At 68.8% G+C, this 57,322-nt stretch carries 52 protein-coding genes and 1 pseudogene (1 of these 53 cut by a window edge); 22 read left to right on the forward strand and 31 right to left on the reverse strand.

The window, feature by feature from the left end; genetic code table 11:
* Window positions 1–2: 2 nt before the first annotated feature.
* On the reverse strand, window positions 3–1,382 hold the full coding sequence (locus tag RZ1_RS16840) for an MBL fold metallo-hydrolase (RefSeq protein ID WP_072813662.1): 1,380 nt from the start codon (window positions 1,380–1,382) through the stop codon (window positions 3–5).
* Between the two features lie 214 nt (window positions 1,383–1,596).
* Between RZ1_RS16840 and RZ1_RS16845 the strand changes: the two genes are divergently transcribed.
* The 3 genes from RZ1_RS16845 to RZ1_RS16855 all read left to right on the forward strand — a co-directional run bounded on the left by RZ1_RS16845 (window position 1,597) and on the right by RZ1_RS16855 (window position 4,312).
* Window positions 1,597–2,094 (forward strand): SRPBCC family protein, encoded by a 498-nt coding sequence (locus RZ1_RS16845; RefSeq protein WP_072813663.1) that lies wholly within the window; start codon window positions 1,597–1,599, stop codon window positions 2,092–2,094.
* 111 nt (window positions 2,095–2,205) lie between these two features.
* Window positions 2,206–2,727: an NfeD family protein gene (locus RZ1_RS16850; protein ID WP_072813750.1), complete on the forward strand. Its 522-nt coding sequence runs from the start codon at window positions 2,206–2,208 to the stop codon at window positions 2,725–2,727.
* A 10-nt stretch (window positions 2,728–2,737) separates the two neighbouring features.
* Window positions 2,738–4,312: a flotillin family protein gene (locus tag RZ1_RS16855; protein ID WP_072813664.1), complete on the forward strand. Its 1,575-nt coding sequence runs from the start codon at window positions 2,738–2,740 to the stop codon at window positions 4,310–4,312.
* 93 nt (window positions 4,313–4,405) lie between these two features.
* Here RZ1_RS16855 and RZ1_RS16860 read toward each other — a convergent pair whose 3' ends face one another.
* A complete protein-coding gene (locus RZ1_RS16860) occupies window positions 4,406–5,029 on the reverse strand; it encodes a class I SAM-dependent methyltransferase (RefSeq protein WP_072813665.1) in 624 nt (207 codons plus the stop codon).
* A gap of 144 nt (window positions 5,030–5,173) precedes the next feature.
* Between RZ1_RS16860 and RZ1_RS16865 the strand changes: the two genes are divergently transcribed.
* The 5 genes and pseudogenes from RZ1_RS16865 to RZ1_RS30110 form a co-directional block, all read left to right on the forward strand.
* Complete coding sequence (locus RZ1_RS16865; protein WP_072813666.1) at window positions 5,174–5,473, forward strand: DUF6191 domain-containing protein; 300 nt, start codon at window positions 5,174–5,176, stop codon at window positions 5,471–5,473.
* 36 nt (window positions 5,474–5,509) lie between these two features.
* Window positions 5,510–7,018 carry an HNH endonuclease signature motif containing protein gene (locus RZ1_RS16870; protein ID WP_072813667.1) on the forward strand — a complete coding sequence of 503 codons (1,509 nt, stop codon included), beginning with the start codon at window positions 5,510–5,512 and terminating at the stop codon, window positions 7,016–7,018.
* Between the two features lie 314 nt (window positions 7,019–7,332).
* On the forward strand, window positions 7,333–9,456 hold the full coding sequence (locus RZ1_RS16875; protein ID WP_072813668.1) for an MMPL family transporter: 2,124 nt from the start codon (window positions 7,333–7,335) through the stop codon (window positions 9,454–9,456).
* Window positions 9,457–9,578: 122 nt separating this feature from the next.
* Window positions 9,579–10,781 (forward strand): low temperature requirement protein A, encoded by a 1,203-nt coding sequence (locus RZ1_RS16880; RefSeq protein ID WP_072813669.1) that lies wholly within the window; start codon window positions 9,579–9,581, stop codon window positions 10,779–10,781.
* Between the two features lie 161 nt (window positions 10,782–10,942).
* Window positions 10,943–11,095, forward strand: a pseudogene (locus tag RZ1_RS30110) (4-hydroxy-2-oxovalerate aldolase); the annotation flags it as partial.
* A 165-nt stretch (window positions 11,096–11,260) separates the two neighbouring features.
* Here the strand turns inward: RZ1_RS30110 and hcaB are convergent.
* The 7 genes from hcaB to RZ1_RS16920 all read right to left on the reverse strand — a co-directional run bounded on the left by hcaB (window position 11,261) and on the right by RZ1_RS16920 (window position 17,475).
* Entirely contained in the window at window positions 11,261–12,028 is a 768-nt protein-coding gene (hcaB, locus tag RZ1_RS16890; protein WP_238071885.1) for a 3-(cis-5,6-dihydroxycyclohexa-1,3-dien-1-yl)propanoate dehydrogenase, read from the reverse strand.
* 16 nt (window positions 12,029–12,044) lie between these two features.
* A complete protein-coding gene (locus tag RZ1_RS16895; protein WP_072813751.1) occupies window positions 12,045–12,419 on the reverse strand; it encodes a bifunctional 3-phenylpropionate/cinnamic acid dioxygenase ferredoxin subunit in 375 nt (124 codons plus the stop codon).
* 11 nt (window positions 12,420–12,430) lie between these two features.
* Window positions 12,431–12,991, reverse strand: a complete 561-nt coding sequence (locus tag RZ1_RS16900; RefSeq protein WP_072813672.1) for an aromatic-ring-hydroxylating dioxygenase subunit beta — start codon at window positions 12,989–12,991, stop codon at window positions 12,431–12,433.
* Entirely contained in the window at window positions 12,988–14,319 is a 1,332-nt protein-coding gene (locus RZ1_RS16905) for an aromatic ring-hydroxylating oxygenase subunit alpha (RefSeq protein ID WP_072813673.1), read from the reverse strand. Before RZ1_RS16905 ends, RZ1_RS16900 begins: the two co-directional genes overlap by 4 nt.
* Window positions 14,312–15,214 (reverse strand): VOC family protein, encoded by a 903-nt coding sequence (locus RZ1_RS16910; RefSeq protein ID WP_238071886.1) that lies wholly within the window; start codon window positions 15,212–15,214, stop codon window positions 14,312–14,314. The genes RZ1_RS16905 and RZ1_RS16910 overlap by 8 nt, the downstream gene beginning before the upstream one ends.
* Window positions 15,215–15,236: 22 nt before the next feature.
* Window positions 15,237–16,100 (reverse strand): alpha/beta fold hydrolase, encoded by an 864-nt coding sequence (locus tag RZ1_RS16915; protein ID WP_072813675.1) that lies wholly within the window; start codon window positions 16,098–16,100, stop codon window positions 15,237–15,239.
* 115 nt (window positions 16,101–16,215) lie between these two features.
* Entirely contained in the window at window positions 16,216–17,475 is a 1,260-nt protein-coding gene (locus tag RZ1_RS16920) for an NAD(P)/FAD-dependent oxidoreductase (RefSeq protein ID WP_072813676.1), read from the reverse strand.
* Window positions 17,476–17,708: 233 nt separating this feature from the next.
* On the opposite strand from RZ1_RS16920, the gene RZ1_RS16925 reads away from it, so the two are divergent.
* A complete protein-coding gene (locus tag RZ1_RS16925) occupies window positions 17,709–19,361 on the forward strand; it encodes a helix-turn-helix domain-containing protein (protein ID WP_072813752.1) in 1,653 nt (550 codons plus the stop codon).
* 29 nt (window positions 19,362–19,390) lie between these two features.
* Here the strand turns inward: RZ1_RS16925 and RZ1_RS16930 are convergent, their stop codons facing one another.
* Together RZ1_RS16930 and RZ1_RS16935 are read right to left on the reverse strand one after the other, a co-directional pair.
* Entirely contained in the window at window positions 19,391–20,005 is a 615-nt protein-coding gene (locus RZ1_RS16930; protein WP_072813677.1) for a TetR/AcrR family transcriptional regulator, read from the reverse strand.
* A 26-nt stretch (window positions 20,006–20,031) separates the two neighbouring features.
* Entirely contained in the window at window positions 20,032–20,829 is a 798-nt protein-coding gene (locus RZ1_RS16935; RefSeq protein WP_238071887.1) for an IclR family transcriptional regulator, read from the reverse strand.
* Between the two features lie 201 nt (window positions 20,830–21,030).
* Between RZ1_RS16935 and RZ1_RS16940 the strand changes: the two genes are divergently transcribed.
* The 6 genes from RZ1_RS16940 to RZ1_RS16965 are packed head-to-tail and all read left to right on the forward strand — an operon-like array spanning window position 21,031 to window position 28,202.
* The gene (locus RZ1_RS16940; RefSeq protein ID WP_238071888.1) at window positions 21,031–22,278 is read left to right on the forward strand and encodes an FAD-dependent monooxygenase; all 1,248 of its coding nucleotides are present in this window, start codon (window positions 21,031–21,033) and stop codon (window positions 22,276–22,278) included.
* Window positions 22,279–22,303: 25 nt separating this feature from the next.
* Window positions 22,304–23,887, forward strand: a complete 1,584-nt coding sequence (locus tag RZ1_RS16945) for a class I adenylate-forming enzyme family protein (protein ID WP_072813679.1) — start codon at window positions 22,304–22,306, stop codon at window positions 23,885–23,887.
* Entirely contained in the window at window positions 23,884–24,336 is a 453-nt protein-coding gene (locus tag RZ1_RS16950; RefSeq protein WP_072813680.1) for a MaoC family dehydratase, read from the forward strand. The genes RZ1_RS16945 and RZ1_RS16950 overlap by 4 nt, the downstream gene beginning before the upstream one ends.
* A 36-nt stretch (window positions 24,337–24,372) precedes the next feature.
* Entirely contained in the window at window positions 24,373–26,172 is a 1,800-nt protein-coding gene (locus RZ1_RS16955) for an FAD-dependent oxidoreductase (RefSeq protein WP_072813681.1), read from the forward strand.
* Between the two features lie 3 nt (window positions 26,173–26,175).
* A complete protein-coding gene (locus RZ1_RS16960; RefSeq protein WP_072813682.1) occupies window positions 26,176–27,264 on the forward strand; it encodes a maleylacetate reductase in 1,089 nt (362 codons plus the stop codon).
* Window positions 27,261–28,202, forward strand: coding sequence for a hydroxyquinol 1,2-dioxygenase (locus RZ1_RS16965; protein ID WP_174565216.1), 942 nt, complete (start codon window positions 27,261–27,263; stop codon window positions 28,200–28,202). Before RZ1_RS16960 ends, RZ1_RS16965 begins: the two co-directional genes overlap by 4 nt.
* 569 nt (window positions 28,203–28,771) lie before the next feature.
* Here RZ1_RS16965 and RZ1_RS16975 read toward each other — a convergent pair.
* The 4 genes from RZ1_RS16975 to RZ1_RS16990 all read right to left on the reverse strand — a co-directional run bounded on the left by RZ1_RS16975 (window position 28,772) and on the right by RZ1_RS16990 (window position 31,707).
* Window positions 28,772–29,665: a ferredoxin family protein gene (locus tag RZ1_RS16975; RefSeq protein WP_238071889.1), complete on the reverse strand. Its 894-nt coding sequence runs from the start codon at window positions 29,663–29,665 to the stop codon at window positions 28,772–28,774.
* Between the two features lie 22 nt (window positions 29,666–29,687).
* Window positions 29,688–30,266, reverse strand: coding sequence for a YdeI/OmpD-associated family protein (locus tag RZ1_RS16980; protein ID WP_072813683.1), 579 nt, complete (start codon window positions 30,264–30,266; stop codon window positions 29,688–29,690).
* A 4-nt stretch (window positions 30,267–30,270) separates the two neighbouring features.
* Window positions 30,271–30,801, reverse strand: coding sequence for a hypothetical protein (locus tag RZ1_RS16985; protein WP_072813684.1), 531 nt, complete (start codon window positions 30,799–30,801; stop codon window positions 30,271–30,273).
* Between the two features lie 342 nt (window positions 30,802–31,143).
* Window positions 31,144–31,707, reverse strand: a complete 564-nt coding sequence (locus tag RZ1_RS16990; protein ID WP_072813685.1) for a TetR/AcrR family transcriptional regulator — start codon at window positions 31,705–31,707, stop codon at window positions 31,144–31,146.
* A 116-nt stretch (window positions 31,708–31,823) separates the two neighbouring features.
* On the opposite strand from RZ1_RS16990, the gene RZ1_RS16995 reads away from it, so the two are divergent.
* Window positions 31,824–32,693 (forward strand): alpha/beta fold hydrolase, encoded by an 870-nt coding sequence (locus RZ1_RS16995; RefSeq protein WP_072813686.1) that lies wholly within the window; start codon window positions 31,824–31,826, stop codon window positions 32,691–32,693.
* Window positions 32,694–32,766: 73 nt separating this feature from the next.
* Here the strand turns inward: RZ1_RS16995 and RZ1_RS17000 are convergent, their stop codons facing one another.
* The 4 genes from RZ1_RS17000 to imuA' are packed head-to-tail and all read right to left on the reverse strand — an operon-like array spanning window position 32,767 to window position 36,793.
* A complete protein-coding gene (locus RZ1_RS17000) occupies window positions 32,767–33,681 on the reverse strand; it encodes an exodeoxyribonuclease III (RefSeq protein WP_072813687.1) in 915 nt (304 codons plus the stop codon).
* 2 nt (window positions 33,682–33,683) lie between these two features.
* Window positions 33,684–34,442: an alpha/beta fold hydrolase gene (locus RZ1_RS17005; RefSeq protein ID WP_072813688.1), complete on the reverse strand. Its 759-nt coding sequence runs from the start codon at window positions 34,440–34,442 to the stop codon at window positions 33,684–33,686.
* A gap of 15 nt (window positions 34,443–34,457) precedes the next feature.
* A complete protein-coding gene (locus RZ1_RS17010) occupies window positions 34,458–36,038 on the reverse strand; it encodes a Y-family DNA polymerase (protein WP_072813756.1) in 1,581 nt (526 codons plus the stop codon).
* A complete protein-coding gene (gene imuA', locus RZ1_RS17015) occupies window positions 36,035–36,793 on the reverse strand; it encodes a DnaE2-dependent mutagenesis accessory factor ImuA' (RefSeq protein WP_072813689.1) in 759 nt (252 codons plus the stop codon). Before imuA' ends, RZ1_RS17010 begins: the two co-directional genes overlap by 4 nt.
* A gap of 170 nt (window positions 36,794–36,963) precedes the next feature.
* Here imuA' and RZ1_RS17020 point away from each other — a divergent pair, with 170 nt between their 5' ends.
* On the forward strand, window positions 36,964–38,139 hold the full coding sequence (locus tag RZ1_RS17020; protein WP_072813757.1) for a serine/threonine-protein kinase: 1,176 nt from the start codon (window positions 36,964–36,966) through the stop codon (window positions 38,137–38,139).
* Window positions 38,140–38,151: 12 nt separating this feature from the next.
* Here RZ1_RS17020 and RZ1_RS17025 read toward each other — a convergent pair whose 3' ends face one another.
* Together RZ1_RS17025 and RZ1_RS17030 are read right to left on the reverse strand one after the other, a co-directional pair.
* Window positions 38,152–38,820, reverse strand: a complete 669-nt coding sequence (locus RZ1_RS17025) for a response regulator (RefSeq protein ID WP_072813690.1) — start codon at window positions 38,818–38,820, stop codon at window positions 38,152–38,154.
* Entirely contained in the window at window positions 38,817–40,124 is a 1,308-nt protein-coding gene (locus RZ1_RS17030) for an ATP-binding protein (protein WP_072813691.1), read from the reverse strand. Before RZ1_RS17030 ends, RZ1_RS17025 begins: the two co-directional genes overlap by 4 nt.
* Before the next feature lie 95 nt (window positions 40,125–40,219).
* Between RZ1_RS17030 and RZ1_RS17035 the strand changes: the two genes are divergently transcribed.
* On the forward strand, window positions 40,220–41,632 hold the full coding sequence (locus tag RZ1_RS17035; protein WP_072813692.1) for a PspC domain-containing protein: 1,413 nt from the start codon (window positions 40,220–40,222) through the stop codon (window positions 41,630–41,632).
* Window positions 41,625–41,885 (forward strand): hypothetical protein, encoded by a 261-nt coding sequence (locus RZ1_RS17040; RefSeq protein WP_072813693.1) that lies wholly within the window; start codon window positions 41,625–41,627, stop codon window positions 41,883–41,885. Before RZ1_RS17035 ends, RZ1_RS17040 begins: the two co-directional genes overlap by 8 nt.
* Window positions 41,886–41,958: 73 nt before the next feature.
* Here RZ1_RS17040 and guaA read toward each other — a convergent pair whose 3' ends face one another.
* The 4 genes from guaA to guaB all read right to left on the reverse strand — a co-directional run bounded on the left by guaA (window position 41,959) and on the right by guaB (window position 48,261).
* On the reverse strand, window positions 41,959–43,530 hold the full coding sequence (guaA, locus tag RZ1_RS17045; RefSeq protein ID WP_072813694.1) for a glutamine-hydrolyzing GMP synthase: 1,572 nt from the start codon (window positions 43,528–43,530) through the stop codon (window positions 41,959–41,961).
* A 41-nt stretch (window positions 43,531–43,571) separates the two neighbouring features.
* Window positions 43,572–45,302, reverse strand: a complete 1,731-nt coding sequence (locus tag RZ1_RS17050; RefSeq protein ID WP_072813695.1) for an FAD-dependent oxidoreductase — start codon at window positions 45,300–45,302, stop codon at window positions 43,572–43,574.
* A gap of 205 nt (window positions 45,303–45,507) precedes the next feature.
* Window positions 45,508–46,650, reverse strand: coding sequence for a GuaB3 family IMP dehydrogenase-related protein (locus tag RZ1_RS17055; protein ID WP_072813758.1), 1,143 nt, complete (start codon window positions 46,648–46,650; stop codon window positions 45,508–45,510).
* 87 nt (window positions 46,651–46,737) lie between these two features.
* The gene (gene guaB / locus RZ1_RS17060) at window positions 46,738–48,261 is read right to left on the reverse strand and encodes an IMP dehydrogenase (protein ID WP_072813759.1); all 1,524 of its coding nucleotides are present in this window, start codon (window positions 48,259–48,261) and stop codon (window positions 46,738–46,740) included.
* A gap of 359 nt (window positions 48,262–48,620) precedes the next feature.
* Here guaB and RZ1_RS17065 point away from each other — a divergent pair, with 359 nt between their 5' ends.
* A complete protein-coding gene (locus tag RZ1_RS17065) occupies window positions 48,621–49,031 on the forward strand; it encodes a DUF5319 domain-containing protein (protein WP_072813760.1) in 411 nt (136 codons plus the stop codon).
* Between the two features lie 200 nt (window positions 49,032–49,231).
* Here the strand turns inward: RZ1_RS17065 and RZ1_RS17070 are convergent, their stop codons facing one another.
* The 3 genes from RZ1_RS17070 to RZ1_RS17080 form a co-directional block, all read right to left on the reverse strand.
* Entirely contained in the window at window positions 49,232–50,272 is a 1,041-nt protein-coding gene (locus RZ1_RS17070) for an anti-sigma-D factor RsdA (protein ID WP_072813696.1), read from the reverse strand.
* On the reverse strand, window positions 50,265–50,843 hold the full coding sequence (locus tag RZ1_RS17075; protein ID WP_072813697.1) for a sigma-70 family RNA polymerase sigma factor: 579 nt from the start codon (window positions 50,841–50,843) through the stop codon (window positions 50,265–50,267). Before RZ1_RS17075 ends, RZ1_RS17070 begins: the two co-directional genes overlap by 8 nt.
* A gap of 118 nt (window positions 50,844–50,961) precedes the next feature.
* Window positions 50,962–51,741, reverse strand: coding sequence for a hypothetical protein (locus RZ1_RS17080; protein WP_238072076.1), 780 nt, complete (start codon window positions 51,739–51,741; stop codon window positions 50,962–50,964).
* A 609-nt stretch (window positions 51,742–52,350) separates the two neighbouring features.
* Here RZ1_RS17080 and RZ1_RS17085 point away from each other — a divergent pair.
* Entirely contained in the window at window positions 52,351–52,644 is a 294-nt protein-coding gene (locus RZ1_RS17085; RefSeq protein WP_072813698.1) for a WhiB family transcriptional regulator, read from the forward strand.
* 99 nt (window positions 52,645–52,743) lie between these two features.
* Here the strand turns inward: RZ1_RS17085 and groL are convergent, their stop codons facing one another.
* Both groL and groES read right to left on the reverse strand, forming a co-directional pair.
* A complete protein-coding gene (gene groL, locus RZ1_RS17090; RefSeq protein ID WP_072813699.1) occupies window positions 52,744–54,360 on the reverse strand; it encodes a chaperonin GroEL in 1,617 nt (538 codons plus the stop codon).
* 85 nt (window positions 54,361–54,445) lie between these two features.
* Window positions 54,446–54,748, reverse strand: coding sequence for a co-chaperone GroES (gene groES / locus RZ1_RS17095; RefSeq protein ID WP_068154369.1), 303 nt, complete (start codon window positions 54,746–54,748; stop codon window positions 54,446–54,448).
* A 309-nt stretch (window positions 54,749–55,057) separates the two neighbouring features.
* Between groES and RZ1_RS17100 the strand changes: the two genes are divergently transcribed.
* On the forward strand, window positions 55,058–56,596 hold the full coding sequence (locus RZ1_RS17100) for an Hsp70 family protein (protein ID WP_083583744.1): 1,539 nt from the start codon (window positions 55,058–55,060) through the stop codon (window positions 56,594–56,596).
* Window positions 56,597–56,632: 36 nt separating this feature from the next.
* Here RZ1_RS17100 and tsaD read toward each other — a convergent pair whose 3' ends face one another.
* Window positions 56,633–57,322, reverse strand: partial view of a tRNA (adenosine(37)-N6)-threonylcarbamoyltransferase complex transferase subunit TsaD gene (gene tsaD, locus RZ1_RS17105; RefSeq protein WP_072813763.1) — the 3' portion only. It continues 342 nt past the right edge of the window; only the last 690 of its 1,032 coding nucleotides appear in the window; its start codon lies beyond the right edge, outside the window; its stop codon occupies window positions 56,633–56,635.

Here is a 57,322-nt window from a genome sequence, read left to right on the forward strand (position 1 = left end):
GATCAGGCGGGGACGTGCGCCTCGGCCCACGCGTTGTAACCACCGAGCAGATCCGAAACATTCTCGAAACCCTGCGCCCGCAGCAACGACGCCGCCACACTCGACCGCCACCCCCCGGCACAATGCACCACGATCGGCTTGCCGGCCGGCACCTGATCCAGCCGCACCCGCAGCTGCGCCAGCGGGATCGGCACCGCACCGGGGATGACCCCGTCGGCGCGTTCCCCCGGATTACGGATGTCGACCAGGGTGACCGCATCGGCGGCGAGCAGCTCGTCGAGTTCCTCGACACCGGTACGCGGTGCGGTCTGCACCAGCCCGGCCAGCTCGGCCGGGAACACCCCGTCCGGGCCGACGGTCAGATACCCGGCCGCACCGTCGGACCCGATCCGCGCCAACCGCAGCGCCGCCTCCTGCTCCTCACCGGGATAGGTGATCAGCACGATCCTCTCGCCGACCTCGGCGACCATGCCACCGGTCTCGGCGAACCGGCCGTCGAACCCGACATTGACCGAGCCGCGCAGATGCCCCGCGGCGAAATCGTCGACGCTGCGCGCATCGAGCACCCGGGTCCCGGCGGCCAGCTCGGCCTTGACCTGCGCGGCGGTCAGTCCCGGGATGGTGTGGTCCCGGGCGAGCAGCGGATGGGTGCGCTTGTTCATCGCCGCATCGACCGAGAAGTACGACGGAGCCGCGGGCTGGCCGTCGGTGATCAACGCCACGAACGCGTCCTCGCTCATCGGCTGCACCGACGGGTTGGTGGCGCGTTGCTCCCCGATCGTCGAGGTCAACTCCGCCGACAGGTTCTTCCCGCACGACGAGCCGGCGCCGTGCGCGGGCATGACGGTGACCTCGTCGGGCAGGGTCAGCAGCTTCTCGTGCACCGTGCGGTACATCGCCCGCGCCAGATCGGTGGTCGAACCCTCCCCCAGATTGACCAGATCCGGGCGGCCGACATCACCGATGAACAACGAATCACCGGTGAGCACCGCGGCCGGGGTCGCGCCCGGGCGCTCGCGCACCAGCACCGAGATCGACTCCCAGGTGTGACCGGGGGTGGCCACGATCTCGAGCTCCACCTCGCCGAGGGAGATCTTCTCCCCGTCGCGCAGCCGGCGGATCGGGTAGTCGGTCTCGGCGGCCTCACCGAACCCGACCCACGCACCGGTGGCCTCGACCAGTTCGAGGTGCCCGGAGACGAAGTCGGCGTGGAAATGGGTGTTGATGACCCCCTCGATGCTCACCCCGTGCTTCTTCGCGTCGTCGAGGTATTCGCCGATGTCGCGGCGCGGATCGACCACGACCGCCCGGCCGGTGCTCTCGTCACCGATCAGGTACGACGCGTGCGACAGGCACTCGATGTAGTACTGCTCGAGAATCATGGATTCCTCCGTGGGGGGTCGATTCGTCCTCGCTGCAGACCAGGCTGCCATATACCCCCCACGGTATGTCAAGTACCCCTGGGGGTATCCTCCGGGATGTCCGGCAGAAAGATCGGCACCGTGTTTCGCCGGGCACGAATGTCATGATCCGTGTGTCCCTCGGGCCACTCCAACCCCTGAAGGACACACAGGTCCACCGAAGCGAAGGAGAACCATGCGTTTGCGCGACACCCCGACCGTCGAGGTCACCCGGCGTCTGTCCTGCGGCCCCGAGCGGGCATGGGAACTGGTCACCGACATCGAACTACCCACCCGCACCGACGGCGAGCTGCAGCGGGTCGAGTGGCTCGACAGCCCGAGCGGCGTTGCAGTAGGCGCCCGGTTCCGCGGATACAACGCCAACGAACAGATGGGCGAGTGGCACACGGAATCGGAGATCGTGGAGGTCGAGGACGGCCGACGCTGGGTATGGAGGGTCGGACCGGTGGATGCCCCGATCGCCTCCTGGGGCTTCGAGGTCGACTCCGATCGTGACGGCACCGTCGTCCGGCAGTGGGCAAAGATGCACCCCGGACAGTCGCCTCTGGCCGCGTTCATTGCTCAGCATCCGGATAAGGAGGGCGCGATCATCGCACACCGGCTTTCTGTGTGGGAGAAGGGAATGACAGCGAACCTGGCCGCTCTCGACGAGCTCGCCGATCGTCCCGCCTGACATTCACCGCCGAACCGTCGAACTCCGGAAAACGGTCCGATTGCGGTAAGGTCGGCGACGGTCCGGTGAAATGGGGGGCGGGTGAACATCTTCTACATTGCGTGTCTCGCAATGGGTCTGGTGGGGATCACGGGGACTCTCATCGTCGGCGAAACGGGGCCGGAACTCGGAGCCGCCGCCGGCGATGACAGTCTTCCGTTCCTCAACCTCACAACCGTCGCCACGGCGTTCCTCGGATTCGGCGCGGGCGGCGGTACCGCAACACTTCTCGGATTCGGTACTGCCGCCACCGCGATCACCGCGGTATGCACGGCACTCGTCCTGGTCGTCTTGACCCGAGGCGTCCTTCTGCCGTATCTGATGCGGCAGCAAGGCAACTCACACACCGGACGCCTCTCGTACATCGGATTGACCGGTGTCGTCACCCTGTCGATCGAACCCGGCGGCTGGGGTGAGATCGCGTTCACCGACACGGAGGGCAACCGGGTCCGGTCGCGTGCAGTGACCGCAGAAACGACTGCGCTGCCCGCGAATTCCCATGTCTACATCGGCGACGTCGACGACAACGTCCTGCACGTCGTGTCGATCCCGGACGATCCCCGCACCGAACCCTCTCTGCCCGAATCGAACTGAGGATGACTATATGATCGTTGTCGCGGTCGCCGTCGTGGTGGCTCTGGTGGTGTTCGTCGGAGTGCCACTCGTCTACGTCCGGAACTACATCAAGGTCCCACCGAACGAAGTTGCGGTTTTCACGGGTCGAGGAAAACCGAAGGTGGTGCGAGGTGGGGCCCGCTTCAAGATTCCCGGTATCGAGCGAGTGGACATCATGTCGCTCGAACCGTTCAACGTGAGCATCAACCTTCAGAATGCCCTGTCGAACGACGGTGTGCCGGTGAACGTCGAGGCCGTGGGTCTGGTGCGCATCGGATCTGCCGACGAGGCCGTCCAGACCGCGGTCCAACGATTCCTCACCTCCGACCTCGACGAACTGCGCCGGCAGATCAACGAGATCCTCGCCGGCTCACTGCGCGGAATCACCGCGACGATGACCGTGGAGGACCTGAACTCGAACCGGGAGACCCTCGCGCGCAGTGTCGTCGACGAGGCCGGCAGCGACCTCGCCCGCATCGGCATGGAAGTCGACGTCCTCAAGATCGCCGGGATCAGCGACAACAACGGCTATCTCGAATCTCTCGGGCAGCGACGAATCGCCGAGGTCAAGCGTGATGCCGCGGTCGGTACCGCGAACGCCGAACGCGATGCCCAGATCCAGTCCGCGAGGGCCCGACAGGAAGGCGCGGTCGCCCAGGCCGAGGCCGACACCGCGATCGCCGCCGCGAACCAGGCCCGCGACGTCGAGCTGGCGAAGCTCCGCGCCCGGACCGAGGCGGAGAACGCCGAAGCCGACCAGGCCGGCCCACTGGCGCGGGCCACCGCCGAGAAGGCCGTCCGGATCGCACAGGAGCAGGCCGAGGCCGCGCAGGTGGAGGCACGCATCGAGGTCGAACAGCGTCGCGCCGAACAGGCGAAGGCGGCACTCGAAGCCGATGTGATCGCACCCGCGGAAGCGGAACGTCAGGCGGCGGTCGCACGTGCCGAGGGCGAGAAGCAGGCGACGATCCTGCGCGCCGACGCGGCGGCCGAGGCCGCTCGACGATCGGGCGCTGCCGACGCCGATGCCCGCAAACTCGCCGCCGACGCAGTCCGCACCGAGCAGCTGGCCGAAGCCGAGGGCATCAGGGCCCGCCTCGAAGCCGAGGCCGAGGGCCGCAAGGCCGCCGCCGACGCGTTGCGTGCCGAGCAGCAAGCCGAGGCCGACGGTCTGCGTGCCAGGCTCGAGGCCGAGGCGAGCGGCAAGCAGGAGATCGCGGCGGCACTCAACGCGTACAGCCCCGCCGCTGCGCAACTGCTCATGCTGCCGGACGTTCTCACGGCCCTGGTCGAGGCGACGGCCGCCGCCGCGAAGCCGGTCGGCGAGATCGACCGCATCTCCATCGTCGGCGGCGCCGACGGGGTGTCCGGATCGGTGGGTTCGATCCTCGGAATCAGCCCGTCGACCATCGCCGGAGTGATCGAGACACTCGAAGCCTCCGGTGTCGACATCAGCGGCATGCTCAACTCCGTCGGGCACCGGCCCGGCAAGGCCGAGGCCACCTCGCCCATCTCCGCCGCATCGATCGCCAAGGTCGACGCCGCACACAACGGCAACGGTTAGGTCTGGTACGCCTTCCGGGCGGCTCCAACCGCCCGGAAGGCGCACGGTCCACGCACCCCCTGGGTTACGGCTCACACCCCGGGCCGAGCCCGGTCAGCGACGGCGAGCCACCAGATGCACCTCCGGGAACCGGTGGGACGGGTCCGGACGGCTGACCGTCCGCCACATCTCGTCGAAGCCGGCAGTGGCGAGCGCCTCTGCGAGCCGGTCCGGGTGCCACCGCCATGCCGGAGCGACGGCGTGATCGAACTCGGCGACCTCCCCCGCGGCGTCGCTGGATTGGGTCGCGACCGCGAGCACCGCGCCGGAGCCGGTCCGGGACGCCCACTCGGCGAGGACGTCCGGAATATCGCTGGGCGGCACGTGGATCAGGCTGTACCTGGCGATGATTGCCCCGACGCTGCGCCCTGCGAGGTCGGTGGCGGCGAGACGCGCGTCGTCCTGCTCGAAGCGGAGCGCGGGATACAGGTTCTGCGCGACCCGGAGCATCTCCCGGCTCGGATCGACACCGACGACGTCCAGTCCCCTGTTCGAGAGCTCGGCGGTGACGTGGCCGACACCGCAGCCCACGTCGACCACGAGACCGTCGACCGGACCTTCGCGCACCGACTCCGCGAACGCTGCGACCACCGCGCGCTCGAGGGGAGTCATGCACGTGGGCGGAAAGGTGTCGGCGTAGAGGTCTGCAACCGTGTCGTATCCGGGCTGATGCACCATCGGATCGTTTCAGAGAAGCTGCCCCGGGCCTACCGGACACGAAAACGGATGGTCGACGGCTCGCGGCGCGGCGGCACACGTTGCCGTCCGTTCGCCGAACTCACCACCACATAGGCTGAACGGACACGACCCCTTGGGAGCGCCATGTCCGCCGTCGTCTGGATCACCACCGCAGTCCTCATAGTGGTGCTCGCCGACCGCGCCGCCTTGTACGCCGAGCGGCGCGGCTGGATCTACTGGCGCATGCGCAAGCCGCCGGTGAACGGCGGCGCGGCCATGGGCGCATTCGGCGAGATGCAGACGCTACTGTCGCCGTCGTACCGGCACGTCGCCGAGGAACAGCAACGGCAGCGCACGAGCCGTCACGAGCAGGACACAGGCGCAGACCCGCTCGGCGTCGACCTCGACGCCGGAACAGTGCGGCTACGCAACCCGCTCAGCTGATCCGAAGATGTCGGTGGGCCTCGCTAGAGTTCGAACATGCTTTCGAACCGGGTGGGCGGGGACACGATCGAGGCGCGGCTGACCGCCCTCGACACCGCGGTCGACGGCCTGCTCGGCGACAACCTCTCGGGCCTGTCGAACGACGACATCGTCGAGGTCCTGCAACGGATGGAAACCTCCCTGCGCAAGGCCGCGGCGGTCGGGCACCGACTGGTCGTCGAAACCACCGAGCGCATGATCCCGGCCCACCTCGGCTGCCGATCGACGGGCGACGTCCTCATCGGCACCCTGCGGATCTCCGCCGCCGACGCCGCCCGACGGGTCAAGGGCGCGAAGAAGACCGGCACCTGGCACTCCGCCGACGGCGAGCAGGTCGAACCGGAACTGCCCGCCACCGCCGCCGCCCAACACGCCGGGGCGATCGGACCCGATCACGTCGCCGCCGTCGCCCGCGTGATGCGCAAGGTTCCGTACGGGCTCGGGTTCGACGAGATCACCACCGCCGAGAAAATCCTCGCCGACGCCGCCCGCTCGGTCCCGCCCGAAGATCTCGTGAAACTCGGCGCGCATCTGCTCGCCTATCTGAACCCGGACGGGGACGTCCCCGACGAGAAGGAACGCAAGCGCCGCCGCGGGGTGCGGATCGGCAAACAAGGCACCGATCTCATGACCCCGATCTCCGGACTGCTCGACCCCGAAACGAGGGCGCTGCTCGAACCCGTCCTGGCGAAACTCGCCCGGCCCGGCATGAACAACCCCGACGACCCCGAATCCCCGACCGGGGACGTCGAATCCGAGTCGCTCGACCGCGACGCCCTCGCGAAGGCCGCCGCCCGCGACACCCGCACCGCGGTGCAGCGCAACCACGACGCCCTGAAAGTCGCCCTGCGCCAGATGTTGTCGTCCGGGGTGCTCGGCAGCCACCGCGGGCTCCCGGTCACCGCGATCCTCACCATGACCGTGCAGCAACTCGAACAGTCCACCGGCATCGTCACCACCTCCTCCGGTGGGCTGGTGCCGATCCGCGACGCCCTGCGCATGGCCGAAACCGCGCATCCGGTGCTGGCGGTTTTCGACCATCACGGCCGGCCGCTGCACCTCGGCCGCGCCAAACGCCTCGCCTCCGCCGATCAACGCCTGGCGTTGATCGCCGCCTCCGGCGGCTGCACCCGGCCCGGCTGCGACGCGCCCGCCACACTCACCGCGGTGCACCACATCACCGAATGGCGGGACGGCGGCCCCACCGACATCACCAACGAGGACCTCGCCGGCGACGCCTGCCACGCGCTGGTGCACGACGGGCCCGGCGGCTGGAAAACCCGCGTCGCGCCACCAGGTGCCGAGCATCCGGGCCGCACCGAATGGATCCCACCACCACACATCGACCCGGAACGGACACCGCGAGTCAACCACCGGCACCACCTCGGGGACCTGCTGGCGGCGGCGCTGGCGCACTACCGTGCCCGACGCGAAACCGAGCTGCGGGAACACCGGCGACGGTGGCTGCGGGACTCCACCGGAGATGCGAACGACGACCGTCCGTGAACGACCGGCGTCAGTATCCCCGCGCGGGGAAGCGCCGGGAATACCGGCGAGCGCGGACGTGTTGACCCGTTCGGATCGGCACGTCACGTATCCCCCGGGCTCAAAACAATTCGCCCTCGTGGAATTCCGTTCGGCTGGAGCCGCGTTGCGCCTTTCGCCGAGAGGCGATCGGGCGTGCCGGTCCCCCTCTTCTCATCGCGTTGCGGTCGTTTCGCCGCGTTCCACCGCCCCGACGGCGGATCTGTGCGGCCTACTACAGTCGCGGAGGCGCGACACCCGCCCGGGTGTCGGCACCTCTATCGAACGGAGCGCGCATGAACCGCTGGGCCACGACCGTGGTCACCCGGCGATGGTGGGTCCTCGGGCTCGCCATCCTGATCGTGGCTGTGGCCGGAGCTTGGGGCACCGGCGTGTTCGGAAACTTGTCATCGGCCGGGTTCTACGACCCGAACAGCGAGTCCTACAGGGTCGCGGAGATCGTCGAGGAGAACTTCGGTCCGCAGACCGCCGACATCGTCGCGATGTACACGGCCCCGGAGGGCCGGACCGTCGCGGACATCGAAGCCGACGTCACCGCGGTGCTGGACCGGTTCGCCGCGGAGGTGCCCACCCACGCGATCAACACCTACTGGTCGACGGCGCCCCCTGCGAATCAACTGCTCCTGTCCAAGGACGGACGCAGCGTCGCCGCATCGATCACCCTGTCCCCCGACTCGGGTGTCTCCGTCGGCACGTTCGATTCACTGCTGCCGAAGCTCGAGGTTCCCGGCATCGAGTCGCAGTTCGCGGGGAACTCGGTGGTGGCCGTTGCCTTCACGTCGACGCTCGAGCACGACCTGCTGCGCGCCGAGGCCATCGCGATCCCCATTACGCTCGTGCTGCTGGTGATCATCTTCGGGGGCCTCACCGCGGCCGCTGTTCCCGTGTTCGTCGGTGTCCTCGCCGTACTCAGCGCGCTCGCGACACTGCGCCTGCTCACGATGGTCACCGATGTGAGCTCGTTCGCCCTGAACGTCACGTCCCTGATCGGCCTCGGCCTTGCCATCGACTACGGCCTCTTCATCGTCAGCCGATTCCGCGAGGAACTCGAGAGCGGCGCCGACACGGCGACGGCCACCCGCCGCACCGTTCTCACCGCGGGCCGGACCGTCATGTTCTCCGGGCTGCTGCTGATCTGCGCATTCGCGGGCATGCTCGTGTTCCCGCAGGCGGTGCTGCGGTCCCTCGGTCTCGGTGCGATCGCCGCCGTCCTCAGTGCGGCGCTGCTCGCACTGACCGCGATCCCGGCGCTGCTCGCCATCCTCGGACCACGAATCAACTCGCTGACCTGGAACAAGACTGCGGCCCACCGTGGTGAAGCACGGGCCCGGCGCTTCTGGGGTTCGGTGGTGGTCGCGGTGATGCGGAGGCCCGCGCTGGTCGCCGTCGCGATCGTTGCGGGTCTGCTCGTCCTCGCGTTCCCGGTGTTGCGTGCCTCGTTCGGGGAGGTCGAGTACACGGCGCTTCCGGAGAACGCCCCGGCGCGGGTGGCGACGCAGACGCTGCTCGACGACTTCCCGTCCACCGGCAACGGAGCGACGCTCGTGGTGCGCGGCCCCGACGGTGCCCCGCCGTCCACGGCAGCGGTCGGCGAGGTATCCCGCGCGGCGGCTCGGGTCGACGGCATTGCTCAGGCGTTGACGGTCGCGTCGAACGAGGACGTGACAGTGGTGCAGGCCCTGTACGCGCAGGGTGTCGACGGCACCGTCCGGGCCGGGGAGATCGTCCACGAGTTGCGGGCCGTCGATGCACCGGCCGGCACCGAACTGCTCGTCGGCGGTGGCCGCGCGATGGTCGACGACGGCAATGCCGCCATCTCGCGGTGGTTGCCTGCGATGCTCGCGATCATGGTGGTCTCGACGCTGGTGCTGTTGTTCCTGGCATTCGGGTCGGTGGTGCTGCCACTCAAGGCCGTCGCGATGGCAGCGTTGAGCTTGGCCGCGACGTTCGGTGTGCTGACCTGGGTGTTCCAGCTCGGCCACGGCGCGGAACTGCTGGGGGTGACCGCGAGTCCCCTCGAACCGTCGTTCGTGGTGCTGATCCTGGCGGTGGTGTTCGGTCTGTCCACCGACTACGAGGTGTTCCTCATGTCCCGGATGGTCGAGGCCCGCGCCGCCGGGGCAACCACCGAGGAAGCGGTGAAGTTCGGGACCGAACGCACCGGCCGGGTCGTGACGGCCGCGGCGCTGCTGCTGATCGTGGTCACCGGCGCCTTCACCATCTCCGGGCTGTCGATCATGCGGTTCCTCGGGGTCGGCATGATCCTCGCGTTGATCATCGACGCGACGGTGGTGCGGATGTTGCTGGTGCCGTCGCTGGTGAAGCTGATGGGCGATGCCAACTGGTGGGCGCCGGCATGGATGAAGCGGGTGCACGAAAAGGTCGGCATCGGGCACTGACCGCGGCGCCGCGCGAGGAGAGCGTCGTCGGTGCTTATCATCGGCACGCCCCCTTCCCCCTCACAAGGGAGATCTTCTTGGACACGCCCCCCAGTCCCCGACCCCCGCACCGCATCCGGCGGATGAGCGGTCGCGATCCCGGCGAGTCGTTCCGCGTCGCCAGCCCGCTCGAGCTGCTGCTCGACCTCACGTTCGTCATCGCGTTCGGTGTCGCCGGCAATCAGGCGGCCCACCTGATCGCCGAGGGGCATCTGACATCCGGGATCGCCGCGTTCGGTTTCGCGATGTGGGCGGTGTGCTGGGCGTGGGTGAACTTCGCGTGGTTCGCCTCCGCGTTCGACACTGACGACTGGCTGTACCGCATCGCGACGATGCTGCAGATGCTCGGCGTGCTCATCCTCGCGCTGGGCCTGCCGACGATGTTCGCTTCGATCGACGGCGGCGACTACCTGGACAACCGGGTCGTGGTGCTCGGGTACGTCGTGATGCGTGTGGCGCTGGTGGGTCAGTGGCTGCGCGTGGCGAAGCAGAACGAAACGCTGCGCCGCACGGCGCTGACCTATGCGGGGTTCGTGTCGCTCGCGCAACTCGGCTGGATCGTGCTGATCTTCGTCGACGTCGCGGTGTGGGAGACGTTCCTGCTGACGATCCCGCTGATCCTGCTCGAGCTGCTCGGCCCGGTTCTCGGCGAACGCACCGCGCGGACACCGTGGCATCCGCATCACATCGCCGAGCGGTACAGCCTGCTCACGATCATCGCGCTCGGCGAGGTGATCGTCGGTACCGTCGCATCGCTCGGCGCGGTCGTCGACCTGCAGGGGTGGGACGCGACGGCCGCGGCGACGGGACTGGCCGGAGTGAGCCTGACATTCGGATTGTGGTGGGTGTACTTCCAGTACCCCTTCGGCGATGCGTTACACCACCACAAGTCGCGCTCGTTCGGCTGGGGATACGGGCACATCCTGGTGTTCGCGGCGCTGGCCGCGATCGGCGCGGGACTGCACGTGGCCGCCTATCACCTCGAGCAGGAGTCGCACGTGTCGACGATGACGGTGCTCGCGACCGTCGCGATCCCCGTCGCGGTGTATCTGGTGACGCTCGCCGCCCTGTACGGCCGGCTTGTCGGCATCGACCGCGGAATCCTCGGGACAACCGTCGCGGCGCTGTTGGTACTCGGCATGGGTGTCGGGGCAGGCGCGATGGGGGTTCCGGTTCCGATCAGCCTGCTGATCGTGGCGGCGGCGCCGGTGGTGATCGTCGTTGCGGACGAGACGGTGCTGTGGAAGCGGCGTGAGGCGGCGCTGGCCCGTCTGCGTGCGACCTGACCCTGCCGTCAGCGACCGGTCAGGATCCGGTAGCCGAGCTCGTGCAAGCGGCGGTGTTCCGGCCACCTTCGCGCGGTCCAGACCGGTTCCGTGTGAGCTGCGATGATTTCCCGCTGAGAGAGTCCTACAGCGCGCGGTGTGTCTACTGACCGCCCTGCGCAACCGACTCCGGTGGTCAGCTGACCACGGACGGGGTACGCGAGCGCGTGCGCGCCTATCGGAACGCGCTCCACCCTGGCCAGTCACGGCGCCGGCGCCGGCAACTGCCCGCTCGAGGCGTTCGTCGCAGTCCCGACCTGCAGGGCTGGCCCCACGTCGGCGGCGCGCGCTCGTCGGCGGGTAAGAGGACATGATCGTCGACATCGCCCTCGAGCTGCAGGGAGGAACATGCCGCCACAACCGCGTGCCCCGGGAGCCGCATACACGCGGGGGCGGGTCTGTCCGAACGACAGACCCGCCCGGTCGCTGCGCCGGCGCCGTCAGACTGCGCCGGTCCTCTTGGGTGTTCCCCAACTGCTGACGTCCACGACCGTTCCCGTCACGGTCGCGGAGTCGTCACGGCAGGCGAGATAGAGGTAGGCGCCGACGTAGTCGTCGGGTTCCACCTCGATCTGCAGCGCGCCGTTGTCGCGCACCATCTGCCGGATCGGAATGGCATCGGCCACGGATCGGTCGGCGAGCCCCATCGCGCCGGGCCCGCGCAGGTCGGTGGCCATGCCGCCGGGGGCGACCGCGTTGACCCGGACCTCCGGGGCGAGCTCGTACGCGAGCTGTCGCACGAGTCCCACACCGGCGTGCTTGGACGAGACGTACAGCGGCCCACCGCCGCCCGGGAAGAACGCCGCGTTGGACAGGGTGAAGATCATGCTGCCACGGGAGGACTTCAGGTGCGGCACCACGGCCTTCGCACCGAGCAGATAGCCCTTCACGTTGACGGAGAACAATTCGTCGAACCCCGTACCGAGTTCTTCCGGCGACGCGTCGAGCAGCGAACGACCGAAGTCCCAGACCCCGGCGTTGCCGACGAAGGTGTCGAGAGCACCAAACTCGCGCACGGCAAGATCGGCCGCCTCCTTGTTGTCGGCGAACGAGGTGACATCGCCCGTCAGGGTGCGCACGCTGGTACCGAACGCCTCGCGCAGTGCGGTGAGCTTCGGCTCCGACCGGTCGAGCACGGTCACGCGAGCGCCGTTCTCGACGAACCGCCTGACCAGGGCGTGGCCGAGCCCGGATCCGCCGCCGGTCACGAAAACCGACCTTCCGTCAAGCCGTCCCACTGCGGGCTCCTTCCTTCAGTTCGTACGCGTCGGGAAGTCCGACGTGGATCTCGCCGCTCTCGATCCGGACCGGGTGCGTGCGGACCGCGGTCGTCGCGGGCGGACTCAGGGGCCGGCCGGTTCGGAGACAGAACTTCGCCATGTGAAGCGGGCATTCCACGACACAGTCCTCGATCCACCCGTCGGCGAGGGAGTAGGTCTCGTGCGTACATGTGTCGTCGACGCCGAAGTACTCCCCGTTCGACTTGAACACCGATACCGGCGGACGCGAGTCGAGCCGCACCGCGTCGTCGTCGCCGAGGTCGCCGACTGCGCAGACACGAACCCACCGCGTGTTCTCACTGGATATTTCAGCTGTCATCGTCGGATACCTCACAGGAAGATGCTGATGCTGGGGGCGAGGATCGTGGTCTGCTCGAGGACGATCCGGCGCTCGCGGATCTTGAAGGGCAGGGCGCCGCTGTGGTGGCGCAGCACGTCGAAGCGCTCACCGACGAACCAGTCTTCGTGCCGCTCGAGGCGGCTGCGGTAGACACTGAAGTTGCACACCACGTCGAGATCGCCGTCCTCGCGGTGCGCGACACGGACGTTGGTCAGCAACCGCCGAGTGCGCGACGGGGGCTCCTCCGACCAGGACAGGCCCGAGGTCAGCCGCCGGACCCTGCCCCGCAGGAAGTGGAAGTCGTCGTCGATGAACGCGCCCTCGTCGGGTCCGGAGATCTCGGCGTCGCGTTCGCGGAACGTGCGGGTCATGCGGGTGGGCGCCCAGTAGTGCACATCCTCCCCGAAGAAATCGAGCCACTCGTAGTAACGGTGGTTGTCGAGGTGTTCCGCCTCGGCGTACAGGAACTGCTCGACCGCGTGCTGCAGATGCACGTCGGCGCACTGGACGGACGCGGGCAGCTCGTCGGCGCTGCGGGTATCGCTGGTCATCGGCTCTCCCCTGCATGTTCGGAGCGCTTCGCCTCGTCGGCTCGGCGGAGGATCTCGTTCCACGGCATGCCGTCGACGAGATCCAGCCACCGCTGGTAGAACCCCCGGGCGGCGGTTTCGCTGTAGACATCGTTGGACAGACCCGGAAGGCCGTGACTGTCTCGTTCCTCGAATCCCATCCCCATCTGGACGTTCAACTCGGTGCTGCGCGACTTCCACCCTCGCAATACCTGCTGGACCTCGGTCCAGTTCTCACCGTCGTCGGTCTCGAAGACCCCGGCCGGGCTGAAGGACCGCTGGGTGCCGCGCCGCATTCCCGCCTTCGCCTCCGGCGAGGCGTCCTTCGGTACGAATGTCCAAGCCCACACCTCGATCTGGCCGGGACCGCGCGGATGCCACACCCGTATCGTGTTCACGGGTCCGAGCCAGGAGAAGTTCGGGAAGATCAGATTGTGCCCTGAGACCTTCACGGCGCGATCGGCGCCGATCCGGCGGAAGACTTCGTCGCGGTTGGCTGTCTGCCAGGCGCTGTACTCGGGACCTGCGTGTAGGTCGGGGCCGAACTCGGGGAGCCAGAAGCTGCCCGATCCGTGACCGTTGCCGGCGAACTGCCGGCCCGGCGCGTCGGGTGGTGGGTTGAGCAGGCCGTGGAAGGCCGGATCCTCGTGCAGGGCCAGCATCGCCGACGAATGCGAGATCGCCGCGTGATACATGTCGCTGGCGAACTGCTCCGCCGGCAGCTTCCAGTTGCAGTCGATAACCCACTTTGCGGCGCCCTTGACGAACTCGACTCCGTTGTCCCATCGATCGATGGTCGCGTCGAAGTAGTAGGCCATCTCGCCCAGATACTCGACGAAGTCGGGCACGTCCTCCGACCAGGTGCCGAAGTGGAAGCCCCGGTAGCTCGCGATGCGAGGGACCTTCGTGGCACCCCAAGAGGACTTGTCGATCCGGTCACGGTATCCACGTTGCTGCTGCGGCACATTGACGAGGTTGCCCTCGAGATCGTAGGACCAGCCATGGTAGGTGCAGGTGAACGCACGACTGGTGCCCTCGTCCGATCGACAGATTCGCATTCCCCGATGCCGACACTGATTGAGGAACGCCTTCACCGAGCCGTCTCGCTGGCGCACGACCAGAACCGGATCCTCGCCCATGTAGGTCTGGACGAACGACCCGGGTTTCGGCAACTGGCTGTCATGCGCGAGGAACAGCCAGGTGCGGCCGAACACCCGCTCGAGTTCCAGTTCGTAGATGCCCGGGTCTGTGTAGATGGTGGGGTTGAGCCGACCGCCGGCGGGGTCGACCAGTGCATGGATGTCATTCATCGTCGGCTCCCACTGCCACGGCGCTGGGGACGTCGACAAGGACCTGATGGCCCCAGGTGCTGGCCGAACGGTGATGACCGACGGTCCACGAGTCGTCGTCCACGAGTCTGCCGTTCCACCCGTACTCGATGGCGAATCCGGACGGTGTGGCCAGGTAGAACGAGGTCATCGCGTCGTTGGTGTGTTCCCCCAGGGCACGCACGACCTGTCCGGGCGTCTCCATCGCCAGATCGAGCGCGCGCCCGACGGAGTCGAGGCGGCTGAGCTCGAGCATCAGATGGCCGATCCCCGGCTCGGGGCCCGGAATGGTGGCGAGTGCCAAGGTGTGATGACGCGGATTACAGTGCAGGAAGACCGCGTTCGTGGGCCCGAATGCAATGGTGTCGCTGGGGCGGAAGCCCAGCATCGACTGGTAGAACTCGGCGGATCGCTGTGCGTCGGACGCGAAGAGGAACACGTGCCCGAGACCGAGATCACCGGTGACGAAGTCGATTCCTCGCGGTGACACGAACGGCGTGTGGTCGTGCGGATGACCGTACACGACCTCGATCGGGTTGCCGTCGGGATCCGCGAAGGCGATGAGCCGCTGCACGTTCCGTGCGCGTGCCAGATCCACATCTTCCGAGACTGGGACCGAGTTCTCGTCCAGTCGGCGCACGAGCGCGTCGAGGTCCGCGCTGGTCCGCGTCTCGAACCCGAGGGCGAGCAGAGCGTCCTCCCCGGCGGGACCGTCCTCGACCGTCAGCCGGTACTCACGCTCGTCGAACCGGAAGCGGGCTTCGGCCGGGTCATCGGACGAGGCGAGTTGGGCTCCAACGATGCGGGTGCCGAAATCCCGCCACTCGTCGACTGGGCCACGCACCCGCAGGTACGCAAGAGCATTCACAGTACTCACGAGACTTCCTTTCGTTGACATCTCAGATTCGACCGCGCAGGAACAGCGTGCTCAGCTCGACGAATCGGTCGGCCTGTTCGATCTGCGCCCAATGACCGCAGTGCGGCACAACGTGCAGACGCGCGTTGGGGATCCGCCGGGCCAGCCATTCGCTGCTCTCGGCGGGAACCACGGAGTCCTCGCGGCCGTGGACCAGTAGGACGTCGTTGCCGATCCGCCGCAGCGACGTCTCCGGGACCCGCAGGCCCGGAAGACCGGGTCCGGGTCCGGGCGCGGGAAGCCCGAAGGTGAGGAGGTGGGATCGGCGCACGTCCGGACGCAGCGCCGTCTCGAGCCGGTCCCGTGCGATCGCGTCGATCTCGGCGCCGAACAGGTCCGGATCGTGGAGCATGTACGAAATCAGCTGCTTCATGCTCTCGAGCGAAGGGTCGTTGTAGAACTCGATGAGCTTGAGCAGTTCCCCTGTCGGAGCGGTGTTCCCGCCGCCACCGGCGCCCATGCCGACGACCTTCCCGATCCGCTCCGGCGCGGCGGTCAGCATGTTCAGGGCGACGACCCCACCCAGGGAGTTCCCCACGAGGTGCACCCTGTCCAGACCGAGGGCGTCGAGTAGCGCCAGGTTGCTCAGTACGAGTTGCCGGACACGTCCGCTCGGGGGGAGCTCGGCGGGGTGGCTCGAGTCGCCCCAGCCAACCTGGTCGATCACGAGACAGTCGTAGTCGTCCGCGAATGCCGGGACGGTCGCGGCGTAGTTCGACAAGCCGGTTGCGCCGGGTCCCGATCCGTGCAGGAACAGGATCGCCTCCCCGGTGCGCGGGCCGGCCCTGTTGAGACGGATGCGGAAGCCGCCGGCCTCCACGTCCGAGGTCTCCATCGTCGTCGTCATCGTCGTCCTCTCTGAGTGCGTTTGTGCACGGGCTTAGATACGGTCCGGGGTGCGCGGCAGCCGCGCCCCGGCTCGACCGGATCTGGATGGGAAGAATGTTCGCGTCTGCCCCGGATCACCCGGCGACATCGGCATCGCGCGGGGCGTCCATGTGACCCAGTTGCCGGGCCACCCGGCGCAGGTCGGTACCTGCGGACCGCAGAACGTCATCCGAGACCGCACTTCTGTTTTCCGCCAGTACTTTTGCCGATCGCACGTCGCGTGGCTCGTCCAGGGCGGCTGCGGCGGCGACACGTCCGTCGCGCATCCAGAAGGCTACAAATCCCGGTCCGGTGGTGGAGTCACGGACAACCACCCGGTCGCCGGGCCGTCCGCGCCCGTACATCTGCAGCGTGTGCGCGTACTGGTGCGACCAGAAGTAGGGGATTTCACGATTGACGGTAGCCGTGCCGGCCATGGAGGCTCCGACGGCCGCGCCGTGCCGACGGGCCACGTCCCAGTGTTCGATCCGCCCCCGGCGGCCCATGTGGGGATTGACGTGCGCCGCGATGTCGCCGGCCGCCCAGATCCACGGGTCACTGGTGCGGCCCAGTTCGTCGACCGGGATGCCGTCGGCACAGGCTATGCCCGCCTGTCTCGCGAGCCCGTCGTTGGGGACGACACCGCATCCGACGACGACGGTTGCGGCGTCGAGACGTTCCCCGGTCGACAGCCGAACCGCCTCTACCACGTGCGAACCGACGAATGCGTCGACCGTCCTGCGCGTCGAGATACGCACCCCGCGATCAGTGTGGAGCCGGCAGATGCGCCGGGCAATGTCCGGTCCGACGGCCGCCAGAAGGGGGAGATCGCCGAGTTCGACGACGGTGACATCGATTCCGCGTTCCGATGCGGATGCGGCGATCTCGAGGCCGACGAAACCGCCGCCCACGACGACGAGCGGTCCCCCGGCGCTCAGCCGGGTCGTCAGGGCCGCGGCGTCATCCGCATCCCGCAGGGTGAGGATGTTCCCGAGATCGGCCCCGGGGACGTCCAGCCGTCGTGCCGACACACCTGTGGCAAGCAGCACCCGGTCCGCGGCCAGCTCGTCCCCGTCAGCTGTGTCGATGCGTCGGTCCGCCGGTCGCAGCCTGCGCACCCCGACACCGAGGCGCAACTCGACGCCCAGGCGCCGATACTCCGTCTCGGCCAAGATTTCTCGCAGTCTCCGGTCGGAGAGGTACTCCTTCGACAACGGCGGGCGTTCGTAAGGAGTGTGGGGGTCGGCGTCGACGACGGTGATTCGACCGGCGAATCCGTTGTCTCTCATCGCCGATGCCGCGGCCAGGCCGGCCGCGCCGGCTCCGACGACGACGTGATGCTTGTTACGGGTCAAAGTGCCATCTCCTTCACGGAGCGGTTGGGATGTGCCCCACTCCGCAGGCATGTTGTACGAGTCACAGTATGTCCGCACGGATATCGCCGTCTATCGACTGTTCCGCGCGCCGGAACTCGATCCGCAATGAGGCCGTGAAGTGTTATGTAGCTTCGCATTTCCTGACAATCCAATTGCGAATCGGCACGCGAATCCGCCTGGGCGAGGCCGTGGCCGGGCGTATGCTCGCCCTCATGCCTGTCGAACGATCCGGGCGCACTCAGTACACCGATATCCTGACTGCCCTTCGCGACATCGTCGCGGCCGACAGCGCCGACGACGTGGTGCGCGCGACACTCGCCTCGGTGCGCGCAACTGCGCGTGCCGACGCGGCATTCTGGATGGACGCCAGCGTGGACGGCCTCCACATGGTGGCCGGGTCGGGTCTGAGCCAACCCGAAGCCCATGCGCTGAGCCACATACCGCCCGAACGGGGGCTCGGGGGCGAGGTGCTGCGCAGCGGCGGGCCGGTATCGACACCCGACTACGGCGCGGATCCCCGGGCGATCCCCCGGATGCGGAAGCTACTGGAACGGGAGGGTCTGGTGTCGGCGGCGGCGGTGCCCGTCAGCGGCGCCGGACACATCGGCTCCGTGCTGTATGTGGTCTCGCGCGCACGCCGGCCGTTCGAGTCGACGGAGCTGCGCGCGCTGGCCGGACTCGCCTCGATGGCCGGGGAACTGCGCGAGCGGGCCGCAGAACGAGCACGGCTCGCGCAATGCCTGCGGAGGCTCGAGGACGACCGCGAGCGGTCCCGCGCCGAGCGGGAGCTGTTCCTGTCCACGGCCGAATCGATGCTCACCGGCGCCGGCGTTGATCGCTGCCTCGAACTCGCCGGCGCCGCGCTGGGCGGGGCGCTGCATCTCGAGGGGCCGGACGCCGGCCGGGCGCAGCCGAGCACCCCGACCGTCGACGGGCGCCACCCGACGGTGCGCGTGCGGCAGTTCCGCATCCCCGGAACGGACGACGCCACGCTGACCTTGCGGGGAGCCGCGGCCACCGAGGACGACTCGGCGCGCGTGCTGGCTGCTCTTGTCGGGATGGACCTAGCGCGGCACCGTACCGCCCTCGAAACCGAGATCCGCCTCACCGATCACCTGGTGCGCAGTCTGCTGGACGGGTCGAAGGACGAGCTGCGCCGGCTGTGGCATCGGGCGCTGCTGGTGGGGCTCGACCTCGGCGTCCCTCGAGCGGTCGTCGCCGTGGGAGGTGACCGGTACGTGGATCGGCCGCTGCTCGACACCCTGAGCCGGCGGGTGCGCTCTCGGGTCCCCGACGCGCAGCTGACCATGTTCGAGGGCGACGCGTTCGTGCTGTGGCCGCTGCGCGGCGACGGGGAATCATCCACCCTCGCAACGCACCTCGCGGCGATTGTCGAGGAGTGCCGCCCCCAAGCGCTCGGTGTCGGCATCGGGCCGGTCTGCCGCCGGGCCGAGGACTATCCGGCGGCCGTGCGGGAAGCGCGTTTCGCGCTGCGTGTCGGCGTCCACGGACTGCGTGAACGCACCGTGGTCACCGTCGAGTCGCTCGGAATGTACCGCCTCTTCGCGCACGTCGGCGGTGTCGACGCTCTGGCGGCCGCGGCGGAGGAAGCGTTGGCCCCCGTGCTCCGTGCGGACAGTCGCGACGGCTCCGACCTGCTGCACACACTGCAGACGTATCTGGAGAAGGACCGGCGAGTGGCGGAATCAGCTCGTGCACTGCACGTGCACGTCAACACGTTGCGCTACCGCATCGAGCGCGTCGGCAAGCTGCTCCGCGTCGATCTCGACGACCCGGACGCTCGGTTCTTCCTGCTGCTCGCGCTGCGGTTGAGCACCGTCGTCGGGCGCCGGGACGGCCACTGAGGCGGGCCGCGCGACCGTGCCCCACGCTCTCACGAGCCGGCGTCGCCCTGAGCAATGATGTCGGCGCGCAACATCCGATAGAGTGCGCCGATCTTGCGTTCGAGGTACGCGGTGTCCCCCCCGGATTCGATGACGGCACCGCGCACGAAGGTCACACTGGTCAGGGCGAGTTCGACTGCGAGCGCGCGCGGGTCCCCCACACCACACTCCCGCGCGAACGGTTCGACGACCTCCACCAGCTGGTCGCGCGCGTAGTCGGTGGCCTTGGCCACGACGGCGGCGAGTTCCGGGTCGGCCGCGCCGTGCCATACAATGTCCGCCTCGAGCTGGAAGTACGAGATGTGCTCTGCGATGGTTGCCGCCGCGGCCGACCAGTACGCGCGCATCGCCTCCTCGGAGGAACCTGAAATATCCACCGCCCGAGGAAGGTTGGCGAAGAACCTCCGACTTCCCCGCTCGATCACCGCGGCGAGCAGGCCGGATTTGCTCTTGAAATGGTGGTAGATCGATCCGACGGGAAGCCCCGATGCACGCCGGATGTCCGCGATGGAGGTCCGATGATAGCCCCGAGCCGCCATCAGCTCCTCCGCGACGTTCATCAGGTACTCGCGACTGCTCTGTGAAGTTGCGCCCGCGCTGGACATGGATCCGGCCCCGCCTCTCGACTCGTCTATGCGGATGCGTAACGCACCCCGAGCGACCGGCCGATCGCGGCCGACGCTTCCCGCAGTGGCGAGACGAGTTGCTCGCCGCTGCCGTACCCGCTCGGAAACGCCACCGAGATCGCCGCAATCGCCTTCCCGCCTACGAGGACAGGAACCCCTATGCATGCCAAGCCTTTCGCAGCTTCCTCGCGATCGATCGCGTGCCCGCGGAGACGGACGCCCTCGAGGCACGCGTGCAGGTCGTCCGGACGCACGATCGTCGCGGGTGTCCGTGGGACGAGCGGGTGCGATCGCGACCGGGCGGGGTCCACGGATGCGTGAGCGAGCAGCGCTTTGCCGACCGCCGTGGCGTGAGCCGGCAACCTGCCGCCGACCGAGGCGGGGGTCGGAGTTGCACCGCCGCTCATCTTCGCCAGATAGACCACGTCGTGTCCGCGCAGAACGGCAAGATTCACGGTCTGCCTGGTGGCCCGGTGGATTCGTTCGAGGAACGGGAGCGCCGCATCGCGCAGTTCGACCTCGGCGGAGCAGATCCCCACCGAGAACAACCGCAGTCCCACCTGATAGCGGTCGTCGATGCGCTCGACGGCGCCCACCTCCTGCAGCATGGCCAGGAGGCGGTGGGTCGTGGACTTGGGCAACCCACTTCCGCGCGCAAGTTCGCTCAACGTCATCGACCGCCGGGACTGGGTGAACACGCCCAGGATCTCGAAGGCCCGGCCGAGCAACGATGCGGAAGTCGCACGATCGTCCGGCGCCGAGACAGTGCGGCACCTCAGTCCGGGGCGGGGATCTTCTGCCATAAAAACGCCTCCAAGCTGGCTAGAACGATCGTTCCAACGAACGCTATCCACCAACCGGCACCCTGTCAACGGGTCACGACCGCGCAACTCCTCTGCCGCCTCACCGTGCCCCCGCCTCGGGTCGATACACACAACACCTGACCCGATCACTGGGCGAATCATCCATTGAGCACCGATCCGGGTCCGGCAACAGTCGAAGCCATGACATCCGAATCCCCCGCTCCCCCGGACCCGACGTCGGCGCCACGAACTCACGTTGTGGTCGTCGGCGCCGGCCCCGTCGGACTCGTGGCCGCCCTCGCCGCACACTCCCACGGCCTCCGGACGACCATCCTCGAGGCCGAGGGCAGCAACCGGCTCCGCCCCGGAAGCCGCGCGACCTACCTCTACCGCGAGACGCTGGACCAACTCGACACCTTCTCCCCCGGCCTGGGCGCGCGGCTCGCCCGCGAGGGCGTGACCTGGCCGCGCATCCGTTCGACGTACCACGGCCGCACCGTGTACGAACGGACCTTTCCGCGCGCGCCCCACGGCGCGTTCGGCTCGAGTATCTCGCAGCGACTGCAGGAGCAGGCGATGCTCCAGCACGTCGAGAAGGCCGGGATTCCGATCCGGTGGAACAGCCGGGTCGGCAGCGTGTCGTCCACCGCGGACGAGGTCTCGGTCCACCTCGTCGACGGCAGCACGATCGATGCGGATTACGTCGTCGCCGCCGATGGTGCACACTCCGCCGTACGCACGTCACTGGGAATAGAGATGGAAGGCCCACGCTCCGACGCGTCCTTCGTCATCGTGGACGTCGACGAGGTTGCCGACGACCCGCTGCCCCTCGTGCGGGAGTTCCACTACCGGCACCCGGCGGTCGAAGGACGCAACGTTCTCGTCCTGCCCTTCCAGGGCGGGTGGCGCCTCGACCTCCAGGCACGCCGAGACGACGACGTCGAGGCCCTCCAGTCGGCCGACGGCACCGCCGCCTGGGTCGCGGCCGTTCTCGGCGAACGCTACCGCGAGCGCGTCGCGTGGGTCTCGCGCTATCGATTCCATCGCGCGGTCGCCGCGCGATTCACGGACCCACACAACCGTGTGTTCCTCGCGGGTGAAGCGGCGCACCTGTTCGCACCGTTCGGCGGCGGACGCGGATTGAACTCCGGAGTGCGCGACGCGCAAGCCGCGATCGAGGCGTTCGCCGGCGCGGCTCGCGACGGCGGGGACGCCGCCGCCCGGGAACAAGTCGGTGCGGCGGGCGAGACACGCCGCCGTGCAGGACATTTCAACGCCGATGCTGCCGGTGGCGCGCTCGCCCAAATGGAGGCGAACACCGTGCTCGACCGGGCCGTGCAACGGGGTGCGGCGTTCGCCGCGCGCTGGTGGGCCCGGCCGGGAATGTGGCTGGACAGCCGGGTGACATCCGGTTCTGCCGAACGCTTCTCACCGTCCACTCGCTTCTGACCATCGCCGCACGCCGAGGACCATCATGATCGATCAACCGTATCCCGCCTCCGGCACGCCGAGCACCAGCCTCTGGGACGTGTTCACCGGTCGCGCCACCGCCCATCCCGATCGCGAGGCTGTCGTGCACGGTCCGTTCCGCTGCACCTACGGCGGACTGCGCGAACAGGCCGAACGCACTGCCGCCGGTCTCGAGGCACTGGGTGTGCGCGCCGGCGACCGAGTCGGCATGCTCTCGTACCCGCGCCCCGAAGTCGTCGCCGTCTATCTTGCGTGCGCCCGGCTGGGCGCAATCTTCCTCGGGATCGGAACGCGGGTGAACGAGAAGGAACTGGACTACATCCTCACGGACGCCACGCCCTCCGTCCTTGTCACCGTGGAACGATTCGAAGGCACGCAGTTCGGCGCCCTCGTCGATCGGGCCGCGGAACGCCACGACATTCAAGCCGTCGTTCATCTCGGTGACGAGCCGGGCGGGCCATTGCCCTTCGAAGGGGTTCCCGCACTATCCGTCGCGCGGCCCGTCGATCCCGACGCCCCGCTGTCGATCGTCTACACGTCCGGGACAACGGGGGACGCGAAGGGCGCCGTCGTGACCCATCGCGGCATCCTCACGTTCTCCGCGCTCCTGCGCCACACCCCCGTCGAGGCGCCACGAATCCTGTCGCTCATGCCGATCGACCACATCGGTGGTCAGGGCAACGAGGTCGTGTCCGCGATTCTGTCCGGCGGCACCCTCGTCCAGCTGCCGCGCTTCGACGCCGGCGGCGCGCTCACCGCGATCGAGCAGGAGAAAGTCACGCTCTGGCAGGGAGTCATCCAAACCATGCTCAACAGGCTCATGGCACACGATCGGTTCGAGACCGCGGACCTCGGCTCGCTCGAGCGGTTGTGGTGGGTCGGACCGTTGCCGGTGAGCCTGGCGGAACGCCTCGCCGCCCGTATCCCCGTCGTCGGCGCCTCCTACGGAATGACGGAGGTCGGGTGCATCACCATGACCGATCGGGACATCACCCCTGCGGACGCAACCCGCACCGTCGGCAAGCCGCTCGACGACATCGACATCCGGATCGAACCGATCCCGGGACACCGCCCCGGCGAACCCGGCGAGATCCTCGTACGACGAAACCCGTTGATGCAAGGGTACTGGCGGAAACCCGAGAAGACAGCCGAGGCGATCACGCCGACGGGCTGGCTCCGCACCGGCGATCTCGGGTACTTCGACGACTCGGGAAACCTTGTCCTGGCCGGTCGTTCGAAGCTGCTCATCCGCTCCGGCGGCTACAACATCTCGCCGATGGAGATCGAGCAGATCGTCGAGAATCACCCCGGCATCCAGCTCGCTGCCGTGGCCGCCGTGCCGGATCCCGACCTCGGCGAAGCCGCCCACATGCTTGCGATCCCAGCGCCCGGGCACGCCCCGACCGAGGACGACGTGAAGACGTTCCTTCGCGAGCGTCTCAGCTCCTACAAGATCCCCAAGAGCGTGCAGTTCTGCGACCGGATCCCGCTGCTCGCCAACTCCAAGCTCGACCGCCGGGGCGTGCAACAGATGCTCGGCCCGAAAGCCGCTACGACCGCCCCAGTCCCGTCCCAGGAGGAACGATGATCGTCTTCGACAGCACTGCCGATCTCACCGACCACGTCGGCACGCACCTGGGCTCCAGTCCGTGGGTGACGATGGACCACCAGCACATCCGCGGATTCGGTGAAGCCACACACGACTTCAACTGGATCCACTTCGACGCCGAGCGCGCCGCGGCCTCCCCGTTCGGATCGATCATCGCGCACGGGTACCACACGTTGGCGCTGATCGGCGGGCTCATCCAGCAGACCATCGATACATCCTTCTGCTCCGTCGGACTCAACTACGGCCTCAACAGAGTTCGCTTCCCCGCCGCGGTTCCGGTCGACTCGCGAGTGCGTCTGGACCTGCACCTGACCGACACCTTGCCCTTCGACGGTGGTGTCGACGCCGTCTACCGGTGCGTCATCGAGATCGAGAACGACGACAAGCCCGCCTGCGTCGCCGAGGTGATCTTCCGCTACTACGACTGACACCCACCTTCTGCCCACCCTGCCTTCGGAGTACCCATGCCTGTCTTCCACGACGGTCTCGACGAGACCGCCCCTCCCCCCGGCCCGGTCGTCGAAACCGACGTCGTCGTCATCGGATCCGGCCCCGCCGGGGCGTCGGCCGCACTGTTCCTGTCCACCCTCGGCATCGACAACATCATGATCACCAAGTACCGGTGGACCGCCAACACGCCACGCGCCCACATCACCAATCAGCGGACGATGGAGATCTTCCGTGACGTGGGCATCGAACAGCAGGTCCTTGCGGAGGCGTCCCCCCACGACATCATCGGCGACACCGTGTTCTGCACCGCCCTGGCCGGTGAGGAACTCGGGCGGATCCTGTCGTGGGGTACCCACCCCGCCCGCGAGGCCGACTACGTGCTCGCCTCGCCGTCCCTCAACTGCGACATCCCGCAGACGCACCTCGAGCCGATCCTCGTGAAGAACGCCACGGTCCGTGGTACGCAGACGCGGTTCTCGACCGAGTACCTCTCGCATTCCGAGGACGCCGACGGGGTCACCGTCCGGGTTCTCGATCGGCTCGACGGCCGCGAGTTCGATATCCGGGCCAAGTACATGATCGGGGCGGACGGCGCCCGCTCCACGATCGCAGCCGCCCTCCAGCTGCCGTTCGAGGGCCGGATGGACATTGCCGGTTCGATGAACATCACGTTCCGCGCCGACCTCACCGACCTCGTCGCGCACCGCCCCTCGGTGCTGTACTGGGTGGTGCAGCCCGGCTCGGATGTCGGCGGCATCGGCGCCGGACTCGTCCGCATGGTGCGCCCCTGGAACGAATGGCTCGCCGTGTGGGGTTACGACATCGAGCTGCCGGCACCGGAGATGAACGACGACCGCGCCCGGGAGATCGTCCGCACCATGATCGGTCGCGACGACATCGACGTGGAGATCACGGGCTACTCGCTGTGGGGCAACAACGAGATGTACGCCACGCACATGCAGACCCGCCGGGTCTTCATCGCCGGTGACGCCGCCCACCGTCACCCGCCGAGCAACGGTCTCGGCTCCAACACCTCCATCCAGGACTCCTACAACCTCGCCTGGAAGATCGCTGCCGTGCTGGAAGGTCGCGCCGGTCCGGGACTGCTCGAGACCTACTCCGTCGAACGTGTCCCTGTCGCCGAGCAGATCGTCAGGCGGGCCAACAAGTCCAGTCGTGAATTCGTGGGAATCTTCGAAGCCCTCGGCACGACCCGGGCAACGACGATCGAACACATGCAAGCCGAGCTCGCCGAACTCCGGGCCGACACACCCGCAGGCGCCGCCAAGCGGCAGGCGCTCGCGGCGGCGATGGAACTCAAGAACTACGAGTTCAACGCCCTCGGCGTGGAACTGGGGCAGAACTACGCCGGTTCCCCCGCGGTGGCCGGGGACGGGAGCGCCCTGCCCATCCCCGCTCGGGATCCGGAACTCTACTACGAGCCGCACACGTATCCCGGTGTGCGCCTGCCACATTGCTGGGTGGGTGATTCGACGAGCAGGATGTCGACACACGATCTGGCGCAGTACACGCAGTTCACTCTCCTCACCGGCAAGACCGGCCGGGCGTGGGCCGGCGCGGCGGCGAAGGTCTCGGAGGAACTCGGCGTCGACGTGGTCCCGATCGTGATCGGAGCCGGCGAGCCGGTACAGGACCTGTACTTCGACTGGGGCAGGCTGCGGGAGGTGGCGGAGGACGGGGCGGTCCTGGTCCGGCCGGACACTCACATCGGCTGGCGAGCACACCGTTTGGCGGACGACCCGGTGACCGCACTGCGCGACGCCATGCTCCACATCCTGCACCGGCAGGCGTGACCGATGGGACTGTCGTTCACCCACGAAACCCGTCCGCAGCGCGTGGTGTTCGAAGCCGGAGGCGCACGCCGTCACCTCGCCGCCGAGATCGACCGGCTCGGCGCCGCGCGGATCATGCTCGTGGCATCGGCGGCGGAAGGCACCCTCGCCGACCGCATCGTCGGGGACCTGCCGGTGGTTCGCCGCTGGTCGGAGGTCCATCCGCACGTCCCCGTCGAGGTTGCGCGACGAGCACGCCGGGCCGCAATCGACGCCGACGCCGACGCCCTCGTCAGTGTCGGCGGGGGATCGGCCGTCGGCCTGGCCAAGGCCGTCGCGATGACCACCGCCCTACCGATCGTGGCCGTGCCGACCACCTACGCCGGCTCGGAAGCGACCGACGTGTGGGGGCTGACCGACAACGGCGTGAAGACCACCGGCGCCGACAACGCGGTCCTGCCGACCTCGGTCGTCTACGACTCCGAACTGACCGTCGGCCTGCCGGTCGATCTGAGCGTCGCCAGCGGCCTGAACGCGCTCGCCCACTGCGTCGACTCGCTGTGGGCACCGCGCGCCGATCCGATCAATACCGCGCTCTGCCTCGAGGGCGCCCGTGCTCTCGCCACCGGCCTGCCGGAGGTTGTCGCGGACCCCGGCAGTCTCGACGGCCGCGACCGCTGCCTGTACGGCGCGTACCTCGCTGCCGTGGGGTTCGCGTCGGCCGGCGCGGGCATGCATCACAAGATCTGCCACGTCCTCGGTGGCGCTTACGGTCTGCCGCATGCGCAGACCCACGCCGTCGTGCTGCCCCACGTGCTGGCCTTCAACGCCGCGTCGCTCCGCCCGCTCGGCCGGCACCTCGCCGGCGCGCTGGGGTCCCCGACCCCGACGGATCCCGATGCGGCCTCCGATGCGCTCGACGAACTACGGCGGCTCCTGAACGCTCCGACGTCCCTCGCCGAGCTCGGGATGCGCGAGGCGGACCTGCCCGACGCGGTGCAGCGCTGCCTTGCCGCCGTTCCTGACACCAATCCCACACCCGTCACGCCGCAGAACCTGACCGAGCTGCTGTACGCGGCGTGGTCGGGTCGGCAGACCCGGAGGACTCCGTGAACACCCCATCCGATCACCAGCCGCTCCACCCACCCGCCGTTTCGGTCGACCCGACGCCCACCGTGTCGCCAGAACAGGCACGACGCGAGCAGGACCTCGTCGACCGGGTGGTCGCGTCGTTCGACGACACCGAGTCGCCGCGCCTGCGTCAGCTCATGCAGGCACTCGTCCGGCATCTGCACGCGTACGTTCGCGAGATTCGGCTCACCGAACAGGAATGGAGTACCGCGATCGCCTTCCTCACCGAGTGCGGACACGTCACTGACGACAAACGCCAGGAGTTTGTCCTCCTGTCGGACGTCCTCGGGGTGTCGATGCAGACCGTCGCCGTCGGCAACGAGGCCGTCGGCGACGCCACCGCGTCGACCGTGTTCGGGCCGTTCTTCGTCGACGGGTCACCGCGCATCGAGTCGGGCGGCGACCTGACGTTCGGCGCGAAGGGCCAACCGTGCCGAGTGCAGGGCACCGTCCGCGACCTCACCGGCCGGCCTGTGCCGGGGGCGCGCATCGAGGTGTGGGAGGCCGATGAGGATGGACTGTACGACGTGCAGTACCGCGACGACCGCGTCGCGGCTCGCGCTCACTTGTTCACCGGCGACAACGGCCGGTACAGCTTCTGGGGACTGACCCCCACCCCCTATCCGATTCCGCACGACGGTCCGGTCGGGCGGCTGCTCGAAGCTGCCGGGCGGTCACCGATACGCGCGTCCCACCTGCACTTCATGGTGTCCGCGCCGGGACTTCGAACACTCGTCACCCACATCTTCGTCGATGGCTGCGACTACCTCGACCGAGACAGCGTGTTCGGAGTCGCGGACTCGCTCGTCAAGGACTTCGTCCAGCACTCGGCCCAGGAGCCGCCGCCGGACGGGCACGACCTCGCGGGGCGTAGCTGGGCGAGCGTCGATTTCGACATCGTGCTGGCGCCCGCCGAGTAGGCCGGCGACGCCGGTACCGACGACCGAGCTCGTGCGGCGAGGGCCTGGACGCGGACGGTGACGTCCGAGTTCGCTCGGGAATGCGGATTCCGGCCTCGGCGAGAGGCTGCGCCGCATCCTCCGCGGTGGACGGCCGGCCGGTGGCGATGTAGCTGCCGGTCGGCATCACGGAGTGGACGATGTCCGGGTAGACGTGCACGAGGTTGAAGCCCTGGGCACCGTCGTGGCCACGCTGGCACCCGACCGGAACGTTGAGGTCCTGGGTGGAGCAGGTCGGCGATGCCACCAAGACAGGGATGCCCGCGAAGGTCGCGGGCGCGGTGTACCGCCCCGGTGGTCGGCAAGGATGGTCCGCAGTCTGTTGAACTATCAGGCTGTTGAACTATTGGGCCGGGTGGACGGCAGCTGGGTCGAGCAGGAGTTTCCTGATGGTGGCGCGGTCGTCATGGTTGCCCCTTGCCCACACGATTTGCGCGGTCCACACGATCTGCGCGCTGAGCGCCACCGAGGCAAACCCGCCAAGACCGCGCGGCTTCGAATCCACGTCGGGAAATCGGGGAACTCACTCACTACAGCGCGGTGACCTTCTCTGCGACGATCGGGCGCACCGGCTTCGGTGCCGCACCGCAGCTCGCCGGTCGCGGCGGCAGTTCGCGCACCCCGACGTCGACGCGCCAGGCGCGGCCGTCGCGGTGACGCACGATCGGCCCGGCTGCTTCGTCGACGGTGACGGCATCGACGTCAGTGCTGGTGGCGGTGGCGGTGGCGGCACCGAGTTCGCGCACCGCGATCTCCGCGACCTGACCGGCCGCGGCCCACGTGCTGCGTCCGCGCAGTCCCGGCAGGTACACCTGGTCCTCGGCCGCGGCACGCACGGCGTCGGCGCTGCGCGCGGCGTCGAGGCGTCCGTAGGTGTAGCCGGTGGGCAGCAGGATCATCGACGGCGCGAAGCGGTGCCCGCCGGTGTGCGAGCACTCCCACACCGCGTCGCCGAACTGCTTCCCGAGGGCGGCCGCGATCGGCCGGCCCTGTACCGCGCAGCACTGGTCGCGCTTGCCGTGCGCGCACACCAGCACGACCGGGTCGGTCACCGCGGCGCCCAGCCCGGGCGCCGGGCCGGCGACGACCCGCGGCACCACGTCGAGCAGCTCGGCAGGTTCGGCGACCTCGAGGCGTTCGCACCATGTGTTTCCGGGTTCGGTGCGGGCGATCAGCACGGTGTGGGCCGGGCGCGCCACGTCGCGTCCGGGGCGGCGGATGAACAGGATCCGCACCCCCGCCGCGTCGGCGCGGGCGGACAGTTCGGTGGCGAGCTCGGTTCCGAGGGCGGTGCCGTCGAGCACGTCCCGACCCCACCCGGAGGGGACCTCGAGGCACACGTACCCCGGTGCCGTGGCGGCGGTGCCGGGCAGCGGCTCCTCGGGGACGGACAGCGCAGAGCAGATGGGGGCGGCGATCGTCACCCGGTCATTGTCGCCGGTTCGGTTACTCGTGGAAGCGTCGGCCCTCGGCGAGCTGCCGGACGAACTTCTCGATCCGGCGCGCACGGGTCTCTGGCCGCTTCGCGTCCTGCAGTCGATAGACGATCGCGAATCGGTTGCGGCCGTCGAGAGTCGCGTAGAACGCCTCCGCGTCCGGGTTCTGCGCGAGCGCGTCGAGGAAGTCCTGCGGCACCTGTGCCGTGCTCTGCCCGGCGTAGGCACGGTCCCAGCGGCCGTCGGCGCGGGCCCGCTCGATCTCGGCCAGCCCGGCCGGCTCGAGCCGGCCTTCGGCCTCGAGCCGTTCGGCGCGTTCCCGGTTGCGCTGCGACCACGGGCTGCGAGCCCGCCGCGGGGTGATGCGCTGCAGTGAGAAGTCGGCGTCGAAACTGCGGGCCTGGCTGTCGATCCAGCCGTATCGCAACAGCTCACCGACGAGTTCGTCGTACGTCACCGAGGTCTGCGGCGACGCCTTCTTGGCGAGCTTGACCCAGATTCCGTCCGAGTTGCCATGGTGGATGCGCAACCAGGCATCCAGGGCGTCGCGGTCCGGGAAGTACTCGACAGGCAGTTCCGGCGTGGGCACGCGATCAATCCTCGGCGCCGCGCAGCCGCCGGACGCCGGCGCGCGTCCATACGCGCACGAACCCTTGGAACAGATAGGCGGAGCAGCCGAGCGCCAGTACCCATTTGGTGATGCTGATCGTGGATGCGGCGCGGACGGTGGTGTGGTCGATGCGGTCGCGGTGGTCGAGCAGATACAGACCGGCGATGTTCTCCACGTAGTCGCCCGCGGCGGCGATCGCCGGTGCCGCGGCGAGGATGCGGCGGGTAGTGGGCGACAGCGGATGATGCTCGGCCAGCGAGCGCGCACCGGCACGCAAGGCAATCGCAAAGGTCAAGGGGTGCACCATGTCCCAGTAGTAGTGCTGCCGATAGCGCCGCAGATCGTCGGGGCCGAGATTGTCGAGGATCTTCCGGTACTTGTCAGCCGAGAACGTGGTCTGGATCGTGCCCACGGTCGGAGCCGTGGACCCGAGGACGCGGGCGATGTTGGCCTGGGAAACCACGAACACCGCAGCTGAGCCGAGGAGGCGACGATCCGATCCGGTGAGAGCCATGCGGACGATGCTACCGACTGCGCAGCGCCTCCGGGTGGATCATTCGACGTCGGCGGCCTCGAAGATCAGGCACTGCGCGGGAGTCGCTCGGGGCGCGGCCGTTGCTCGATGCTGCCGTCGACATCCGCGCGACCCGACGACAGCCGCGGATGTCCGGCTGCGCGCGCATGACCGCCACGCCGCGGCTGCCGACCGTTACCCGCTTTAGCCGAAATCAACTCCGGCGTTACCGAATTCGCGGCAGCTGCCGAATCCCGCCTCTTCGCGGCATACAGGTTCGAGCGGTCGTCGCGACACCCTCGGGTCGGGTGGTGGATCGTCAGCGAAGCTCGAGGGAGGTGCTCAATTTCCGGGCGCGGTTGCTGCGTCGAGGAGAATCTCTGCGACGCGGCGCGCCTGCTGCGCTACGTCGCCACCGCAGATGGGGGCCGAGGCCATCGCCCCGTTGGCCAGGATCGCGAGCTGATCTCCCAGCTCCGCTGGGGCCCCTGCAGCCTGCGCGAGTTCTCGGAGATAGTCGCGGAAGGCCCTTTTGTGGTGTCGTGCGATCTCGGCGACCGCCTCGGACTCGCCACCGAGTTCTCCGAAGGTGTTGATAAAAGTGCATCCGCGAAAGCTGCTGTCTCCGAACCAGACTTCGAGATAGTCGAACACGGCGAGAACCCTGCGGCGTGGGTCGGTGCGGGCTTCGACGTGGCGACGGACGTCGGCGAGAACATTCCGATCACGCCTGGTGAGTACGGCGTGAACGAGGCTGTCCTTGGATGGATACAACTGGTAGAGGCGTTTGAGGGAAATCCCCGCCTGGGTGCGGATCGCGTCGATGCCGACGGCTTGAATGCCGTGGTCGTTGAACAACTGCTCGGCCACGTCCAGCAGTCGCGTCTCGGCGAGATCGGCGTTCATTTCAACCTTCCACTTGCGGAGAGAACCATCGTTCTCTACAGTACCTCACACGGGCGGAGAACGATCGTTCTCCACTCGGGGGAACGATCGTTCTCCATGTCGATGGAGGTGTACAAATGTTCGCTCCGATCTTTACTCATCACACCGTCTCGATCGACGGACTCGACGTCTTCTATCGAGAGGCCGGCGACCGGTCGAATCCGACACTGGTCCTGCTGCACGGGTTTCCGACCAGTTCTCACATGTTCAGAGGTCTCATGGCCGATCTTGCGGACGACTTCCACCTGATCGCCCCCGATCACATCGGTTTCGGTAGCTCTGCGATGCCGTCCGTCGACGACTTCGACTACAGCTTCGACCGACTGGCCGAGATCACGTGGACACTGCTGGAAGAGTTGTCGCTCGAGCGGTACGCGCTCTATATCCACGACTACGGCGCACCGATCGGGCTTCGGATCGCGACCCGGAAGCCGGAACGCGTGACCGCGCTGATCACTCAGAGTGGTAACGCGTACACGGAGGGGTTTACACCGTTCTGGGAGGTCTTGTTTGCCCACGCCGCAGATCGAAAGACGCACGAGTCGGCTGTGCGCGAGCTGCTCGAGCCGGCAGCGACGCACTGGCAATACACCCACGGCGTGCCCGACGACCGCGTAGGCCGACTCGCCCCCGAGACCTGGCTGCTGGATCAGGCCGGTCTGGACCGGCCGGGCAACAAGGAGATCCAACTCCAACTGTTCTGGGACTACCAGTTCAATCTCGAGGCCTACCCGGCCTTTCAGGAGTACTTCCGGCAGTGGCAGCCTCCGACCCTGGTCGCCTGGGGGCGGAACGACGAGATCTTCGGGCCTGCCGGAGCGCAGGCATTCCGACGCGATCTGCCTGACGCCGAGATCCATCTCCTCGACGCCGGCCACTTCGCGCTCGAGACCCACCGGCATGAGATCGCGGCTCTTGCCCGCGATTTCCTTCAGCGCACGCTGTGACGGGTCTCAGACACGTTGACAACTACCGCCGGCGGCGCGCGGATGTCCGCCTCGCAGGCGACTGCGGGTAGCGTCAGACGTCGTAGTCGACGACCACCGGCGCGTGATCGCTCATCCTGCGATCCGCCGACGGTTCCCGGTCCGTGCCTGCGACGGTCGCGGTGCGCGCCAGGCCCGGAGTGGCGAGGTGGTAGTCGATCCGCCATCCGACATCGTTGGTGAACGACTCCCCCATCCACGACCACCACGAATACGGGCCGTCGACGCCCGGGTACCGGCTGCGGACGACTTCGACGAGGGTGCGCGGCGAGAGCAGCGAATCGAACCACGCGCGTTCCTCCGGCAGGAATCCCTCGGCCTGGTTGCTGCGCCGCCAGTTCCGCACGTCGTAGCGGGTGTGCGCGATGTTGAGGTCGCCCATCAACAGCAGTTCCCGGCCCTGCGCACGCGCCGCACGCCGCGACCGCGTCAACTGCCGCGCGAACGCGGCGAGGAACCGCATCTTGCGGTCGTACCGGGCGCCGCCGTCCGGTGCCTCCCGCATGCGGCCCGGCTTCTGCAGGTGCGCCGGGAGGCCGCCTTTCGGCAGATACAGCGACGCGACGGTGAGCGGCGCCTCGGCCAGATCGACCTCGATGTACCGGCCCTGGCCGGCGAACTCCCCCAGGCCACGCGCCAGCGTCACCGGATCCAGGTCGAGCCGATCGGCGTGTTCCTCACCGGGTGCGCGCAGCAACGCGGTCCCGCTCCAGGTGCGCACCGCGGCGGGCGGTTGCGCGGTCAGGACGCCGACACCGTTGCGGCCGGCGAGGGTGCCCTCGTCGTAGGTGAAGTGGTACTTGCCGAACACGCCGGACGGAATCGCGGCGGCCGGGGCGCGGACCTCCTGCAACGCGACCACGTCGGGGTCACGTTCGCGCAGCCAGTCCTCGAATCCGCGCCGCTGCGCCGCGCGGATGCCGTTGATGTTGAAGGTCGCGATCCGCACGGTCAGCCCATGAGGAACGGCAGCACAGCCGCCTCGAAATCGCGAAAGCGGTCCCGGTGGATGCTGTGCCCGCACGCGATGTCGCGGACAGCGCAGCTCGGTAGCGCCGCAGCGGCCTCGGCGAGCAGCCGCGGATCGACCAGGCTGCCGGGCCGCACACCGCGCAGGAACAGGGTCGGCGCGGCGGTGTCCGGCAGTCGCTGCCACCACCGCTGATCCGGGGTGTGGAACTGTTCGATGGCCGAGGCGGTCATGGTCCGGTCGAACGCGATCGCCGCGCGCGGGTTCCGCACCAGACTGCTGGTGGCGTGCCACAGCTCCGCGACGGTGGGCCGGCGGGACGCGAGCACGGGGATCGGATCGCCGGTGCGCAGCGGCAGCGGCGACTCCTCGAGCACGAGACGGCGCACCAGGTCCGGGCGGTCCTGCGCGATGAGCGAACCGGTCCGGCCGCCGAGCGAGTGACCGACCAGGTCGACGGTGTCGAAGTTCAGGTGGTCGCACAAACCCGTGATGTCGGCGGCGAACTCGCCGAACCGGTACGACCCGGCCCGGGCGCTGCGTCCGTGTCCGCGCAGGTCGACCGCGACGACCCGTCGTCCGGCGGCGACGAGACTGCGTGCGAATCGGTCCCAGGTGCGGCTGTCGCCGCCCATGCCGTGCACCAGCACTACCGGCACGGGGTGGGTGCGGGCGCGCCCCGCCGAGTCGCGGTAGGCGATCGCCACACCGTTCGGCTCGGCTGTCAACACGGTTTCCACGGATACCGAGCCTACTCAGTCGTAGACCCCCTCCACCTTCCAGCCGTCCGACGTGTGGATCACCAGCAGCGCCCGCGACCCGTCGAGCAGCACCTGCAGTCGCGCCACCGTCCGGGCCGCGGCCGGATCCCACCAGTATTCGTCGACCGGCCACGGACCGGCCCAGCCCACCACCGGCCATCCCCGGCTTCCCCACCGTAGATGCGCCGGCGCCTCGTTCAGCAGCCCTCGCTCGGTCACCGTGACCGCGTCTCCCGCGTCGTCGAGCAGCGAGATCGACGGAGGGGCGGTCAGCACCATCGCCGGGGCGGGGGGCGGGAGCCGGCCCGGCCACGGCGCCTCCGGGTCCGACGCGGGAACCTGTTCGTCTCCGACCGGAACCAGGGTGATCCGTTCGGCCGGGCCGCGACCGCCGCTGAGCACCCCCATCAGCACGGCTTCACCGCCGAGCAGGCCCTGCACCCGCACCAGCGCGCGGCGGGCCCGTTCGTCCTCGTCGCCGACGCCGCCCCACAACCCCGGTTGCAGCGCACCGGCCGACACCACCTCCACCGGGTCCAGTCGCAGCAGCTCGATGCCGGTATCGAGGTCCACCGCGGGCCGGTCCCTGCTCCGCCCGGTGAGCCAGCCGTCGAGTTGCCAGCGCACCCGGTCGGCGGTGCCGTCGGGGGTCAGCGGCTCGGCGCAACGCCAGGTCCGGGCCAGCTCCTCGCCGTTGCCGGTGCGCGCCGCCACCAGCAGCCGGGTACACGCGACCCCGGCCGCCGCGAGGCGCACGTGCAGCAGTTCGGCGAGGGCGCGGCCGGCGAACGCGGCCGCGTCGACCCGGTCCAGCGGCGGATCGCAGCGCTGTTCGACGGTCAGGTCCGGGGGCAACTCCCGACCGGACGGGGGCCGCTCCGGATGTCCCCGCGCGGTGCGGTGTGCCGCGACCGCGTCGGTCCCGAAACGGGAAGCGACGTCCCCGGCCGGCAGTGCGGCGAAGGCTCCGATCGTGCGCAACCCGAGACGACGCAGCAGATCGACCAGTTCCTCGCGTTCCGGTGCCGCCAGGGACGGTTCGACAGACAACTCGGAAATCGGCAGCGGAGCAAGGAATTCTGCTCCCTTCCCCGGGGGTACCAATGTCCCGTGGCGCGCCGCGAGCACCGCGGTGGACAGTTCGTCGGCGACCCCCACCTGACATTCGACCCCGAGAGCGGCGACCTCGTCGACCAATCGTTCCCCGGCGGCCTCCTCCGAACCGAACCAGCGGACGACGCCGCGGGCGGCGAGCACCACCAGGCCCGGGCGGAGCACCTCGACACCGGGCGCGGTCGCGTCGACCGCCTCCACCACCGGTTCGAACAGTCGCGCATCGCGACTCGGATCCGACTGCAGCACACATAGCTCCGGGCATCTCCCCTGAGCTTCGCGGCGCCGCAGACCGCGGCGCACGCCGGCCGCGCGGGCGGTCGCCGAGCACGCGAGCACCCGGTTCGCCGACATCACCGCGACCGGTTCCGTCGCGGGCAGGTCCGCCGCCGCGGCCGCGGCGACCGCGGGCCAGTCCGGACACCACAGGGCCAGCACCCGCGCCGGTTCGCGGGTGCTCACAATGCCACCGGGCGGTCCGGCCGGCGCGACGAGTCGCCGCGATCCGCGTGCATCCATTCGATCCGGGTGCGAGTGGCACACACATCCATCCGGGTGGTCCGCGCCGGGAACGCCCGCCCCTGGGCCCGCACCGACAGCCGGGTGCCGCACAACCGGCCACGGCCCACCTCGAGCCCCTCGTAGCCGCTGACCTGCGCGTCGAGTCGAACCTGCGCCCCGTCCCACCGGCCGTCGACGACGACCAGCACCGCCCCCTTGCTGCGGGCGCGGGCGGCCACGGCCCGGGTCCGCGACGGCGGCACCGCGATCCCGCCGAGACCGAGGATCACCAGGTCCATGCCGTCGAGCAGGACCGCCGCGATCTCCACCGGATCGGGGCCGGGATCGGGAATCACGGCGACCCGCTGCAGCTGCGCTCCCATTTCCGCGGCGGCGAGCAGACTCAGCCGACGGTGGCCGATCACGGCGGCGTGCCCTCCCGCAGCGGTCGCCGAGGCGAGAATCCCGATCAGCAACGACGTTGCCCCCGAGACGGATACGACGGAACCGCGGACGAGGCCACCCTGGGGCAGCACCTCGGCGAGCGGTTCCGGGACCGGCAGCAATCGGTCGGCGGGTACGGCGACGGGAGCAACGACGCGTTCCGCCTCCCCGCGCGCGGGTATCGCGGCCATCCGTCGGCGCAGCGACTCGAGCCGCTCCTGCCGGGACAGTCTTTCCGCACCGTCGAGCGGGAACTCGGCGAGCTCACCCACATGCACCCCTTCGTCATCTGCCGGTCGTGCGCACACGACCCACCGACACCACGGGGAAGACGCGGTTCAGTCACAACTGTCGAACATATTTTCGAACCTTTTCAGTAGACCCGATCTTGGGGTGGGTCGTCAAGCGAGGAAGTCCCCGCGCATCCACTACTCTCGTGAAGGTGGCGAAACAGGAGCGAGTGGGGAGGGTCGTAGGCCCGGATCACCTGGTGGCCGGACGCTACCGGCTCGATTCCAAGCTCGGCGGCGGCGGGATGGGTGCTGTGTGGCTCGCCCACGACACCCGGCTCGGCCGCGACGTCGCCGTCAAACAGGTCGTCTCCACAGCGGACCTGCACCCCGAGGCCGCCGACGAGGTCCGGCGCCGCACACTGCGCGAAGGACGGATCGCCGCGCAGCTCACGCACGAGCACGCCATCGGAATGTACGACGTGGCCCTCGACGCGGGCGAGCCGTGGCTGGTCATGGAGTATCTGCCGTCCCGCAGCATCGCCCAGGTGTTGAACGCCGTCGAGACACTGCCTCCGTACGAGGTCGCGCAGATCGGGGCGGACGTCGCCGACGCTCTGGCCGCCGCGCACGCCGTGGGCATCGTGCACCGGGACATCAAGCCCGGCAACATCCTCGTCGCCGAACGCGGCCACGAACTCGGCATCGTGAAGATCAGCGACTTCGGCATCGCCCTGGCGAAGGGCGACTCCGATCACTCCGGTGTGATCGCCGGTACCCCCGCGTACTTCGCGCCCGAAGTGGCGCGCGGCAACGACCCCACCGAGGCCAGCGACGTGTTCTCCCTCGGCGCGACCCTCTACACGACCATCGAGGGCCAGCCCCCGTTCGGTTACGAGGCCGACTCGATCGCACTGCTGCACCGCGTCGCACGCGCCGAGATCATCCCTCCGACCCGAACCGGCCCCCTCACCGACGTCCTGCTCGCCATGCTCGAACCCGACCCGGCCCGCCGCCCGACGATGGCGCAGGCCCGCGACCGGCTCGCCGCCGTCGCCCTCGGTCCGGGCATGGATCCCGCACTGCTGCGCGGGCGTCCGATCCTGTCCGAGGACGGTTCGATTCCCCGGTGGGCGCAGCGGTCCACACCCATCGCCGGGCCCCGGCCGCGCGGCTCGATCGTCGACCGGCCCGCACCTTCGCGGGCGACGGCGTCGCGTGGGCTTCCCCGGCCGGCGGACCTCATGGACAAGCTGCTCCCGCGTGGCCCCGTGCCGCAGGATCCCACGGAACGGCTCGTCGCATACGCGCCGCTGGCGATGGCGGCGATGGTCGCGCTGGTTGTGCTCGCACTCGTGGTGGCACTGATCATCGCCGTGATCGTCTGAACAACCGGGCGCTCAGTCGATCCGGCGACGGTGCGCCCAGCGGGTCAGCGCGTTCCGGTTCGACTGCTGCGTCTTGCGCAGCACGTTCGAGGCGTGGCTCTCCACGGTCTTGACCGAGATCACCAGTTCCTCGGCGATCTCCCGATAGGTGTACCCGCGCGCGAGCAGCCGCAGCACCTCGAGTTCGCGCGGGGTCAGCGAATCGAGTTCGGGATCCAGCGGCGGCTCCGGCACGCTGGACCGTCCGGTGAACGAATCCAGCACGAATCCCGCCAGTCGGGGGCTGAACACCGCGTCACCACCGGCCACCCGCCGGACCGCGTCCGCCAGCTCGGTACCCGAGATCGTCTTGGTGACGTATCCGCGCGCGCCGGCACGGATCACCGCGATCACGTCCTCCGCCGCGTCGGACACGCTCAACGCCAGGCACACGGGCCCGGGCGCGATGCGGCCGAGCACGGCGACTCCCCCACCGTCGGGCATGTGCACGTCGAGCAACACCACGTCGGGACGGGAGGCGTCGATCCCCGCGACCGCTTCGGCGACCCCGCCGGCCTCCCCCACGATCTCCATGTCCGCCTCGTGCCCCAGTTCGGTGCGCACACCGGACCGGAACACGGCGTGGTCGTCGACCAGAAAGACACGGAAGGACTGTGCAGCGGGGGCGACGGGCGACGTCACTGGGTGTGCTCCTCGGGTTGGGATTCGGTCGCCTGCCACTCTAGGTGCGGGTCCGTCGCCGGCGCCGAACCACCGCGAGGCATATGTATCCGGATTTCGGTGCCCTTCCCGAGCTCCGACTTCACCACCACCCGGCCGCCACGCCGCTCGATCCGCGCCCGGATCGACTTGGCCAACCCCTGCCGGTCCTCCGGAACCAGGTCCGGATCGAAGCCCACTCCACGGTCGCGGACGAACACGCTCACCTCGTCCGGCTCGGCCTCGGCGAACAGGTCGACGCTGTCCACCCCGGCGTGCTTGGCGGAGTTGACGAGCGCTTCGCGGGTCGCCCCCAGCACCGCGGTGAACGATTCCGCGGGCAGGTCGTCGTCGTCACCGGGCGCGACGTCACCGACGATGACCGGCGTGACGGACACTCCGTGCTGGTCCTCGACCTCACCGGCGATGGTGCGCAACGCCTCGGCGAGGCTGGTGCGAGGGCTCTCCCCACCGCCGAACAGCCAGCGCCGCAGCTCCCGTTCCTGGCTGCGGGCCAGCCGCACCACCTCCTGCGAATCGCCGGCCTGCTTCTGGATCAGCGCCAGCGTCTGCAGCACCGAATCGTGCAGATGCGACGCGATCTCCTCACGTTCCTCGTTGCGGACGCGGGCTGCGCGTTCCTGCTCGAGCGCCCGCCACATGCGAACCCACAGCGGCACCGACAGCAGCCCGGCCCCGAGGAGGGTCACCACCACCGCGAGCAACGACGACCGCAACGCAGCGACATCGACCTGGGCGAGGATCACCACACCGAGACCGGTGACGATGAGGGTCAGGCCGCCGAGGACCCGCGCCCACGTCAGGACGGTGGGTCTGGCCGGCAACCCCAGGACCGACCGCGGCCCGTCGACGTCGAACTCACGCCACACCAGGGCAGCGCCCACCGCGACCACGACGACCGGCGCGATCACCGATGCCGCGCCCCCGTTCAGCAGCCACGACAACCCGGCGGCCAGTCCCAGCCCGATGACCGCCAGGCCCAGCGCCCGGCGGCGCTCGGTCGGCGATGGTCGCTCGGTGTCGGAGCCCTGCGCCACGAACGCCCACAGCAGGCCGTATGCGACGATGCCGACCCCGAGCGCGGCGAGCACCGTGAACGCAACCCGCACCTTCATCACGTCCACGTCGAGGTGGTCGGCGAGACCGCCGGCCACACCGCCCACGACACGGCCCCCGACGCGGCGTTCGAGTCGGGGGACGGGCACGGGAAGGTTTGCTACCGGCTGCACATATCCGATACTGGCACGCGATCGGCACCCCGGCATCGGGGATCGACCCTGATCCGCGGGGCTGCCGCGGGTTCGGAAGATCAGGGTTCGCCCCTGATGTGTCGACGGCGCGCGGGCGACAGGATGAGTCCATGAACTCGCGCAGCTTTCACGAGCAGCTTTCGGACATGTGGCGCACCCGTCCGGTGCGCTTGCCAGATCAGGGCCACGTCGCCGGCGTGTGTGCCGGCATCGGAGTTCGGTACGGCGTCGATCCGGTGCTGATCCGGGTGGCGTTCGTGGTGTCCACCATCTTCGGTGGCGCGGGCATCGTCCTGTATCTGGCGTGCTGGGTCCTGCTCGCCCGCTACGGCGATCCGGTCTCCCCCGTCGAGTCCCTCGTCGGGCGCGGCCACAGCGCCGACTCGAACACCAAGGTGATTGTCCTGCTGGTGGCGCTCGCCGTGGCCGCGAGTGCGCTCGGCCCGATGGGCTCCGGCCTCGGTGGTTCCGGATTCCTGAGCATGCTGCTGATGCTCGGGGGTCTGTGGCTGCTGTACCTGCGCAAACCGGAGCCGCCGGTGCTGCCGGCCGCGCCGGGGTCGGTTTCCTTCCAGCAGAATCCGTTCCCCGACTTCTCGTTCCCGCAGGCGCCGTACGCTCCGACACAGTTCACGCAGTCCCCGTTCGTGCAGGAACCGTACGCTGCCGGGGCAACCGCGCCCGCCGGACCGGCGGCGACCGACCCGAACTTCTGGGTCAAGAACGACGCCACCGGCACGGCCCCCGGCGAGCCGGCGGCACCCGCCGACGCCGTGCCGGCGGACGGGTCGCCCCCACTCGCGTCGTCGCCCACCGACGCGGCACGACCCGCGTCCGATCCGTTCGGCGCGACGGCGACGCCTCCGTCCTGGGACCCGCTGGGTGTTGCGCCGTTCGCATGGGATCTTCCCGAACCGGCTCCGGCCCGGACCCCCGCGCTGGAGCAGAAGCAGCCGCGCTCACGGCTGACGACGACGATCCTGGGCCTGGCGGTGCTCGCCGCCGCCGCGGCCGCGGCGGTCGCCGCCGCTACCGGTGTGGAATGGCTGACGCCGGCCCGGATCGGGGCGATCGCTCTCGCGGTCATCGGGCTGGGACTGTTGCTCGGTGCGTTCCTGCACCGCGGTCACGGCCTGCTGGTGGTGACCGGTCCGCTCATCGGGTTCGTGGTGCTGGCCTCGCTGGTCGGCCCCATCGACACCTCACGGTGGGGCCAGCAACAGCATGCCCCACGCACGACCGGCGAACTGCAGTCCGAGTACGCGGTCCAGATGGGCGAGCTCCAACTCGATCTGCGCGGTCTCACCCTCACCGAGAATCGCACCGTCGCAGTCGAGAACCGCTTCGGCAATGCCCAGATCCTCCTGCCGCAGAATCTGGACGTCGAGATCACCTGCACCGAACGTGCGTCCTCGCCGTGTGCCGCCCAGGGCTTCGACGGTGGCGCCGACGGCCGCGGCGGTCCCGTCCTGACCCTCGACATCGACACTGCTTTCGGAAACTCGGAGGTGCACCGTGGCTGACTTCGACACCGACTACACCGGATCCGGACCCGACGAAACCGACGCGGCCCGGTCGCGCCGGCGGGGCCCGTCGATCCTGCTGCTGCTGGCCGCGATCGCTGCGCTGGCGGTCAGCGGATGGGCGCTCATCGGCCCGTTCTCCCTGGACCCGCTCGCGAACGTCGAGTTCCGGTGGGTGTTCGTGGCCGTCGCCGTGGCGGTCGGCGCGGCACTCCTGTTCGCACCCGGTAAACGGTCCTGCCGGAAGGACTGAAAAGCACTGTGCCCCTCGGATTTCGAAGGAGAGATCCTTCGATCCGAGGGGCACAGTCGCGACTACGGGAGGATCACTCCCACTCGATCGTTCCCGGCGGCTTGCTGGTCACGTCGAGAACGACGCGGTTGACGTCCGCAACCTCGTTGGTGATGCGGGTGGAGATACGCTCGAGCGTCTCGTACGGCAGGCGTGTCCAATCCGCGGTCATCGCATCCTCGCTCGAGACCGGGCGCAGCACGATCGGGTGACCGTAGGTACGGCCGTCACCCTGCACACCGACGCTGCGGACGTCGGCGAGCAGCACGACCGGACACTGCCAGATCTGACCGTCGAGGCCGGCGGCCGTGAGTTCCTCGCGCGCAATCGAATCCGCGTGACGCAGGATCTCGAGGCGCTCCTGGGTGACCTCGCCGATGATCCGGATGCCCAGGCCCGGGCCGGGGAACGGTTGGCGTCCGACGATCTCCTCGGGCAGACCCAGTTCGCGACCGACCGCACGGACCTCGTCCTTGAACAGCAGGCGCAGCGGTTCGACCAGCTTGAACTGCAGGTCCTCGGGCAGGCCACCGACGTTGTGGTGGCTCTTGATGTTCGCGGTGCCGGTGCCACCGCCGGATTCGACGACGTCCGGGTACAGCGTGCCCTGGACGAGGAAGTCGACGGTCTCGCCGTGGGCGGCGCTCTCGCCGAGCACCTCGGAGACCGCGCCCTCGAAGGAGCGGATGAACTCGCGACCGATGATCTTGCGCTTGGTCTCCGGGTCGGACACCCCCGCCAGTTCGCGCAGGAACGTCTCGGCGGCGTCGACCGTGACCAGCCGGGCACCGGTCGCAGCGACGAAGTCCTTCTCGACCTGCTCGCGCTCACCGGCACGCATCAGGCCGTGATCGACGAACACACAGGTGAGGCGGTCGCCGATCGCGCGCTGGACGAGCGCGGCCGCGACGGCGGAGTCGACACCGCCGGACAGGCCGCAGATGGCCTTGCCGTCGCCGACCTGTTCGCGAACCTGCGCAATGAGGGAATCGGCGATGTTCGCGGCCGTCCACGCACCGGGGATGCCGGCGATCTCGTGCAGGAAGCGGCTGAGTACCTGCTGGCCGTGCGGCGAGTGCAGGACCTCCGGGTGGTACTGGACGCCGGCGAGGCGGCGAGCCCGGTCCTCGAACGCCGCGACCGGCGCGCCGGCGCTGGACGCCGTGACCTCGAAGCCGTCCGGCGCGGCGGTCACGCCGTCACCGTGACTCATCCACACGGGCTGCGTCGCGGGCAGCCCCTCGTGCAGGACACCACCGTTCACCGACATCTCGGTGCGGCCGTACTCACGGCTGCCGGTGTGCGCGACCGTGCCGCCGAGCGCCTGGGCCATCGCCTGGAAGCCGTAGCAGATGCCGAATACCGGCACCCCCAGGTCGAACAACTTCGGGTCGAGCCGGGGAGCTCCGTCCTCGTACACGCTGGACGGGCCGCCGGACAGCACCACCGCGAGCGGTTCCTTGGCGGCGATCTCCTCGACGGTCGCCGTGTGCGGCACGACCTCCGAGTAGACCTTCGCTTCCCGGACGCGGCGAGCGATCAGCTGCGCGTACTGGGCTCCGAAGTCGATGACGAGGACCGGCCTGGACTGCTGGGTTTGCGACACCCGAACAGTCTAAGCGGCGGCCCACGTCACACGAACGCCGGTCAGGCCACGCCCGAATCGGAACCGGCGCGGATCTCGACGATCGGCAGCGACAGCGCGCCGGGCGCGCCCGCCGGCACCACGGGGTTCTTCGGGGCGACCGGGTCCAGCCGACGGTACGGCTCGCCCTGCACCGGGCGCACGTCGTCCTCCCCCTTGTTCGGCCACAGCGACGCGGACCGCTCGGCCTGCGCGGCGATCGTCAGTGACGGGTTCACACCGAGGTTCGCGGAGACGGCCGCGCCGTCCACGACGCTGAGCGTCGGGTAGCCGTACACCCGGTGATACGGGTCGATGACCCCGTGGTCGCGGTCGACGCCGATGACCGCGCCCCCGAGGAAGTGCGCGGTGAGCGGGATGTTGAAAATTTCCCCCCACGTGCCACCGGCGATGCCGTCGATCTTCTGGGCGATGCGACGGGTGGCGTCGTTGCCTGCGGGAATCCAGGTGGGGTTCGGTTCACCGTGTCCCTGCTTGCTGGTGACCCGGCGACCGAAGAACCCCTTCTTCGTGTAGGTGGTGATGGAATTGTCGAGGTTCTGCATGACCAGCGCGATGATGGTCCGCTCGCTCCAGTCCTTCACCGACAGCATCCGGGCCATCTGCACCGGATTCTTCGCGACCTGGACGAGGAACTTCGCCCACCGCGGGGTGCGTCCACCGCCGTCGGTCATGAGGGTTTGCAGCAGACCCATCGCGTTCGAGCCCTTGCCGTAGCGGACCGGCTCGATGTGCGTGTCGGCGGTCGGGTGGAACGACGAGGTGATCGCCACACCGCGGGTCAGATCCATGTTCGGATCGACGCTCATCTTGCCGGCGCCGACGATCGATTCGGAGTTGGTGCGGGTCAGCTCACCGAGCCGGTCCGACAGTTTCGGCAGGGCGCCCGTGTCCTTGAGGTGGTGCAGCAGGTGCTGGGTGCCCCAGGTACCGGCGGCGAGCACCACGTGGCCGGCGGTGTAGGTGTGTCGGTTCTTCCGCCGCCACGCTCCGGTGCGTTCGGTCGCGACCTCCCATGTGCCGTCCGCGCGTTCCCGCAGACCGGTGACCGTGGTCATCGGGACGATCTCGGCGCCGGCCTTCTCGGCGAGGCCGAGGTAGTTCTTCACCAGGGTGTTCTTCGCGCCGTGCCGGCACCCGGTCATGCACTCGCCGCATTCGATGCAGCCGGTGCGGTCGGGTCCCACGCCACCGAAGTAGGGGTCGGCGACGGTGCGTCCGGGCTCACCGAAGTACACGCCGACGGGCGTCTGGATGAACGTGTCGCCGACGCCCATGTCCTCGGCGACGGACTTGATCACATCGTCGGCCGGTGTCATGTGCGGGTTCGTCACGACACCGAGGATTCGGCGGGCCTGGTCGTAGAACGGCGAAAGCTCGTCGTGCCAGTCGGTGATGTGCGCCCACTGCTTGTCCTCGAAGAACGATGCGGGCGGCTTGTAGAGCGTGTTCGCGTAGTTGAGCGATCCGCCGCCGACGCCGGCACCGGCGAGGATGAGGCAGTCGCGCAGCAGGTGCACGCGCTGGATGCCGAAGCAGCCGAACCTGGGCGCCCACAGGAAGCGCTTCAGATCCCAGCTGGTCTTCGCGAAGTCCGCGTCCGCGTAACGCCGGCCTGCCTCGAGAACGCCGACACGGTAGCCCTTCTCCACGAGCCGCAACGCCGTGACACTGCCACCGAAACCCGATCCGACGATGAGGACGTCATAGTCCGTCGCGCGCTGCTTACCCATCGGAGTACCTCCACCGTGAAAACTGGTTGTTACTCGCCAGTATGCACCCAGTGCCTGTGACAGCTGCCACAAGGATTACCTAACTGTTACCGCACGTATCGGAAATCGCAGGTGGGGCCCCGGAACCACGACGGCCGGACATCGGGTCGGTCCGCTGCACACGAACCGATCCGACATCCGGCCACCGGAAGCGGACACGCACCTGTCAGGCGCGCACCGACAGGCCCACCTTCTGGAACTCCTTGAGGTCCGAGTACCCGGACTTCGCCATCGCCCGGCGCAGTCCGCCGACCAGGTTCAGCGAACCGTACGGATCGTCGGACGGCCCGCCCAGCACCCGATCCAGGCCGGGACGCTCATCGTCGACCTCGACCTGCAGCACCGAACCACGCGGCATCGACGGATGCGCGGCGACGGACGGCCAGTACCAGCCACGGCCGGGGGCCTCGGCGGACACCGCCAGCGGCGCACCGAGGACGGCCGCGTCGGCACCGCACGCGATGGCCTTCGCCAGGTCGCCGGCGGTCTCGATGTCGCCGTCCGCGATGACGTGCACGTAGCGGCCGCCGGTTTCGTCCAGGTAGTCGCGGCGCGCCGCGGCGGCATCCGCGATCGCGGTGGCCATCGGAATGCCGATTCCGAGGGCGCTGCTGGTCGTTGTGGCACCGGCCGTGGAGCCGTAGCCGACGATGACACCGGCCGCGCCGGTACGCATCAGGTGCAGGGCCGTACGGTGGTCGCTCACACCGCCTGCCACAACCGGCACGTCGAGCTCGGAGATGAACGTCTTGAGGTTGAGCGGCTCACCCTCGCTGTGCGCGACGTGCTCGGCCGAGATGATCGTGCCCTGGACGACGAGCAGGTCGATACCCGCCTTGACCAGGTCCGGGGTCAGCGCACGCGCGTTCTGCGGGCTGACCCGCACCGCCGTCGTCACGCCCGCGTCCCGCACCTCGCCGACCGCGGCGGCAAGCAACTCGGGGCGCAGCGGTGCAGCGTGCAGCTTCTGCAGGTGGGCCACCGCGGCACTCGGATCCGGATTCGTCTCGGCGAGCTCGACGAGCTTGGCGATCTCGGCCTCGACATCCTCGTGCCGGCCCCACAGGCCTTCACCGTTGATGACGCCCAGACCGCCGGCCTTGCCGAGCGCGACGGCGAACGCCGGCGATACCAGCGCGTCGGTGGGGTGCGCGAGCAGCGGAATATCGAATCGGTAGGCATCGAGCTGCCAGGCCGTCGACACCTCCTTGGAGGACCGTGTGCGGCGGGACGGCACGATGTCGATGTCGTCCAGCTCGTAGGTGCGCCGGGCGGTGCGGCCCATGCCGATTTCAACGAGGTCGCGCACGCGCGCCCCTTTCTCGTGTGAGGTCGGTTCGCCCGTCACGGACAAGGACGAGCAGGGAATCGACCGGCGGTGATTCGAACGGTCGGCCTACCGGGCCGCGTAGTTCGGCGCCTCCGCGGTGATCGTGATGTCGTGCGGGTGGCTCTCCTTGAGCCCCGCAGCAGTGATCTGCACGAACTGTGCCTTCTGCAGCTGCTCGATCGTCGACGCCCCGGCATATCCCATGGCCGCGCGCAGGCCGCCGATGAGCTGATGGGTGACCTGTTGCAGCGGGCCCCGGAACGGGACCCGGCCCTCGATGCCCTCGGGGACCAGCTTGTCCTCGGAGAGGACATCGTCCTGGAAGTACCGATCCTTCGAATACGACTTCGCCTCGCCGCGCGACTGCATCGCGCCGAGCGAACCCATTCCGCGGTAGCTCTTGAACTGCTTGCCGTTGACGAGGATCAATTCGCCCGGGGATTCGGCCGTGCCGGCGAGCAGCGAACCGAGCATCGCCGTGGACGCACCGGCCGCGAGGGCCTTGGCGACGTCGCCGGAGAACTGCAGACCGCCGTCCGCGATCACGGGGATCCCGTGCGGTGCGGCCGCGGCGGTGGCCTCGAGGATCGCGGTGATCTGGGGTGCGCCGACACCGGCGATGACGCGGGTGGTGCAGATCGAGCCGGGTCCCACGCCGACCTTGACGGCGTCGACGCCCGCCTCGATGAGGGCGACAGCCCCGGCGCGGGTCGCGACGTTGCCGCCGATGATCTGGACACGGTCGCCGATTTCCGCCTTGAGCTTGGAGATCATCGACAGCACGCCCGCCGAGTGACCGTGGGCACTGTCGACGACGAGGACGTCGACACCGGCGTCGGTCAGCGACATCGCGCGCGTCCAGGAGTCGTCACCGACACCGACCGCTGCCCCGACCAGGAGGCGGCCGTCGCGATCCTTGGTGGCGTTCGGGTGCTGCTCGGTCTTGACGAAGTCCTTGACGGTGATCAGGCCGGTGAGCTTGCCCTGTCCGTCGACGATCGGCAGCTTCTCGATCTTGTGACGGCGCAGCAGCCCCAGCGCGGCCTCGGCACTGACACCTTCCCGCGCGGTGACGAGCGGCGCCTTGGTCATGACCTCGGCGACCGGGCGGTTCTGATCCACCTCGAACCGCATGTCGCGGTTGGTGATGATGCCGACGAGCAGGCCGTCGGCGTCGGTGACGGGCAGACCCGAAATCCGGAAGCGAGCGCATTTGGCGTCCACCTCGGCCAGGGTGTCGGTCGGCTTGCACGTGACCGGGTCGGTGACCATACCGGCCTCGGAACGCTTGACGGTCTCGACCTGGGCCGCCTGGATCTCCGCGGACATGTTGCGGTGCAGGACGCCCATGCCGCCGGCGCGGGCCATGGCGATCGCCATGCGCGACTCGGTGACGGTGTCCATCGCGGAACTGACCAGCGGGATTCGCAGCCGGATCTCGCGCGTCAACTGGCTCGACGTGTCGACCTGACTCGGGACGACATCGGACGCCGCGGGGAGCAGCAGCACGTCGTCGAAGGTCAGGCCCAGCATTGCGACCTTGTTCGGATCGTCGCCGCCGGTGTGCACGTGCCCTCCGGTACTACTCATGCGGTTCGGACCCTCCATGCCAGTCGATACGTTGCGGGCGCGGACGATTTCCGGCCCGACAGGTTCTGAGCGTGAAACGACGCTGCCGCGAACGACGGAACGGCGACGGTGCGACGACGTCGTGAGCAGCATTGTCGTGACCAACAATGTTGTGAGCGGTGCGAATATTCCCCGAACAGTCCGAGGCAGCCGGTACGCTCACCTCTCCATCGTATCGGTTGCCGCAATTCGCACTGCCGCAACCCGCACCCCTCCCCCGCGGTCGCCGGCCCGGTACGTGAGCGCGCGCGGCCCGTTCGTCGGCGTGTCCACGGGCTACGGCTGGCGCAGACCCCACCGCACTGCGTACCGTGGGTGTCGTGCGTGATCAGTTACCTCCGGGTCTTCCACCGGACCCCTTCGCCGGAGATCCCGACGACCCGTCGGCCGCGCTCGACGCGCTCGAGCCGGGTCAGCCGCTGGACCCCTCGGAGCGGCTGGCAGTCGAAGAGGATCTTGCGGACCTCGCCGTCTACGAGGCACTACTGGCCCCACGTGGGGTCCGCGGTCTCGTCGTGTGCTGCGAGGACTGCCACCAGGACCACTACCACGACTGGGACATGCTGCGCGCGAATCTGCTGCAGCTCCTGGTCGACGGGACGGTCCGTCCGCACGAACCCGCCTACGATCCCGCACCCGAGGCCTACGTCACGTGGGACTACTGCCGCGGCTACGCGGACGCCTCGATGAACGAGGCGCTTCCCGCGGATCCGTACGGCTTCGATTCCTGACCGGGGCGAACACGCCGACCACCGCTGATCACGCGCGGTGACACAGAACACCGACGACGCCCGACCGGACGATTTCGGTCGGGCGTTCTCGTGTGTGCACCCACGCTCCCGGCGGACGGGCCGCTACAACCGATCCCACGACGAAACGCGGCGCCGGCACACCCGGTGTGCCGGCGCCGCGTTTCACGTACGGTGACCCGTCAGCGCACTTCCGTGGTATCGCGCGTCCCCGGTGTGCCCACCGGCGCGCTGATCGACTGCTGCTCGAGCGAGGTCGTCGACCCCGACGCGGACGCCGTCGTGGTGGGCGGCGCCTGAGTGGCGGGCGGCGAGCTGGGTTCGCTGCTCGGTGCCGGTGGCGTGGTCGTCGGGAGGGTGGTCGGTTCGGCGGGCAGCGTCGACGGTTCCGTCGTCGGCTCGTTCAGGATCGTCGGATCCGGAGACGAGGACGGCGACGGCTGCGTCACGACGTCCGGCGATGTGGTCACAGCGGTTCCCGGAAGCATCGTGTCCGCGGTCTGCGGCGGGATCGCCGCGGCATCGGAGGACGGCGGCACAAACGGCGGCAGCGGTGCCGGAAGAGGTGGAACCGGCGGAACCGGCACGAGCTTGCTCAGTTCGGCGGACAGGCGCTGCAGCCAGTCACCCAGTTCGTCCCGTTGACCGGCATTCGCCACGTCGCTGGAGCGAACCTGCGCAGACTCGAGCAATTCCTTGGCGACGGCCGTGTCGCCGACGGCGATCGCACGTTCGGCCTGTTCGAGGCTCGACGTCGTATCGATGCGCGCGACGGTGCTCTGTGCCTGCTCGCTGAACACGACCTCTTTGACACCCCAGAGGGGGTCGCCCGGTTCGGCGCCGTAGGACACGGCCGCCGCACCACCGACAGCCACCGCGACGAGTGCCGCGGCTCCGGCTATGGGTCGCAGCAGGCGCAGTTGTGTGCGGGAGCGCGTTCGACTGTTCGCCATCGCGTCGCGGGCACCGATTTCACGGTTGACCGCGGCGACGATCTCGTCGAGTTCGGGGCCTGCGGGTAACGGCTCTGCGAGGATCTCGGCGCGCCATCCCGCCAGCAGCGTGGCAAGCTCGTATTCCTCGTCCGATTCCGTCGTTACCGGACCGTCACCGGAGATCGCGTCGATGAGGGCATCGTCACGACGCACCGCCGCGATGTCCACAGGGGTGCCGTCGTCGGCGAGATCAGTGTCGAAGTCGTCGTCACCGCGCTTCCTACCCATTCCTCTCACCTGCTCTCGTCACTTCCTTCTTGAGTCTGGCGATGGCTCGATGCTGAGCCACTCGAACGGCCCCCGCCGTGCTTCCCACTGCGGCTGCCGTCTCCTCCGCCGACAACCCCACAACCAATCGCATGATCAGGATCTCGCGTTGCTTCTCCGGAAGCGTGCCGAGCAGCGCTTTCATCTGCCGGCTCGTCTCCGCGTTGAGCGCGTGCTCTTCCGGGCTGTCCTCCAGCGACATCACTTCGGGAACGTCTGCGACCGGGTCCGACCGATTCCGGGCGGTACTCCGATGCGCGTCCGCAACCTTGTGTGCTGCGATGCCGTAGACGAACGCCATGAATGGACGTCCCTGGTCCTGGTATCGCGGCAGCGCCGTCATCACAGCCAGGCATACCTCCTGCGCTACGTCGTCCGCGGAGTGCTGACCGCGCTCCGCAGACCCGACCCTTGCCCGGCAGTACCGCACGACCAGGGGTCGAATGCTTGCGAGAACCTGGGCGAGAGCAGCCCGATCGCCTTGCGAAGCCGCAGCGACTGCCGAGTCCAACTCTTCACCCATAACAGTCATCGATTGCGTATGTCCTGGTGTTACAAGTGGCACGTCCCCGCCCGGGAGTGCTTCCACCAACGTGGAACGCCCCCAGCCTAACTACTTGCATGGACAACTCCGATTCACCCTGGCCGAACTACTTCGGGGTCGTCGCGAAGCGGCCGCCGCGGGAGATCACGATGCGGGCACATTCGTCGCGCACCCGATCGGCACCGGTCTCAGCACCGATACCGTTCGCCAACATCGCGGCCGCCCAGCGCAACGGGACCAGGCCGTGTTCGGCGCAACGCTGCGACACGTCGACTGCGAGCGCGCGTGCCTGCCCGAGGTCGGCGTCACCGGTCGACGACGCCGCGCGCAACAGATCGGACTTGACGCGGTGCCGCACGGACGGGCCGCGATCCGCCCGAACCGACGCCTGCGCGGCGTGGTCCTTCGCGGTCGCGAAGTCTCCGGATGCCAGCGCGGTTTCCGCCGTCACCCAGTGCAGTCTGATCCGCTGCCGCCAGAAGGCTGTGTCGTCGGTGCCGGCGACCAGCAACCGCTCGGCGCACTGGGCGAGCAACCGTCGCGACAGGCCGAGACGGCCGCAACCGAGTGCGTCCGCGGCCAGGCCGGTGAGCGCATCGCATTGCGCTTCGACGAGGCGCGCCGCGTCTTCCGCGGACCGGGAAGCGGCGGACCGTGCGAGCGCGAACGCGCGACCGTCGTGCACCGCAGCCAGCCGATGCCACCCGAGCTGACGTAGCAGCGACGCCTCGGTACTCGCCGCGAAGGACGCCAGTGGCCCTTCCGTGACCTCACGCTGCAGTCGCGTCAGTTCCGCCCGGGCACCACTGTAGAAGCCCTGCCCTCCGAGAGCGACCGCGCGGAGCCATCGCTGCTCCGGGTCACTCGCGGCGGGCAGCGGGTGCATTCCCGGCCGATCGCCGAACGCCGCTGCCCCCAGGACATCGGGGGACAAATCGGGCAAACGCACAGACTCGAAGGTCGCTGACACCCCGAAATCATCGCATCGGCGTCGCAGCCGGCCTCGACGCGGTGTCCGAATGGCGAGAAACATTCACCGCGAGCGCATATATTTCCGGCCGAGAATTCCGAGCGCGGCATCAACGATTCGCTTGCCGTTTACAGCCCGTTAATTTCAAACATACTGCATGTACGCTATTTCGGTCCGCGATTGGACGATCAGAGATGATCGGCGATGCGGTCCAGCACGCCCGGGAACGGGGCGAGAATACAAAACACCAGGTCAAGTGCGCATCAGAGAAGTCGCCTACATCGACCAGGACACCGCGAACGGCCATGATCGAACGTCAGCCAATCATGATTTGAGCGCGAAGTAAATATTTTCCAGGTTAATTCTCACGATGAGCGATATGGAATTTCACACGCCACAAAAGTGTTGACGGGATTTGCATCGCGCTTTTACGGTGACGGTGCTCGAAAGAATGCTCGGTCGGGGCACCGCTCCCGTCCACGGTCCACTCGCACCCACGCGAGCATGCTGCAAAGGAGTGCCACAATGCCTGCACCACACCACCTGCCCGGCCCCAACGCCGACATCTGGGATTGGCAGATGCACGGACTGTGTCGCGGTGTGGACTCCTCGATGTTCTTCCACCCGGACGGCGAGCGCGGCCGCGCTCGCGCCCAGCGGGAGAGTCGCGCCAAGGAGATGTGCCGAAGCTGCCCCGTGATCGCCCAGTGCCGCGAGCACGCCCTCAATGTCGCCGAACCGTATGGCATCTGGGGAGGCCTGTCGGAGGCGGAGCGCGAGATGTACGCGCGGCACCGACGCCGCCGGATCGCTGTTTGACCCTGCCCTCGAACGACGCGAACAACACCACGAAGCCCCGCCCGGGGACCTCTCCCGGGCGGGGCTTCGTGTGGAACGGGGCTTCGTGTAGCGCGATCCCTAGTGGGCGTGACCGTGACCGTGACCGGCCTCGGCAGCCTCCTCGGGCTTGTCGACCACCGCGCTCTCGGTGGTGAGCACCATGCGGGCGACGGACGAGGCGTTGACGACCGCCGAACGAGTCACCTTGACCGGGTCGACGACACCGTCGGCGATCAGGTCGCCGTAGGTGAGCGTCGCAGCGTTGAATCCGTGACCCTTCGGGCCCTCGGCGACCTTGGAGACCACCACGGCACCGTCCAGACCCGCGTTCGCCGCGATCCAGAACAGCGGCGCCGACAGCGCCGTCCGCAGAACCGCGACGCCGGTGGCCTCGTCACCCGACAGGGACGCCTGGAGCTCGGCGAGCTCGAGCGACGCCTGCACCAGTGCGGAACCACCACCGGGGACGATGCCCTCCTCGACGGCGGCCTTGGCCGCGTTCACCGCGTCCTCGACGCGGAACTTGCGCTCCTTGAGGTCGGTCTCGGTGGCCGCGCCGACCTTGATGACGGCAACACCGCCGGCGAGCTTGGCCAGGCGCTCCTCGAGCTTCTCCCGATCCCAGTCCGAGTCGGTGGCCTCGATCTCGCGGCGCAGCTGTGCGGCGCGCTCCTCGATGGCCTCGGCGGTACCGGCACCGTCGACGATCGTGGTGTTGTCCTTGCTGACCACGACGCGGCGGGCGGAACCGAGCAGCTCGAGCCCGGCTTCCTTGAGGGACAGGCCGAGATCGGAGTTGATGACGGTGCCCGCGGTGACGACGGCGAGGTCGTCCAGGAACGCCTTGCGACGATCACCGAAGTACGGCGCCTTGACTGCGACCGCCTTGAGAGTCTTGCGGATCGCGTTGACGACCAGCGTCGACAGCGCCTCACCCTCGACGTCCTCGGCAATGATCAGGACCGGCTTGCCGGACTCCGCGATCTTCTCGAGCAGCGGCAGGAAGTCCGGCAGCGAGCCGATCTTCTCGCGATACAGCAGCACCAGCGCGTCCTCGAGGACCGCCTGCTGCGCGTCGACGTCGGTGACGAAGTACGGCGACAGATAACCCTTGTCGAACTGCACACCCTCGGTGACGACCAGTTCGGTGCTCAGCGTCGACGATTCCTCGACCGTGACGACGCCGTTCTCTCCGACGGTGCTGAGAGCCTCGCCGACCAGCGCACCGATCTCCTCGTCGCGGGACGAGACGGTCGCGACCTGCGCGATGGCCTCCTTGCCCTGGACGGGGGTAGCGAGCGCGAGCAGCGCCTCGGCGACCTTGTCGGCACCCTTGGCGATACCCACACCGAGCGCGATCGGGTTGGCGCCTGCGGCGACGTTCTTCAGGCCGGCCTTGACCAGGGCCTGGGCCAGAACGGTCGCGGTGGTGGTGCCGTCACCGGCGACGTCGTTGGTCTTCGTCGCGACGCTCTTGACGAGCTGGGCGCCGAGGTTCTCGAACGGATCCTCCAGTTCGATCTCACGGGCGATGCTCACACCGTCGTTGGTGACGGTCGGTCCGCCGAATGCCTTGGCGAGCACGACGTGCCGCCCGCGCGGGCCGAGCGTGACCTTGACGGCGTCGGCGAGGCGGTCGACACCGCGCTCGAGCGCGCGCCGCGCGGTCTCGTTGAACTCGATTTGCTTGGACATGTTCTCCGACTACTCCTGTCGAATTTCTCCGGAACGGACTCCGCCCCGGGTCCGTTGAGGAACTCCGGGGCGGAATGCACGCGGCTTACTTGGCGACGACGGCCAGCACGTCGCGAGCCGACAGGATCAGGTACTCCTGGCCTGCGTACTTGATCTCGGTTCCGCCGTACTTGCTGTAGATGACGACGTCGCCTTCCTTGACATCCAGGGGGATGCGCTTGTCGCCATCCTCGTCCCAGCGGCCCGGGCCGACGGCGACGACGGTGCCCTCCTGGGGCTTCTCCTTCGCCGTGTCCGGGATGACGAGGCCGGAGGCAGTCGTCGTCTCGGCCTCGTTGGCCTGGACGAGGATCTTGTCCTCGAGCGGCTTGATGTTCACGCTCGCCACGATGAGCCCTCCACTTTCAGGGGTACTTGGGTCCGGGAACCGGTGTTCTCGGACTCGGATTCGTTCAGTCACCACGGTGACTCCGTGCGAGGTCCCGTCGTCGCGGGTGCCGGGCCGACGCTCGGTGTCACTAGCACTCTATACATGCGAGTGCCAGCACTCAAGGCTTGCGGGCGCTTACTCGCATTCAGCGAACATCACAGGCCTTCTGTTACGTTCGGATAACAGAGATACGTAGCGTGACCATACGGTGACCTATCGAGGTGCACACGAGCCTCTTGGCCCCCGATCACGCACGGGAGGTGGACTATGCGCACGTCGCTGGGGATCTCCACCGGAGCATCCGGAGTGGGATCCGCACTGGTGATCGACGCGCCGGACGGCCCGATCACCGAATACCGGGAACTCGCAGCCGAGACTCACGATCCTCGCGACCTCGGTGACCTCGTCTTCGACGCGATCACCCTGATGACGACCCAGGTTGCCGACGTCCCGGCCCCCGAAGTCGTCACGGTCGCCTACCGGACGACCGAACAGGCCGACTCCGTCCGCGCCGCCGCGATCCGCGAGGGCCGCCTCGTACGGCTGATCCCGGAAACGACCGCGGTCGTCACCTACCTGCACAACACCGGGCTCGCGAACACGGACGGAGCGATCGCGGTCGCCGACGTCGGCGCATCCGGGATGAGCGTGTCGGTCCTCGACCACGCCGACGGCACGGTCCTGCACGCCGACCGCACCGACGCGCTGGGTGGCGAGAAGATCAACAGCCGGCTCCTCGAACACGTCCGCAGATCGACGGACGGCATCCGTACCCGCATCCCGGTCGACCCCGCCCTGCTTTCCGCGCGCTGTCTGGGAGCCCTCGAGACCCTCACCGTCGACGACACCGCACACATCGAGATCGGTGAGGCCGGACCGGGCGTGTCCGTCACGGTCACCCGCCCCGAGTTCGACGGGCTCGTCGTGGATCTGGTCGAGGCGGCCGCGGACTTCACCGCACGGACCTGCGCCGCCGCCCCGACCTCGCCACAGGTGCTCGTGCTCGTCGGCGGCGCCTCGTCGTTCCCCGCGCTGGCCGCAGCGGTCACGGCTGCATTCGGCGGCCCTGCCGTCACCGTCGACGATCCCGCGGCGGTCGCCGCGCACGGCGCCGCGTACCTGGACGACGATCCTCACCTCGACCGCTACCCGCTCGCGGGGGGCACCGAGTCCGGCACGTCACGCCCTTCCGGCCGCACCGCCGGGGCACTCGTCGGGGCACTGGTGGCCGGGGCACTCGTCGCCGGTTATGCCACCGAACAGATCCGGGAGCCTGCGTCCACCGACCGGCCCGTCTCGCCCGCCGGGTCCAGCGACTCGGTGCTGCCGACCCCACCCGACACGGTCGCGCCCGACGCGACCGTCCCGACCGGGACACGCATCCCGTCGTTCGATCCGGTTCCCACCCGCGTTCCCTCCGGCAGAGTCACCGCAACCACCGAGCACGAAGCATCCCGGACGACGGTGCCGCCCACGACGGTGCCGCCCACCACGATGCCGGAGACCACGCAGTCGCTGGTACCGCCGACGTGGACGCCGAACACGGAGAACCGCGACCGGGACCGCCCACGGCCGGGATCGACCACGACGCGAACTCCGACGCCGGAGACCACCTCGCCACCGGCCACGACCACACCGGCCACGACACCACCGGCCCCCACACCACCGGTCACGACCACACCGGAAGCCCCCGATCCCGGTACGACGACGACCGAACCACCCCAGGCGGAGTCCGTCACGCCGGAAACCGTGGCGCCGGAACACGTGGCGCCGGGGACACCGACCGCGACACCCACCGACGGATGAGCCGACGTAGCGGGCGACGCGACGGGAAATTCCGGCTCACACCTGGTTCACGGACACCGGGAGGCCGGGATCGGTGGCGGCGGTCAGCAACGACGGCTGCGCGCCGCCGGCAATGAGGTGCGCGCCGAGCGCCGCGATCATCACACCGTTGTCGGTGCACAATCGCGGGCGCGGCACCCTCAGGGTGATCCCCGCAGCGGCGCACCGCTCCCTGGCGAGCGAACGCAGCCGCGAATTCGCGGTCGCACCGCCGCCGAGCACCAGCGTGTCGACACCGACGTCCTGAGCCGCGCGCACTGCCTTCATCGTGAGCACGTCGGCGACCGCCTCCTGGAATCCGGCCGCGACATCGGCGACCGGAACCGGCTGCCCGGCGCGTTCCAGCGCTTCGACATGGCGGGCGACCGCGGTCTTGAGGCCGGAAAACGAGAAGTCGTGGCGGGCGTCGCGCGGTCCGGTCATCCCGCGCGGGAACACCACTGCGGTCGGATCCCCCTGCTGGGCCAGCTTGTCCAGCAGCGGACCACCCGGGTATCCGAGATCCAGCAGCCGAGCCACCTTGTCGAAGGCCTCCCCCGCCGCGTCGTCGACGGTGGTCCCCAGCTCGACGATCGGCTTGCCGATGTCCTCGACATGCAGCAGGTGGGTGTGTCCACCCGAGACCAGCAGCGCGACACACGGCGGCATCGGACCGTTCTCGATCGTGTCGACCGCGACGTGCCCGGC

This window comes from Rhodococcus zopfii NBRC 100606 = JCM 9919, from assembly GCF_001895025.1.
Classification (GTDB): Bacteria; Actinomycetota; Actinomycetes; order Mycobacteriales; family Mycobacteriaceae; genus Rhodococcus; species Rhodococcus zopfii.

Excerpts from the sequence above, each read along its gene's own strand:
- RZ1_RS16840 (WP_072813662.1), bottom strand. The coding sequence starts at position 1,382 with ATGATTCTCGAGCAGTACTACATCGAGTGCCTGTCGCACGCGTCGTAC.
- RZ1_RS16845 (WP_072813663.1), top strand. The coding sequence starts at position 1,597 with ATGCGTTTGCGCGACACCCCGACCGTCGAGGTCACCCGGCGTCTGTCC.
- RZ1_RS16850 (WP_072813750.1), top strand. The coding sequence starts at position 2,206 with ATGGGTCTGGTGGGGATCACGGGGACTCTCATCGTCGGCGAAACGGGG.
- RZ1_RS16855 (WP_072813664.1), top strand. The coding sequence starts at position 2,738 with ATGATCGTTGTCGCGGTCGCCGTCGTGGTGGCTCTGGTGGTGTTCGTC.
- RZ1_RS16860 (WP_072813665.1), bottom strand. The coding sequence starts at position 5,029 with ATGGTGCATCAGCCCGGATACGACACGGTTGCAGACCTCTACGCCGAC.
- RZ1_RS16865 (WP_072813666.1), top strand. The coding sequence starts at position 5,174 with ATGTCCGCCGTCGTCTGGATCACCACCGCAGTCCTCATAGTGGTGCTC.
- RZ1_RS16870 (WP_072813667.1), top strand. The coding sequence starts at position 5,510 with ATGCTTTCGAACCGGGTGGGCGGGGACACGATCGAGGCGCGGCTGACC.
- RZ1_RS16875 (WP_072813668.1), top strand. The coding sequence starts at position 7,333 with ATGAACCGCTGGGCCACGACCGTGGTCACCCGGCGATGGTGGGTCCTC.
- RZ1_RS16880 (WP_072813669.1), top strand. The coding sequence starts at position 9,579 with ATGAGCGGTCGCGATCCCGGCGAGTCGTTCCGCGTCGCCAGCCCGCTC.
- RZ1_RS16895 (WP_072813751.1), bottom strand. The coding sequence starts at position 12,419 with ATGACAGCTGAAATATCCAGTGAGAACACGCGGTGGGTTCGTGTCTGC.
- RZ1_RS16900 (WP_072813672.1), bottom strand. The coding sequence starts at position 12,991 with ATGACCAGCGATACCCGCAGCGCCGACGAGCTGCCCGCGTCCGTCCAG.
- RZ1_RS16905 (WP_072813673.1), bottom strand. The coding sequence starts at position 14,319 with ATGAATGACATCCATGCACTGGTCGACCCCGCCGGCGGTCGGCTCAAC.
- RZ1_RS16915 (WP_072813675.1), bottom strand. The coding sequence starts at position 16,100 with ATGACGACGACGATGGAGACCTCGGACGTGGAGGCCGGCGGCTTCCGC.
- RZ1_RS16925 (WP_072813752.1), top strand. The coding sequence starts at position 17,709 with ATGCCTGTCGAACGATCCGGGCGCACTCAGTACACCGATATCCTGACT.
- RZ1_RS16930 (WP_072813677.1), bottom strand. The coding sequence starts at position 20,005 with ATGTCCAGCGCGGGCGCAACTTCACAGAGCAGTCGCGAGTACCTGATG.
- RZ1_RS16935 (WP_238071887.1), bottom strand. The coding sequence starts at position 20,829 with ATGGCAGAAGATCCCCGCCCCGGACTGAGGTGCCGCACTGTCTCGGCG.
- RZ1_RS16940 (WP_238071888.1), top strand. The coding sequence starts at position 21,031 with ATGACATCCGAATCCCCCGCTCCCCCGGACCCGACGTCGGCGCCACGA.
- RZ1_RS16945 (WP_072813679.1), top strand. The coding sequence starts at position 22,304 with ATGATCGATCAACCGTATCCCGCCTCCGGCACGCCGAGCACCAGCCTC.
- RZ1_RS16950 (WP_072813680.1), top strand. The coding sequence starts at position 23,884 with ATGATCGTCTTCGACAGCACTGCCGATCTCACCGACCACGTCGGCACG.
- RZ1_RS16955 (WP_072813681.1), top strand. The coding sequence starts at position 24,373 with ATGCCTGTCTTCCACGACGGTCTCGACGAGACCGCCCCTCCCCCCGGC.
- RZ1_RS16960 (WP_072813682.1), top strand. The coding sequence starts at position 26,176 with ATGGGACTGTCGTTCACCCACGAAACCCGTCCGCAGCGCGTGGTGTTC.
- RZ1_RS16985 (WP_072813684.1), bottom strand. The coding sequence starts at position 30,801 with ATGGCTCTCACCGGATCGGATCGTCGCCTCCTCGGCTCAGCTGCGGTG.
- RZ1_RS16990 (WP_072813685.1), bottom strand. The coding sequence starts at position 31,707 with ATGAACGCCGATCTCGCCGAGACGCGACTGCTGGACGTGGCCGAGCAG.
- RZ1_RS16995 (WP_072813686.1), top strand. The coding sequence starts at position 31,824 with ATGTTCGCTCCGATCTTTACTCATCACACCGTCTCGATCGACGGACTC.
- RZ1_RS17030 (WP_072813691.1), bottom strand. The coding sequence starts at position 40,124 with ATGCCGGGGTGCCGATCGCGTGCCAGTATCGGATATGTGCAGCCGGTA.
- RZ1_RS17035 (WP_072813692.1), top strand. The coding sequence starts at position 40,220 with ATGAACTCGCGCAGCTTTCACGAGCAGCTTTCGGACATGTGGCGCACC.
- RZ1_RS17050 (WP_072813695.1), bottom strand. The coding sequence starts at position 45,302 with ATGGGTAAGCAGCGCGCGACGGACTATGACGTCCTCATCGTCGGATCG.
- guaB (WP_072813759.1), bottom strand. The coding sequence starts at position 48,261 with ATGAGTAGTACCGGAGGGCACGTGCACACCGGCGGCGACGATCCGAAC.
- RZ1_RS17070 (WP_072813696.1), bottom strand. The coding sequence starts at position 50,272 with ATGGGTAGGAAGCGCGGTGACGACGACTTCGACACTGATCTCGCCGAC.
- RZ1_RS17075 (WP_072813697.1), bottom strand. The coding sequence starts at position 50,843 with ATGACTGTTATGGGTGAAGAGTTGGACTCGGCAGTCGCTGCGGCTTCG.
- RZ1_RS17080 (WP_238072076.1), bottom strand. The coding sequence starts at position 51,741 with ATGCACCCGCTGCCCGCCGCGAGTGACCCGGAGCAGCGATGGCTCCGC.
- RZ1_RS17085 (WP_072813698.1), top strand. The coding sequence starts at position 52,351 with ATGCCTGCACCACACCACCTGCCCGGCCCCAACGCCGACATCTGGGAT.
- groL (WP_072813699.1), bottom strand. The coding sequence starts at position 54,360 with ATGTCCAAGCAAATCGAGTTCAACGAGACCGCGCGGCGCGCGCTCGAG.
- RZ1_RS17100 (WP_083583744.1), top strand. The coding sequence starts at position 55,058 with ATGCGCACGTCGCTGGGGATCTCCACCGGAGCATCCGGAGTGGGATCC.